74 protein-coding genes are annotated in these 47,142 nt (G+C 70.7%); 67 read left to right on the forward strand and 7 right to left on the reverse strand.

The window, feature by feature from the left end; all coding sequences use genetic code 11:
* Positions 1–36: 36 nt before the first annotated feature.
* The 24 genes from ACH41F_RS22530 to ACH41F_RS22645 all read left to right on the forward strand — a co-directional run bounded on the left by ACH41F_RS22530 (position 37) and on the right by ACH41F_RS22645 (position 13,345).
* Positions 37–336, forward strand: coding sequence for a helix-turn-helix domain-containing protein (locus ACH41F_RS22530; RefSeq protein WP_398837115.1), 300 nt, complete (start codon positions 37–39; stop codon positions 334–336).
* A complete protein-coding gene (locus tag ACH41F_RS22535) occupies positions 333–623 on the forward strand; it encodes a DNA-binding protein (RefSeq protein ID WP_398837117.1) in 291 nt (96 codons plus the stop codon). Before ACH41F_RS22530 ends, ACH41F_RS22535 begins: the two co-directional genes overlap by 4 nt.
* A gap of 89 nt (positions 624–712) precedes the next feature.
* Positions 713–1,219, forward strand: a complete 507-nt coding sequence (locus ACH41F_RS22540) for a hypothetical protein (protein ID WP_398837118.1) — start codon at positions 713–715, stop codon at positions 1,217–1,219.
* Entirely contained in the window at positions 1,216–1,797 is a 582-nt protein-coding gene (locus ACH41F_RS22545) for a hypothetical protein (protein ID WP_398837119.1), read from the forward strand. The genes ACH41F_RS22540 and ACH41F_RS22545 overlap by 4 nt, the downstream gene beginning before the upstream one ends.
* Entirely contained in the window at positions 1,794–2,084 is a 291-nt protein-coding gene (locus ACH41F_RS22550) for a hypothetical protein (protein WP_398837121.1), read from the forward strand. The genes ACH41F_RS22545 and ACH41F_RS22550 overlap by 4 nt, the downstream gene beginning before the upstream one ends.
* A gap of 2 nt (positions 2,085–2,086) precedes the next feature.
* Positions 2,087–2,695, forward strand: a complete 609-nt coding sequence (locus tag ACH41F_RS22555) for a hypothetical protein (RefSeq protein ID WP_398837122.1) — start codon at positions 2,087–2,089, stop codon at positions 2,693–2,695.
* Positions 2,696–2,789: 94 nt separating this feature from the next.
* Entirely contained in the window at positions 2,790–3,104 is a 315-nt protein-coding gene (locus ACH41F_RS22560) for a hypothetical protein (RefSeq protein ID WP_398837124.1), read from the forward strand.
* Positions 3,101–3,532: a hypothetical protein gene (locus ACH41F_RS22565; RefSeq protein ID WP_398837126.1), complete on the forward strand. Its 432-nt coding sequence runs from the start codon at positions 3,101–3,103 to the stop codon at positions 3,530–3,532. The genes ACH41F_RS22560 and ACH41F_RS22565 overlap by 4 nt, the downstream gene beginning before the upstream one ends.
* A complete protein-coding gene (locus tag ACH41F_RS22570; RefSeq protein WP_398837127.1) occupies positions 3,529–4,038 on the forward strand; it encodes a hypothetical protein in 510 nt (169 codons plus the stop codon). Before ACH41F_RS22565 ends, ACH41F_RS22570 begins: the two co-directional genes overlap by 4 nt.
* A gap of 232 nt (positions 4,039–4,270) precedes the next feature.
* Positions 4,271–4,744: a hypothetical protein gene (locus ACH41F_RS22575; RefSeq protein ID WP_398837129.1), complete on the forward strand. Its 474-nt coding sequence runs from the start codon at positions 4,271–4,273 to the stop codon at positions 4,742–4,744.
* A gap of 145 nt (positions 4,745–4,889) precedes the next feature.
* Positions 4,890–6,698 carry a hypothetical protein gene (locus ACH41F_RS22580; RefSeq protein ID WP_398837130.1) on the forward strand — a complete coding sequence of 603 codons (1,809 nt, stop codon included), beginning with the start codon at positions 4,890–4,892 and terminating at the stop codon, positions 6,696–6,698.
* A gap of 2 nt (positions 6,699–6,700) precedes the next feature.
* Positions 6,701–7,048 carry a hypothetical protein gene (locus ACH41F_RS22585; RefSeq protein ID WP_398837132.1) on the forward strand — a complete coding sequence of 116 codons (348 nt, stop codon included), beginning with the start codon at positions 6,701–6,703 and terminating at the stop codon, positions 7,046–7,048.
* A complete protein-coding gene (locus tag ACH41F_RS22590; protein ID WP_398837134.1) occupies positions 7,045–8,520 on the forward strand; it encodes a histone-like nucleoid-structuring protein Lsr2 in 1,476 nt (491 codons plus the stop codon). Before ACH41F_RS22585 ends, ACH41F_RS22590 begins: the two co-directional genes overlap by 4 nt.
* Positions 8,517–8,738 (forward strand): hypothetical protein, encoded by a 222-nt coding sequence (locus ACH41F_RS22595; protein ID WP_398837135.1) that lies wholly within the window; start codon positions 8,517–8,519, stop codon positions 8,736–8,738. Before ACH41F_RS22590 ends, ACH41F_RS22595 begins: the two co-directional genes overlap by 4 nt.
* Positions 8,735–8,953: a hypothetical protein gene (locus ACH41F_RS22600; protein ID WP_398837137.1), complete on the forward strand. Its 219-nt coding sequence runs from the start codon at positions 8,735–8,737 to the stop codon at positions 8,951–8,953. The genes ACH41F_RS22595 and ACH41F_RS22600 overlap by 4 nt, the downstream gene beginning before the upstream one ends.
* Positions 8,950–9,372, forward strand: coding sequence for a hypothetical protein (locus tag ACH41F_RS22605; protein ID WP_398837139.1), 423 nt, complete (start codon positions 8,950–8,952; stop codon positions 9,370–9,372). The genes ACH41F_RS22600 and ACH41F_RS22605 overlap by 4 nt, the downstream gene beginning before the upstream one ends.
* Positions 9,369–9,932 carry a hypothetical protein gene (locus tag ACH41F_RS22610; RefSeq protein ID WP_398837141.1) on the forward strand — a complete coding sequence of 188 codons (564 nt, stop codon included), beginning with the start codon at positions 9,369–9,371 and terminating at the stop codon, positions 9,930–9,932. Before ACH41F_RS22605 ends, ACH41F_RS22610 begins: the two co-directional genes overlap by 4 nt.
* Positions 9,929–10,141 carry a hypothetical protein gene (locus ACH41F_RS22615; RefSeq protein ID WP_398837142.1) on the forward strand — a complete coding sequence of 71 codons (213 nt, stop codon included), beginning with the start codon at positions 9,929–9,931 and terminating at the stop codon, positions 10,139–10,141. The genes ACH41F_RS22610 and ACH41F_RS22615 overlap by 4 nt, the downstream gene beginning before the upstream one ends.
* The gene (locus ACH41F_RS22620) at positions 10,138–10,377 is read left to right on the forward strand and encodes a LuxR C-terminal-related transcriptional regulator (RefSeq protein ID WP_398837144.1); all 240 of its coding nucleotides are present in this window, start codon (positions 10,138–10,140) and stop codon (positions 10,375–10,377) included. The genes ACH41F_RS22615 and ACH41F_RS22620 overlap by 4 nt, the downstream gene beginning before the upstream one ends.
* On the forward strand, positions 10,374–11,210 hold the full coding sequence (locus ACH41F_RS22625; protein WP_398837146.1) for a DUF3310 domain-containing protein: 837 nt from the start codon (positions 10,374–10,376) through the stop codon (positions 11,208–11,210). The genes ACH41F_RS22620 and ACH41F_RS22625 overlap by 4 nt, the downstream gene beginning before the upstream one ends.
* Before the next feature lie 197 nt (positions 11,211–11,407).
* On the forward strand, positions 11,408–11,866 hold the full coding sequence (locus ACH41F_RS22630) for a hypothetical protein (protein WP_398837147.1): 459 nt from the start codon (positions 11,408–11,410) through the stop codon (positions 11,864–11,866).
* Positions 11,867–11,880: 14 nt separating this feature from the next.
* Positions 11,881–12,117: a hypothetical protein gene (locus ACH41F_RS22635; protein WP_398837149.1), complete on the forward strand. Its 237-nt coding sequence runs from the start codon at positions 11,881–11,883 to the stop codon at positions 12,115–12,117.
* Between the two features lie 185 nt (positions 12,118–12,302).
* Positions 12,303–12,992, forward strand: coding sequence for a hypothetical protein (locus tag ACH41F_RS22640; RefSeq protein ID WP_398837150.1), 690 nt, complete (start codon positions 12,303–12,305; stop codon positions 12,990–12,992).
* On the forward strand, positions 12,992–13,345 hold the full coding sequence (locus ACH41F_RS22645; protein WP_398837152.1) for a hypothetical protein: 354 nt from the start codon (positions 12,992–12,994) through the stop codon (positions 13,343–13,345). Before ACH41F_RS22640 ends, ACH41F_RS22645 begins: the two co-directional genes overlap by 1 nt.
* A gap of 61 nt (positions 13,346–13,406) precedes the next feature.
* Here the strand turns inward: ACH41F_RS22645 and ACH41F_RS22650 are convergent, their stop codons facing one another.
* Entirely contained in the window at positions 13,407–13,619 is a 213-nt protein-coding gene (locus tag ACH41F_RS22650; protein ID WP_398837153.1) for a hypothetical protein, read from the reverse strand.
* Positions 13,620–13,772: 153 nt separating this feature from the next.
* Here ACH41F_RS22650 and ACH41F_RS22655 point away from each other — a divergent pair, with 153 nt between their 5' ends.
* Entirely contained in the window at positions 13,773–13,994 is a 222-nt protein-coding gene (locus ACH41F_RS22655) for a sigma factor-like helix-turn-helix DNA-binding protein (protein WP_398837155.1), read from the forward strand.
* On the opposite strand, the gene ACH41F_RS22660 is transcribed toward ACH41F_RS22655, so the two are convergent.
* Positions 13,991–14,272, reverse strand: coding sequence for a hypothetical protein (locus tag ACH41F_RS22660; protein ID WP_398837157.1), 282 nt, complete (start codon positions 14,270–14,272; stop codon positions 13,991–13,993). The two genes, ACH41F_RS22655 and ACH41F_RS22660, sit on opposite strands and share 4 nt — an antisense overlap.
* Before the next feature lie 126 nt (positions 14,273–14,398).
* Here ACH41F_RS22660 and ACH41F_RS22665 point away from each other — a divergent pair, with 126 nt between their 5' ends.
* Positions 14,399–14,554: a hypothetical protein gene (locus ACH41F_RS22665; RefSeq protein ID WP_398837158.1), complete on the forward strand. Its 156-nt coding sequence runs from the start codon at positions 14,399–14,401 to the stop codon at positions 14,552–14,554.
* Positions 14,555–14,652: 98 nt separating this feature from the next.
* On the opposite strand, the gene ACH41F_RS22670 is transcribed toward ACH41F_RS22665, so the two are convergent.
* A complete protein-coding gene (locus tag ACH41F_RS22670; protein ID WP_398837159.1) occupies positions 14,653–14,868 on the reverse strand; it encodes a DUF6221 family protein in 216 nt (71 codons plus the stop codon).
* Positions 14,869–15,205: 337 nt separating this feature from the next.
* Between ACH41F_RS22670 and ACH41F_RS22675 the strand changes: the two genes are divergently transcribed.
* A complete protein-coding gene (locus ACH41F_RS22675; protein WP_398837160.1) occupies positions 15,206–15,406 on the forward strand; it encodes a hypothetical protein in 201 nt (66 codons plus the stop codon).
* Between the two features lie 66 nt (positions 15,407–15,472).
* Here ACH41F_RS22675 and ACH41F_RS22680 read toward each other — a convergent pair whose 3' ends face one another.
* Entirely contained in the window at positions 15,473–15,745 is a 273-nt protein-coding gene (locus tag ACH41F_RS22680) for a hypothetical protein (RefSeq protein WP_398837161.1), read from the reverse strand.
* 155 nt (positions 15,746–15,900) lie between these two features.
* Here ACH41F_RS22680 and ACH41F_RS22685 point away from each other — a divergent pair, with 155 nt between their 5' ends.
* From ACH41F_RS22685 to ACH41F_RS22735, 11 genes are all read left to right on the forward strand, one after another.
* Complete coding sequence (locus ACH41F_RS22685) at positions 15,901–16,206, forward strand: hypothetical protein (protein WP_398837163.1); 306 nt, start codon at positions 15,901–15,903, stop codon at positions 16,204–16,206.
* On the forward strand, positions 16,203–16,454 hold the full coding sequence (locus tag ACH41F_RS22690; RefSeq protein ID WP_398837165.1) for a hypothetical protein: 252 nt from the start codon (positions 16,203–16,205) through the stop codon (positions 16,452–16,454). The genes ACH41F_RS22685 and ACH41F_RS22690 overlap by 4 nt, the downstream gene beginning before the upstream one ends.
* Entirely contained in the window at positions 16,451–16,603 is a 153-nt protein-coding gene (locus tag ACH41F_RS22695; RefSeq protein WP_398837166.1) for a hypothetical protein, read from the forward strand. Before ACH41F_RS22690 ends, ACH41F_RS22695 begins: the two co-directional genes overlap by 4 nt.
* A gap of 88 nt (positions 16,604–16,691) precedes the next feature.
* On the forward strand, positions 16,692–18,254 hold the full coding sequence (locus tag ACH41F_RS22700) for a hypothetical protein (RefSeq protein WP_398837168.1): 1,563 nt from the start codon (positions 16,692–16,694) through the stop codon (positions 18,252–18,254).
* Positions 18,254–18,970: a nuclease-related domain-containing protein gene (locus tag ACH41F_RS22705; protein WP_398837170.1), complete on the forward strand. Its 717-nt coding sequence runs from the start codon at positions 18,254–18,256 to the stop codon at positions 18,968–18,970. Before ACH41F_RS22700 ends, ACH41F_RS22705 begins: the two co-directional genes overlap by 1 nt.
* A complete protein-coding gene (locus ACH41F_RS22710; RefSeq protein WP_398837172.1) occupies positions 18,967–19,122 on the forward strand; it encodes a hypothetical protein in 156 nt (51 codons plus the stop codon). Before ACH41F_RS22705 ends, ACH41F_RS22710 begins: the two co-directional genes overlap by 4 nt.
* Positions 19,119–20,018, forward strand: coding sequence for a hypothetical protein (locus ACH41F_RS22715; protein WP_398837173.1), 900 nt, complete (start codon positions 19,119–19,121; stop codon positions 20,016–20,018). Before ACH41F_RS22710 ends, ACH41F_RS22715 begins: the two co-directional genes overlap by 4 nt.
* A 3-nt stretch (positions 20,019–20,021) precedes the next feature.
* Entirely contained in the window at positions 20,022–20,417 is a 396-nt protein-coding gene (locus ACH41F_RS22720) for a hypothetical protein (protein WP_398837174.1), read from the forward strand.
* Positions 20,414–21,097 carry a hypothetical protein gene (locus tag ACH41F_RS22725; RefSeq protein ID WP_398837175.1) on the forward strand — a complete coding sequence of 228 codons (684 nt, stop codon included), beginning with the start codon at positions 20,414–20,416 and terminating at the stop codon, positions 21,095–21,097. The genes ACH41F_RS22720 and ACH41F_RS22725 overlap by 4 nt, the downstream gene beginning before the upstream one ends.
* A gap of 98 nt (positions 21,098–21,195) precedes the next feature.
* Positions 21,196–21,444, forward strand: coding sequence for a hypothetical protein (locus ACH41F_RS22730; protein ID WP_398837177.1), 249 nt, complete (start codon positions 21,196–21,198; stop codon positions 21,442–21,444).
* Between the two features lie 90 nt (positions 21,445–21,534).
* Positions 21,535–21,681 (forward strand): hypothetical protein, encoded by a 147-nt coding sequence (locus ACH41F_RS22735; protein WP_398837179.1) that lies wholly within the window; start codon positions 21,535–21,537, stop codon positions 21,679–21,681.
* Positions 21,682–21,890: 209 nt separating this feature from the next.
* Here the strand turns inward: ACH41F_RS22735 and ACH41F_RS22740 are convergent, their stop codons facing one another.
* Positions 21,891–22,382 carry a hypothetical protein gene (locus ACH41F_RS22740; RefSeq protein ID WP_398837180.1) on the reverse strand — a complete coding sequence of 164 codons (492 nt, stop codon included), beginning with the start codon at positions 22,380–22,382 and terminating at the stop codon, positions 21,891–21,893.
* Between the two features lie 329 nt (positions 22,383–22,711).
* On the reverse strand, positions 22,712–23,287 hold the full coding sequence (locus tag ACH41F_RS22745) for a hypothetical protein (RefSeq protein WP_398837181.1): 576 nt from the start codon (positions 23,285–23,287) through the stop codon (positions 22,712–22,714).
* A 441-nt stretch (positions 23,288–23,728) separates the two neighbouring features.
* On the opposite strand from ACH41F_RS22745, the gene ACH41F_RS22750 reads away from it, so the two are divergent.
* From ACH41F_RS22750 to ACH41F_RS22785, 8 genes are all read left to right on the forward strand, one after another.
* Positions 23,729–24,451 carry a DNA-methyltransferase gene (locus tag ACH41F_RS22750; RefSeq protein WP_398837183.1) on the forward strand — a complete coding sequence of 241 codons (723 nt, stop codon included), beginning with the start codon at positions 23,729–23,731 and terminating at the stop codon, positions 24,449–24,451.
* Positions 24,452–24,540: 89 nt separating this feature from the next.
* The gene (locus ACH41F_RS22755; RefSeq protein WP_398837185.1) at positions 24,541–25,521 is read left to right on the forward strand and encodes a hypothetical protein; all 981 of its coding nucleotides are present in this window, start codon (positions 24,541–24,543) and stop codon (positions 25,519–25,521) included.
* 150 nt (positions 25,522–25,671) lie between these two features.
* Positions 25,672–25,917, forward strand: a complete 246-nt coding sequence (locus ACH41F_RS22760; protein WP_398837186.1) for a MerR family DNA-binding transcriptional regulator — start codon at positions 25,672–25,674, stop codon at positions 25,915–25,917.
* 32 nt (positions 25,918–25,949) lie between these two features.
* A complete protein-coding gene (locus ACH41F_RS22765) occupies positions 25,950–26,279 on the forward strand; it encodes a hypothetical protein (protein ID WP_398837188.1) in 330 nt (109 codons plus the stop codon).
* The gene (locus tag ACH41F_RS22770; protein ID WP_398837189.1) at positions 26,279–26,455 is read left to right on the forward strand and encodes a hypothetical protein; all 177 of its coding nucleotides are present in this window, start codon (positions 26,279–26,281) and stop codon (positions 26,453–26,455) included. The genes ACH41F_RS22765 and ACH41F_RS22770 overlap by 1 nt, the downstream gene beginning before the upstream one ends.
* Positions 26,448–26,690 carry a hypothetical protein gene (locus ACH41F_RS22775; RefSeq protein ID WP_398837191.1) on the forward strand — a complete coding sequence of 81 codons (243 nt, stop codon included), beginning with the start codon at positions 26,448–26,450 and terminating at the stop codon, positions 26,688–26,690. The genes ACH41F_RS22770 and ACH41F_RS22775 overlap by 8 nt, the downstream gene beginning before the upstream one ends.
* A gap of 15 nt (positions 26,691–26,705) precedes the next feature.
* Complete coding sequence (locus ACH41F_RS22780; RefSeq protein WP_398837193.1) at positions 26,706–27,044, forward strand: hypothetical protein; 339 nt, start codon at positions 26,706–26,708, stop codon at positions 27,042–27,044.
* Positions 27,041–27,352 (forward strand): hypothetical protein, encoded by a 312-nt coding sequence (locus ACH41F_RS22785; protein ID WP_398837194.1) that lies wholly within the window; start codon positions 27,041–27,043, stop codon positions 27,350–27,352. Before ACH41F_RS22780 ends, ACH41F_RS22785 begins: the two co-directional genes overlap by 4 nt.
* 5 nt (positions 27,353–27,357) lie before the next feature.
* On the opposite strand, the gene ACH41F_RS22790 is transcribed toward ACH41F_RS22785, so the two are convergent.
* A complete protein-coding gene (locus ACH41F_RS22790; protein ID WP_398837195.1) occupies positions 27,358–27,507 on the reverse strand; it encodes a hypothetical protein in 150 nt (49 codons plus the stop codon).
* A gap of 112 nt (positions 27,508–27,619) precedes the next feature.
* Between ACH41F_RS22790 and ACH41F_RS22795 the strand changes: the two genes are divergently transcribed.
* From ACH41F_RS22795 to ACH41F_RS22895, 21 genes are all read left to right on the forward strand, one after another.
* Positions 27,620–28,009, forward strand: a complete 390-nt coding sequence (locus tag ACH41F_RS22795) for a holin (RefSeq protein ID WP_398837196.1) — start codon at positions 27,620–27,622, stop codon at positions 28,007–28,009.
* 399 nt (positions 28,010–28,408) lie between these two features.
* Positions 28,409–29,014: a hypothetical protein gene (locus tag ACH41F_RS22800; protein ID WP_398837198.1), complete on the forward strand. Its 606-nt coding sequence runs from the start codon at positions 28,409–28,411 to the stop codon at positions 29,012–29,014.
* 3 nt (positions 29,015–29,017) lie between these two features.
* Positions 29,018–30,679, forward strand: a complete 1,662-nt coding sequence (locus ACH41F_RS22805) for a terminase (protein WP_398837200.1) — start codon at positions 29,018–29,020, stop codon at positions 30,677–30,679.
* A gap of 14 nt (positions 30,680–30,693) precedes the next feature.
* Complete coding sequence (locus tag ACH41F_RS22810) at positions 30,694–32,121, forward strand: phage portal protein (protein WP_398837202.1); 1,428 nt, start codon at positions 30,694–30,696, stop codon at positions 32,119–32,121.
* Complete coding sequence (locus ACH41F_RS22815; protein WP_398837204.1) at positions 32,105–33,184, forward strand: hypothetical protein; 1,080 nt, start codon at positions 32,105–32,107, stop codon at positions 33,182–33,184. The genes ACH41F_RS22810 and ACH41F_RS22815 overlap by 17 nt, the downstream gene beginning before the upstream one ends.
* A gap of 65 nt (positions 33,185–33,249) precedes the next feature.
* On the forward strand, positions 33,250–33,963 hold the full coding sequence (locus ACH41F_RS22820; RefSeq protein WP_398837205.1) for a hypothetical protein: 714 nt from the start codon (positions 33,250–33,252) through the stop codon (positions 33,961–33,963).
* Positions 33,960–34,148, forward strand: coding sequence for a ribosomal-processing cysteine protease Prp (locus ACH41F_RS22825; protein WP_398837207.1), 189 nt, complete (start codon positions 33,960–33,962; stop codon positions 34,146–34,148). Before ACH41F_RS22820 ends, ACH41F_RS22825 begins: the two co-directional genes overlap by 4 nt.
* A 3-nt stretch (positions 34,149–34,151) precedes the next feature.
* Positions 34,152–35,462, forward strand: a complete 1,311-nt coding sequence (locus ACH41F_RS22830) for a hypothetical protein (protein ID WP_398837209.1) — start codon at positions 34,152–34,154, stop codon at positions 35,460–35,462.
* Between the two features lie 64 nt (positions 35,463–35,526).
* Positions 35,527–35,895, forward strand: coding sequence for a hypothetical protein (locus tag ACH41F_RS22835; protein WP_398837211.1), 369 nt, complete (start codon positions 35,527–35,529; stop codon positions 35,893–35,895).
* A gap of 15 nt (positions 35,896–35,910) precedes the next feature.
* On the forward strand, positions 35,911–36,540 hold the full coding sequence (locus ACH41F_RS22840) for a hypothetical protein (RefSeq protein WP_398837213.1): 630 nt from the start codon (positions 35,911–35,913) through the stop codon (positions 36,538–36,540).
* Positions 36,537–36,884, forward strand: coding sequence for a hypothetical protein (locus tag ACH41F_RS22845; RefSeq protein ID WP_398837215.1), 348 nt, complete (start codon positions 36,537–36,539; stop codon positions 36,882–36,884). Before ACH41F_RS22840 ends, ACH41F_RS22845 begins: the two co-directional genes overlap by 4 nt.
* A complete protein-coding gene (locus tag ACH41F_RS22850) occupies positions 36,885–37,298 on the forward strand; it encodes a hypothetical protein (protein WP_398837216.1) in 414 nt (137 codons plus the stop codon).
* A complete protein-coding gene (locus ACH41F_RS22855; protein ID WP_398837218.1) occupies positions 37,298–37,537 on the forward strand; it encodes a hypothetical protein in 240 nt (79 codons plus the stop codon). Before ACH41F_RS22850 ends, ACH41F_RS22855 begins: the two co-directional genes overlap by 1 nt.
* On the forward strand, positions 37,534–37,959 hold the full coding sequence (locus ACH41F_RS22860) for a hypothetical protein (RefSeq protein ID WP_398837220.1): 426 nt from the start codon (positions 37,534–37,536) through the stop codon (positions 37,957–37,959). Before ACH41F_RS22855 ends, ACH41F_RS22860 begins: the two co-directional genes overlap by 4 nt.
* Before the next feature lie 76 nt (positions 37,960–38,035).
* Positions 38,036–38,602 carry a phage tail protein gene (locus ACH41F_RS22865; protein WP_398837222.1) on the forward strand — a complete coding sequence of 189 codons (567 nt, stop codon included), beginning with the start codon at positions 38,036–38,038 and terminating at the stop codon, positions 38,600–38,602.
* A gap of 95 nt (positions 38,603–38,697) precedes the next feature.
* The gene (locus ACH41F_RS22870; protein ID WP_398837223.1) at positions 38,698–39,039 is read left to right on the forward strand and encodes a hypothetical protein; all 342 of its coding nucleotides are present in this window, start codon (positions 38,698–38,700) and stop codon (positions 39,037–39,039) included.
* 80 nt (positions 39,040–39,119) lie between these two features.
* Positions 39,120–39,455 (forward strand): hypothetical protein, encoded by a 336-nt coding sequence (locus ACH41F_RS22875; RefSeq protein ID WP_398837225.1) that lies wholly within the window; start codon positions 39,120–39,122, stop codon positions 39,453–39,455.
* Positions 39,456–39,485: 30 nt separating this feature from the next.
* A complete protein-coding gene (locus ACH41F_RS22880; protein WP_398837227.1) occupies positions 39,486–44,108 on the forward strand; it encodes a hypothetical protein in 4,623 nt (1,540 codons plus the stop codon).
* Positions 44,109–45,098: a phage tail protein gene (locus ACH41F_RS22885; protein ID WP_398837229.1), complete on the forward strand. Its 990-nt coding sequence runs from the start codon at positions 44,109–44,111 to the stop codon at positions 45,096–45,098.
* 3 nt (positions 45,099–45,101) lie between these two features.
* Entirely contained in the window at positions 45,102–46,259 is a 1,158-nt protein-coding gene (locus tag ACH41F_RS22890; protein ID WP_398837231.1) for a siphovirus ReqiPepy6 Gp37-like family protein, read from the forward strand.
* 54 nt (positions 46,260–46,313) lie between these two features.
* Positions 46,314–47,142, forward strand: an 829-nt coding sequence (locus ACH41F_RS22895; RefSeq protein ID WP_398837232.1) for a hypothetical protein, incomplete at its 3' end; no start/stop codon positions are given.

A 47,142-nucleotide genomic window follows, 5' to 3' on the forward strand; every position in this document is an offset into this window, starting at 1 on the left:
CCGGATTTTCGGTCAAGTTGTCCGCGAGGTATGCCCATGATCTCTCCACCCCGATACCGGCTGCTCAGGCCCCATCTGATGCGCGAGCTGATGGAGCGCACCGGCACCGGGGCACCCATCAGCGGTCGCGAACTGGCCGCTGCGGTGGACGTCCCCAGCAGCACCATCGACGCCTTGCTCAACGGCGTAACCAAGACACAACCGGCCGACGTCGCCGAGCGGATTGTCCGCGTCATCGGTGTCGACCTGCTGATCTTGTGGGCGCCGACTGGGCGCGCAGTCCCGGACCCTCCTGAGGACCAGCCCGCCGGCCTCCGGACGGCGGTGCCAGTGTGACCCGCCGGTTCACCTACGCCGAGGCCGCTGAGGAACTGCCCGAGAACGTCACCGAGACCTGGCTCAGGCGGCACATCAAGCGACTGCCGCACACCAAGTTGGGGCGCGCCGTCTACTTCACCGACGACGACCTGAGGCGCATCGACCAGCTCTTTCACCACGAGCCCACCACGGGCCCGCTGGCCGCAGCGCCCACACCCGCGCCCGCCCCGAGCGCCCACACCCCTCACCCGTTGCACCACCTCAAGCCGCTCCCCGGGCGAAGCCCCGCACTTTCCAGGCTCTGACGGCAGCGAAACGGGGCCGCTCCGGACCTGCCCGTCCGTCGCGACCCCGCTGAAGAGCGATCACCTCACCACTCTGAAATGAGGTTCACGTGGACCAGGTTACCCAGGCCACCACGACCACCGCATCCACGGATGCCAGACAACTGGCGGGGCCCCGCGCGGCGTACAAGCGCGCGGAGGCCGTCGCCCAAAGGATTGTCGACCGGCTCACCTCGGTCATGCCGAACGCCGTCGAACTCTGCCGCGACCGCGACACGTACGGAATCCGGGTCCACTTCGGCCTCGGCCTGGCCGCCGGCCGCGGCGTCCTCGAGCTGGCCGCCCTCGCCGGCGCCGAGGTCACCCGCGATGCGATCGTCAGCGAGGCATGGCTTGAGTGCCGCACTCTGGTCGAGGGGGTCCCCCTGGTGGCCAGGGCTCTGCTCAAGGGGGACGAGGCCGACCGGCTGCTGCTGTCGACCGAGCCCGCGCCCCCCGCCCCCGAGCAGGAGGCCGCGGGCCCGGTCGAGACCGCCGTCGTACATCCGGTGCCGCTCGGGGCCAGCGTGATCGCCGTGGCGCCCGTCGTCGCCCCCGCCGCTGGCGGTGAGCAGTGAGCCAGAACCTGCGGCACGTCCCGCGCAAGGTGCACTCCGCCCTCGAGCTGGCCGCCACGATGCTGGACCTCCCGCTGACCGCCCAGCACCTCGAGGCCCTGGCCCTCGAGATGGCCGGACCGGTCCGCGCGCTGATCGCGGAAGCCCTGGCCGACGTCCGCGAGACCACCCCGGTCCGATACGCCGTGACCGCCCTCACGGGCGAGGTCGCCGTGTCGGAGTACGCCGGCTGCACCACGGCGGTCGGCCTGGATGTCGACCTCGACTCCCCGGCCGCCGACCTCGCCGCCCGCTTGCGCGCATCGCAGCACGACGTGACCGCGACCGAGGTACGCGACCGGACCACGCTCGGCCTGACCGTGCGCCCGCAGTCCCTGACCTGCTGGAGCTGGTGGGTCCACCGTCTCAACGTGCGCGTGGACGACATGCGGACCGACGGGGACTCGGTCACCGCCACCGGCTCGTACCGCGGCGTGGCCATCAACCTGCGCGGCGAGGGCGTACCCGACCTGCTCACCGACCGGGCCGCGGCGCGCCTCATGGGTCTGATCGCCGAGCCCGCCCGGTGCAGCGCATGACCGGGGCCGCAAGCGCCGCCGAGTGGGCGGCCTGCGCCGGGATCGGTACGGGGGTTGGAGCCGTCTCGCTCGTCCTGTTGAAGGTCTGGCTCGACGGCTCCGGCCACCGGGCCGCCGCGACCTGCCGCGCCGAGGACCGCTACCTGCCGGTGCCCGCCCCGGCCGCGCTGCCCGCCCGCGCTCCGCAGTTGCGGGCCCGGCACGCCGCGCCGCCCCTCGTCGACGAGACCCAGCCGATCTGCTGCGTGCACCCCCGCCGCGCACGCCACGCCCGAGAGGCCGCCTGACCATGGACCTGATCGAGACCGTCTACTTCGGATGGAACGCCCTCGCGCACGCGCCGGGCTGCCCGACCCCCGTGTGGGACGACGCCGACGTCCTCCACACCGAGGGCCTGCGCCCCGGCGTACGAGGCGACGACCACCACACCTGCGCCCATCCGGACTGCACCCACGCCGACACCTTCCCTCGGGTACAGCTGCGGCTGCTGTGCCGGGACTGCCAGACCGTACACACGATCTCCGGCGACAGCCTCACCCACGTCCTCTCCCACACCTCGGCCACCGGCTGGGGCCAGCCCCCGCGCCAGGTCGGCGAGGTGTGGCTGTGGCCCGGCCGCCCGGTCATCGAGGGCGGAGACCCGACCCAGTACCTCGTCACCCGCCAGCCGCAGACCGTCACCCGGGCGGCGCTGTACGGAATCATCACCCGGTACCGCGACGCCCAGGGGACCCCGCTCTGGATCGCCGGCGCCGTGCCGGACGAGGCCGGCGCTCACCAGGTTCACAGCCTGCGCTGGCGGTACTCCTCCCGCGGCCTGGCCGCGCTCGAGGACGCCGCCGCCTGGATCGCCGACGTGGAGACCGCACCGCAGCGCCCTCTGGTGGTGGCCGTCTGATGACCGCCGAGTACGTGCTGCTGGCTGCCGGTTTCACCATGGCGGTCGTCATGGTGGTCTGGGCCGCGCTCATCGGTACCGGCGGTGAGCGCTGATGCCTACTCGCGATCAGCGTCCCCGCCTGCCCGAAGTGAGCGAGGGACAGCGCAAGGCCCGACTCGCCTGGAACGGCGGCAAGACCGGCAACAGCCGCGGCGCCGCCGACACCGCCGTCGTCGAGGCCTGCACCGTCCAGGCCTGCGGTACCCCGGTCACCGGACCGCGCCCGCCAGCGGCGGCCATGGTCCAGGTCCGCGGGTCCGCCGACGGGGCGGGCGCGCATTGGTACTGCCCCCTCCGGTGCGCGGCGATCGCCCGAGCCAAGGCCGACCTCCGCGCGATCGGGACCGGTCCGGACGGTGCCCGGTGAAAGAGCCCCGCTTCAACGTGCTCCTGCGCGTACTCCGCTCCCCGCAGCCCGTACGGCCGCTGCTGGCCTACGAGTTGCGCGGCAGCGTGGTGCAGCTGCTCGGGCCCGGCACCACGGACCCCACCTGGACGGCCACCCCCGAGCTGCTCGCCGAGGCGATCGACGGGGAGCTGACCCGGGGCGAGGAGAAGGACACCCCCGCCGACGCGGGGGCGCCGTTCACTCCTCACGCCCTGGTCCTCACCCCGGCCGGCCCGGACTACCGGTGCACCTGCCAGTGCGGCCGCGCGATCGGCCGCGCCCCCAAGGGCCGGTCCATCGACGGCCTGGTCGGCCTCTGGGAGCAACACGCCCTCGAGCCCGACCATGCCGCCGCATGGGCCGACGCCCTCGCCGCACTCCCTCACTCCTCGATCGGAGCGTCATGACCGAGCGCACTCTCCCGCACGACACCTACATCGAGGAGGTCTACACCGCCCTCGACGACGCCGGCCTCGCCGTCGACGACTCGTTCACCGAGGACTCCGACACCCGCGGTCTGTACCGCTACCTCAACGCCGTCATCACCCTCGACCTGGAGCACACCAGCCACGCCGAGGACTGGCCGCACGGTCTGCTGCTGATCTGGGAGTGGCACACCGGCATCGAGGCCGACCAGGGCGAGCCCGACAAGGGTCCGGTCTGGCTGTTCGCCGAGGCCAAAGACGACGGCTCCAACGACTGGCCGACCGTCCTCCCGGTGTACGGCTACGCCTCCCCGGCCGCCGTCGTCGAGGCCACGCGCAAGGTCATCGCGCGGAAGATCCGCCCCGGCTCGGTCAACGGCATCAGCAGCGCCAGGTGGGACGGCGGGATCATCGGCGACTCCTGGGACCAGGCCGACGTCCTCGACGCCGCGTGCGAAGCGTGGAAGGCGCGAGAGACCAGCTCATGACGGCCCGCCGCCGTGTGTGCGAGTCGCTGGCTCCGCCTCACGCACTGCCCGTCGCGCACCCCTACACCCGCCTCTACCCCTGCGGCTGGCGGTGCGCTCGCCACACCCCGAACGCCCTGGCCGGACGGCCCGAGCCTCCACCCGGCCCCGGCTGGCCCATCCATCGTCAGCCCCCACCTGACACCGCCGAGGCGGCCGTCCCCACCGGCGCCGAGCACCACGAGGACACACCATGACCGCACCGGCCACACCGCGCACCCCGACCCCGGCCGACCTCGCCCGCCGTACCGCGCCGGTGGCGGCGCCCGCCGCACCGACTGCACCGCGCGCCGAGGACGCTCTCGCTCCGGGCAAGCTCGCCAAGAAAGAGCACTTCCGCAAGTTCTTCCTGTTCGGTCTGCGCCGCAGCCGTATGCACGCCCACGCCCGCCTGGTGGGCCATGACCTGATGTGGCGCGCCAACCACGCCACCGGCCAGGTCAGCCCCACCATGCACGTCTCCAGTGACGAACTCGCCCTGGCCACCGGACTCACCGCGGGCCAGGTCGACGTCGCCCTCCAGGTCCTGCACACCCGCGGCTGGCTGCACTACCGGCGGATCGCCGAGGGCCCGCGGACCGGGCAGCGCGCCATGGTCCTCACCATCCCGGCCGGGGCCCTCGAGCAGATCCGCAACCGCAAGGGTCCCCGCGAGTACACCCGCTAGGCCCTGCCCTTCGACCACCTGGCCGGCGGCCGCACCTCCCCGGGGCATCCCCCAGCCCCGCGGCCGCCACCCGGGTCCCGCCCGTCTCCCCCAAACGGGCGGGACCCGACCCCCAGCCCGCACCCTGAAAGAGAGATCCGCAGTCGTGTCCGTCGCCGCGCTCGCAGCCCACCCGGCTGCACCGCACGCCCAGCCGCAGCCCGCGGCCGCCGGCGTGCGCTCGCGTGACAGCGGCGGCACGACCATCCGCGTTCCCCTGCGCCTGGTCGTAGGTGCTCAGTACCCCGACGTGGCCCTGAGCACTTACGTCAAGATCGCAGCGCTCGCCCTCCGCCCGGAGGGCTGCACCGCCAAAGTGGCCGTGATCGCCGAGTACCTCGGCATGTCCAAGAGCGGCGTCGAACGCGGCCTCAAGCCGTTGCGCGCGCCCGACCCGGTGGACGGCATCACCGAGATCCCGACCATCCAGCGCACCCTCCCCGGCGGCCGCGGCCAGTCCGCCCACCGCGTCACCCGCCCCCTCGCCGAGGGCGAGTTGTGGGTGCAGATCCCTGTGCGCGCGGCCGAGGCCCTCACGCCCCGTCTGCTGCGCCTGTACGCGCTCCTCACCTACACCACCGCCCGCCGTATCCCCGTCACCATGGCGGAGCTCGGCGAGCAGCTGCGCCACCACACCGGCAAGCACGCCGGCGAGACGCTCGGGGAGCGTCAGGTCCGGCGCCTGGTCGACGAGCTTGAGCTGACTGGCTGGCTGACCGTTCACCGCCGTGAGGGCGAGCAGGGCCGTCACGCCTACGAGACCCACCGCCGCCCCCTGCACACCGTCCCGGCCGCGCCTAAGGCGGCGGCCCTCGAGGACCAGGCGCCCGAGCAACTGCCGCTGTGGGAGCAGGCGTCACCGGTCGTCTATGACGGATCGGGTCCGGGCGATCATGACGGTTCCCTCGCGTCTAAGGAAGACCACCTCACTGACCGACCCGAGAGCACGCCCCTTGTGGGGGTTTCCCGCCGTAGGCGAGGTGACCGTAAGTGGGGCGCGACCCCGGCGGACAACGCGACCGACGGCGCGGTGCCGGACACGTTCCGGCCGGACGTGTCTCGCGCTCCGCGCGGGAACCGCTCCTCCTCCACTGCCCAGCCGTACGCCGGGCCCGAGCTGCGCTGGACCCAGCGCATCCACACCGCGCTTGCCCCGATCCGGCACCTGATCAGCAGCGAGACGAGCCGGTTCATGTTGCGGCGCGTCGCCCGGGAGATCGGCCGCCAGCTCGACGACGCCTCCCGCACCCTGATGACGCCCGAACGGATGGCCGCCCGGATCGCCACCCGCTACCGCGACGCCCTCGAGATCCGCGACCTCGGCGCCTGGCTGCTCGCCGTGGCAATCGTCCCCCGCGGTTGCGGTCAGCCACTGTGCGAGGACGGCCGCACCTGGCCGACCGGCGAGCCCTGCGAGACCTGCGCCCACCACCAGCAGATCACCCGCGAAGAGTGGCGGCGCGCCCGCCTCCTCGAGGAGCAGCTGGCCGAGCTCCGCGCCCGCCGCGCCGCACCGGCCAAGGCCGACTACCGCCACCGGTCGCAGGCCTCCGACGCCGAGGTCCTGGCCGTCGCCGCCGAGCACGGCCCCGCGGCCGCGCTACACCGCTTCGGCCTGCTGCGCGCCGGCGAGCTCCTGCGCACCCACTACCCGCAAGTGCCGGTCGCTTCGGTCGCTGTACCGGCCGCCGCGCCCGCGCCCGTCATCGAGGAGGCGCCGATGGGCGACTACATGCCCGACGGCTTCCGCGCCGCGGTCGGCCGCGCCGAGCCCATCGGCGCGCTGTCGGTCCCGTGCCCGCATCCCGGCTGTCCTGCGGCCAAGGGCCAAGCCTGCACCAGCGAGCGGGGCCGCGCCCGTGCCCCGCACGCTGCCCGCGCGGCGGCCGCCGAGACGCACCCCGAGGAGGACTGACCATGCCGACCACCCCGCACCCCACCCAAGGCGTCACCACCTGCACCCGCTGCGGCGCAGCGATCCGGTGGGCCACCGGCACCTCGGGCACTCTCAAGGGCCGCCGCATCCCGCTGAACGCACTGCCGTCCCCGGCGGGCGGCCTCGCCGCGCACACCACCGGCCTCGGCGGCCTGGTCGTGCGCGAGCTCGACGCCGAACGCCCCGACGTAGAGCTCCTCGAGTGGAAGGCCGTCGCCCACTGGAACAGCTGCACCGGCGACAACGGCCAGACGAGCCCGCAGCCGACCCGGTCGCGGCCCGCGCGGCGTCGGCCGACCCGCCAACCCCCGCTGTGGGGTGCGAGGTGAGTGCCGCACGTCCGCCGCGTGAGGATGTCGCCGAACTGCTGCGCGCGGGCCACACGTACGCGTCGATCAAGGCGGAGCTGGGTGTCTCCTCGCACACGATTTCCGCCATCCGCCGCGCCCGCGAAATCCCCACCCCGGACAGCGGTCCTGGCCGCCGGCCGTCCCCGGAGCGGCGGGCAGAGATCGAGCGTCACACGGTTGCGCTGCTCCGGGCCGGCGCCTCGTACAACGAGATCAAGGCACAGGTCGGCATCAGTGCGCCGACGATCGTCCGGATCCGACGCGAGGCCAAGATCCCCGCGCCCAGCCGTACCGGTGCCCGCCCTGCCCGCTCAACCGCCGACGCCCTCACCACGTACATCGAGCCGTACGGCGCCGAGCACAGCCGGTGGACCGGCCCGTGGGCTGGCCGCATGCCTCAGCTCTTCGCCGAGGGCCGCCGCTTCAACGCACGCCACGTCGTGTTCGAGCGGCACCACGGGCGCCCTCCGGTCGGCTATGTCCGCAGCACCTGCGTCGACCTGCCCTGCATGACCGGCGCGCACCTCGCCGACACCCTGCGGGGCCGAGCGATGAAAGACCTCCTTAGCGCGCGGGCCCGGGGCGCCGCGTCGAGGACCTCACGGAAGCCGAGCCACATGTCCCTTCAATGGCAGGACCGGGCAGCATGCGCTGGCGAGGACCTCGAGCTGTTTTTCTCCCGGTCCGCCGCTGACAGGGCCAATGCCGTGGCGATCTGCCACGACTGTCCTGTCCGAGCCGAGTGCCTCTACGAGCAGCTTCAGTACGAGACCGCAGATGGGCGCTACGGCGTATTCGGCGGACTCACCGCTGCTGACCGGCAGCATCTGCCCGCCCTTCCCGCCTCCCCTACGGCCGCGCTCACGGTGCTGCGCCAGCACCTCGCCGAGCAGACGCCGGCCGCCCCGGACCAGAGAGGGAAGCCGGTGACCGTTCAGGCCTTGAAGAACTTGCTCAGTGAGATCGACGAGCAGGGCGGCCCGCAGGCCGCCCGCGACAACCGCCTCCACCTCACCCCGCTCACCGACTCGGAGACCGTCATGCCTACCACCGACCCTGCCCCCGCCCTCGCCGACGTCCTGCCCCTCGAGCAGCTGCTCGCGTGGGGCGACAGTCACCCCGACAGCAGCGCGCAGGACCAGGCCGTCCGCGCCCGCGCCGCCGTCGAAGGCCTGCGCGCCCGGCACTCCGCGGACCAGAAGCTGTCCGCCATCACCGACGAGGCCGCCCAGCTCGAGAAGCGCCTCGCCGAGCTGCGCGCCCGCGAGGCCGAGCTCGCCCCGAAGAAGACGAGGCGGAAGTCCAGTAGCGCCGCTCGGGACTACGACACCCGCACGGTGCGCGCCTGGGCCGCCGAGCACGGCGTCGACTGCCCGCGGGTCGGCCAGATCCCCAAGCGGGTCCTCGACGCCTGGCGCACCGCCAACTCATCGGCGGGCGGTGACGCGTGAGCGAGTCCGTCGAGTGCCCGATGTGCCACCAGCCGACTCGGTCCGCGGCCGCGCGTAGTCGCGGCGGGATCGGCGGCCGCTGCTGGCGCAAGCTCCGCCCCGACCAGCGCGCGTCCCTGCGCCGCAGCCCCGGCCAGGTGCGGCGCATCCTCGCCCAGCCGCCGCCGGCCACCGACAGCCAACTCCCCATCGACCAGGACCAGGAGCGCACAACATGACGACACCCACGAGGCAGGCCACCACACCGTGCCCCTGCTGCCGCCAGCCGAAAGCCCGCAGCCTGTACCTGTGCAGTCTGTGCTGGGGCACTCTGCCCGGCCTCACACGCCGCGCCCTGTCGCGCCGCGACAGCAAGGCCATGGACCGGCTACAGGAACTGCATCGCCAGCTCGCTGCCGGCCGGCCGCTCGCCGAGATCCAGGTGACGCCATGACGGCCTGGCAGCGCGCGGCCCTCAGCTGCCGCCTGACCGCGCTCTCTGCATCCATCGGTGCGGTGTGGCTGTCCACCCACGACAACTGGATCCCCGCGGCCAGCCTCTGCTGGGGCGCGCTCGTCCTGGCCGTCGTCGGCGGCCGCTGCCAGCACGCCCACCTCTTTGACCAGGCCCGGCACGAGCGCGCGCGACGAGCGGCGGCCGCCGACTCCAAGACGCTCAACGTACCGATCCCCTGCTGCTCCTACTGGCGGCACTCCGGCGGCACCGTACACGGGCCGGACTGCGCTCGTCCCCCTGAGGCCCGCTACGTGATGCGCAACGGTCAGCCGCTGGACGAGGTGGAGCGAGCCGCGTTCGACGCGATCACCGCCTCGCTCGATCTGCCCGGCCACGACAAGCGGGGGGCTGCATGAGCAACCAGTCTGACCCTGTACCGGCTGACACCTGCCGTTCCGTCGAGGTCGATGGCGAGACCGTCCGCGTCCGGGCCAGCGGTGAACTCGGCGACCGGGAGCAGGAGTTCCTCGCTGATCTCGTTCGTGCGGCCAAGGAGAGGTTCCTGACCGAGCAGGCCGTCATCGTGCAGCGCGTGATCGGCATGTATCGGGGCTGGCGTGCGGCCGACCCGCCGATCGGCACGTCGTCCCGCTGGTGGAACGACCGGGTCCAGGAGCTCGGCGAGGCGCTCTCGCACCACATCGACGCCGCGTGGCAGCCCTACGACAACCCGCTCATGGCCCGCGAGAAATGGGCTCTGCGTCTCGTCGGCATCCTCGCCGACCTCGATCGCTGCCAGCACGGCCGTCACGAGGGCGACCCGTGCGGATCCTGTGGCGGCCTGTCCACCGGCAACCCCTACCTCGGGCCCGGCCGGGTCATCGGCCACGGCGTCTACGGCAACCCCATCGTCCTGCCCACCCGCGACCGCAAGACCGACCCCGCCGCCTGGCGCACCACGAAGGACACGAAGTGAACGACCACACCCAGCCGCCCACCGCCACCGCCCGCCGCAGCGCCCGCGCCGAACTCGCAGCGCGGCCCGCCATCGGCAACAACGAGACCGCCGAGGCCGTCGTCAACGTCGCGCTGGCCGGCGCCTGCTGCGAGACGTGGTGGACCAGCGCGGGCACCACCCATGACGAGGCGTGCCAGCGCCGCGCCCCGAAGAGCAGCGCGGCATGAGCGGCCTCACCCGCCGCCAGCGCGAAGTGCTCGCCCTCGCAGCGAACGGCCACACCAACATGGGCATCAGCCGCCGCCTCGGCATCGTCCGAGCCACCGTTGACCGCCACCTCGCGGGCGCCTACGACGCGCTCGGCGCACGGGACCGGGCGCAGGTCGTCGCGATCGCCCTCGCGGTCGGGGAGTTGGCCGTGCAAGAGATCCACATCCCCGAGCAAGCCAAGGAACCGAAGTGACCGACCAGCCCACCACCCACGGCCCCGTCGAGTGGACCCCCAACCACTACCGCGGCAACGGCCTCCAGCCCTTCGACGTCATCAACGCCTTCGACCTCGACTTCTACGAGGGCAACGCCCTCAAGTACCTGCTGCGGTGGCGGAAGAAGAACGGCGTCGAGGACCTGTGCAAGGCGCGGACGTACGTACAGATCCTCATCGACCGCGCAGAGCAGGCCGCAGTAGACGGCTCCGAGGCACACTCGGCTGTCGTCGTCCACCACCTGGCCAAGCCGCAGGCCAGCCGACCCGACGGTGTGGACGAAGAAGCACCCGAGCCGACCATCTGTCGTCCAGTCGACGGCGAGGACGCGGACGTCGCTCTCGGCCACCTCCTCAGGGACCTCGCAGCAGCCCTCGCGGACTACCCAGTCGCCGCCTGGACACCGAGCAACCTCGCCGGCCGAGCCCTGCGGGTCATGCGGCCCGAGCTGGAGCGGCTGCGTGCCACCGAGGCCGCCATCGAGCGCGTGAGCGCCCTCGCCGACCAGTGGGCCAGCGCCGGGCAGGACCCGAACGCGCGCATCGGCATGGACGCCGCAGCTGAGGCCATCGTCACAGCCCTCAGCGAGCAGCGCGCCCCGGCAGCGATCGAGCCCGACAGGTGCTGCGGCAGGCTCGCTTTCGAAGTCTGCATCCACGACGTCATGCCCACCGGAGCAGCACTCGCTCCTGCAAGAACCGAAGTGCAGCGCGTCACCGACACCCAGCCCCAGGAGCAGCCATGCACTGCCGAGTCCTCGCCGCAGAAGTCGCCCGCACCCTCACCGCCCGAGGCCACACCAACTCCCTGACCGGACCCGCATGGCGCCCCGGACACCGCACCACCCAGGCCAGCCCCCGCACGGTCCGCATCTGGCACGACGGACCCGACCAACCTCGACCAGTACGCCAGCACGCTCCGGACGGCCGGATACACCGTCGCGGTCGAGCGGCGCGAGGGGAAGCGGCCCTCGCTGCGGATCACCCACCAGACCACGGAGAAGTGACTATGCCCCAGCGCCCCAACCGCCGCAGTGTCCAGAGCGCCGTGAACGCGACCGCCGCCCGCATCGGCGAACACCTCACCAAGAAGATCAAGGCCGTGGAGGCCGAGCGCGACGGCGCATACCGCGAGCGCGCCTGCCTCATCGCCCTCCTTGCCGCGCTGACCCCCGGGGCCGTGATCGCCCCGGCCCGCGACGTCGAGGAACCGGGCTGGTGGATCGTGTACCTGAACATCGGTGGGCGGCAAGCCTCTTGGCACATCGCCCCCCGTGACACGGACCTCTTCGCCGGCGTCGAGCAGGCAGGAGTCGACGACCCGCGCGCTCAGTGGGACGGCCACTCGACGGACCAGAAGTACGCGTGGATCGCCGAGTACACCGCAGAGCAGATGCGGCGCTGCGGCCCTGAGTGCACCGAGATGCACACCGGCACGGGCCGGTGCGAGATCGCGGGGGACCGATGACCCTCGCCGTGCACATGACCGACGAAGAGCGCGACCAGATGCTGGAGCGCATCGTCACCGTTGTCGCCGAGATCCGGAAGCTGGCCGAGGCCGTCGCGCCCGCCGTCATCGCGGCCGCCAACCAGCTGCACCAGGCAATGGAAGAACTGCGCGAGGCCGGGTTCTTCGACGACGACTACAAGCCCGTCGGGCCCGCCGACCGGCCGGCGTGGCAGTCCCCGTACGGCCCGCCCCCGAGGAGGAGGCGGTGACCGCGTACGAGGAAGCAGAGCGTGCCGTCGGAGCGTACCGCCGAGCCCTCACGGACCGGTACTACGAGGTGCCCCGGTACCCGCTCGAGCTGCCCGCCGGCGCCAGGTGACTTCCGCCGGGCCGCACCTGTGCGGCCCGGTACCCCTGCCCCACCCCGCACCATCCGCACAGCAAGGAGCACCTGGTGACCACACCGACCCCCTGCGCTGCCGCCACGTGCAGCCGCACCTTGCGCGACACCGAGACCGCCACCGCGCAGGCGGTGTGCACCCCCTGCGTCGACGTCATCGGCGTCTGGCTCCGCGAGCTCCCGCTACAGATCACCGTGCTCGAGGGCTCTCGCCAGCGTGAGACCACCGGCGCGTCCGCCGGCGGCCGCACCGCGCACCGCACCGCACCGTTGCCCGGCCGCGCCGACGTGCTCAACCTCCTCGGCCCAGCCGCCTGGACCGACGTCCAGGACGAGCACGGCGACCAACACGGCCCGCTCCCCATCGCAGGCGTCCTAATCCCCTGGGTCCGTCTCATCACCGAGGAGCGCCGCTGGAACCCACCGCCATCTCTCGCGCCTGAGGACCTGGCACTGTGGCTCGCCCAGCCCCGGCCCCTCACCTGGGCTGCCCGCCGCCCCTGGGCAGGCGACATGCGCGACGAGCTCCACCAGCTGATGCGCACCGTCCGCAGCACGACCAGCCTGCGCCCCCGCCGCCGGGCAGTCCCGCAGCCCTGCCCGCGCTGCGACAGCCTCACCCTCGTCGCCACCGACCACCAGCTCTACACCGAGTGCGGCACGTGCGGGTCCATGTACACCCGCGAGGAGCTGGCCCTGGCCGCACGCATCACCGCCGCCACCCTCGACGCCGGAGCCCTCTGATGACGACTACGCTCTCCCTCACCCTCGGGGCCGCATACCTGCTGTACGCCGCACTCGCCCTCACGGCCGGTCGGCGCCCTGGCGCCCCGGCCGTGCTGCGCCTGCCGTACGACGCGTGGAGCCTGATCGCACACGCCCGGCGCCGCCCAACTAGCCAGCGCCCACGTCCCGACTACGAGCGGATCGCCGCTCTCGAGCGCGAGCTCGGCCTGATCGAAGAGCACCCACTCCGATCTCGCCGAGGCCTGTGCCTGGTGAAGAACTGCACCGGCGACACCGAGGAAGTCCGCACCTGGAACGGCCACCTCGTCATGCGCATCCACCACTGCAACACCCCGCGAGGCCGCCCGTGAACGCCAGCGTCCAACTTGCCGATGGCGAGTTGCACCGGCCTCGGCTGACCTCGCTGGTCCGTCAGTGCGTCCACACCTCTGGGCCGCCCCCGCGCCACTCGATCAGCTCCGACCGGACGACATCCATCTCATCGAAGCTCTGCAGGCCCGCGTCCTGCATGAAGGCGACGATGTCCTGCACCGAGTAGGCCCTGCCTAGGATCGTCCCGTCGACACGCACACGCCGACCGCCCTCTTCGTCGGGTGGGTACACGATCACAGGCGGCATAGGCATGGGACCAGGATCGTCCCGGCCCGGGGCCGGCGCATCCGGGCAGCCCAGCCCAGGACCGATCCACTCGGGGTCCAGTACGTCGCAGAAATGCGGGCCCATTGCGGCACCCGGTCGACGCCCTCCAGCCTTAACTCCCCACCGCAGGAGGTTGCCGTGCCCAAGGACCACTCAGAGGAGAGGCCTCTCAGCACCCGGGAGGAATGGATGCTGGTGCAGCGCGGGGAAGGCTGGACCTACGGACAGATCGGCGCTGACCATGGCGTGAGCGCAGGCCGGGTGGGGCAGATCATGCGCGGAGTGCGCGAGAAGCTCGGTGTCAGCACGGACGAGGAAGCGATCGCGGAAGCACGCCGACGCCTGACCGACGCCGACTAGTGCGCCTCGACCCCTGCATGCCGGACGGCCTTCTTCACGTCCGCCTCGACCTGATAGCGCGCCGTTCCCTGCTCCTTGGCGTGCTCGGTCACCGCGGCCTGCACGGCTGCCGCCTGCTTGCGCCACTCCTTCCAGGCCTGCTCGTACGTCAGGGTCTGCTCGTCGGTCCACTCGGTGGTGGTTGGCCGGCCGTACTGGTCGCGCAACTGGACGACGTGGGCGTGCGCCTTGTCGGCAGTCCGCTGCATGTCCACGAGTTCTTCGAAGGTGTGTGCCACGCGCAGGGATCTTAAGGCGGCCGACACCGGGACCATGCGCCGACCCGCTCCGCCTCGCGACCTGAGGCGTTGTCAGACCCACCTGTCATCCTTCACGCCAAGCACACACGGAAGGAGGTGAATGACATGTCGAAGAACCAGAAGGCGGCCGTCGTGATGGTCGCAGCAGTGGCCGGCCAGGTATGGCTGGGCAAGGTCGCCAAACAGCAGGCCGCGACGTTGGGTCTGCCTGCCTTGGCCCTGAGCCTGGTTGGTCTGGCCGCGGCCTACGTCCTGGCGTAGCGGGACACACCGAGGCCCCGCCCTCCCCGCGCGTATCGGGGAGGCCGGGGCCTTTCGCGCATCACGAGTATGGGCGCCTTCTCTGACAGTCAGGCCGCCTAGGGTCGCCACTCCTCGCGGTAGCCGGGGCGGTCCGCGTACGGCAGGGCGAGCAGCTTTGCGGCCTCGTATGCGGCGCAATCGGGGTGGTGCTCCAGCGGCGTCGTCCAGTTGGTGTCCGGGTTCATGGGCTCGTTGCCTGGGGCGTCGCAGTTGCTGGTGCAGAACGGGCCGCCGCGTGCGACCAGCTGCGGTGTCCGCGAGCCCCTGCTCACTGTCGTCAGTCTCGACCCCGGCGCCCGAACGGCCGAAGGTGACGCTCCAGCCGTAGTCGCCGATACCGCTCTGAACTCAGGGGCCAAGCGACGCAGCCCGCGCGATCCGCTCGTCCTCGTCGAGCTGCTCGGCGAACCACCGCACCAGCTCATCCATCCGAGTCCGTCGTCCCCGAGTAGGCGCGGCCCAGAATGGCACCGTCGATGCGCACACGCCGACCGCCTTCCTCTTCGGGCGGGTACACGATCACGGGCTGGCCGCTCGCCATGAGTACAGCGTGCATCGGGTTGACGCGGAGTTCCCGCCGGGCTGCTCCGTCTGCCACCCTTGCCGGTCATGAGTCTCCGTCCGTACCCCAGCCAGGCCCGCGCACTGCGACAGGTCATGCGCCGCCACCGCAATGACGTCCCCGGCCAACTGCTCCGCGCCGGACAAACCGGTGGGCGGACGGCAGGCGAACGGCTGCGGGCCGGGTTCGCCGCGCTTCCCAGCGCCGGGGACTACGTCATTTCCACCCGCCGCGCGCCCCAGAACTAGCCTTCTGGCGCCGCACAACACGATGCCCCTGCCGACCTCCCGACGGCAGGGGCATCGCGGCGTTTCCTAGCGGTCGTCCGGCTCAGCTTCAGCATGCTGAGCCTCGAGGTCCGTCCGCCGCCCCGGGCGGGTGACCCGCTGCCTGAAGTAGGGGGCAGCCAGCCGGTAGTCCACGGCATTCGAGCTGCCGACCTTCACGACCGGAGGGAACGCCGGGTCCTCGCGCGAGATTCTCGACAGCCGCTGATGAGAGATCGTCTCGACGATCCCGTCAGCCACGAGTCTGCGCGCTAGCTCGCGAAACGACACCATGTCCGGCCCTCCTTCGGCCTCGGCCATGGGCACCATCCTGTCTGACCTTGTTGCCACGTGGCAACAAGGACGCTACTTTGAATCCGGCACAACGGAAAACCCCTCGCCCCATGCGGAGTTGCACCTCCGCAGGTCCGGGGCGAGGGGGGACCCGTCCCAGCGATCAAAGGAGCAGGTCCGCCATGGACCTTACCCAGCACACCCCGACCGACGAAGCCCTACGCCGCCTGATCGAGCAGCCCTCCTACGGCGCGCAGGTCCTGATCGTCACCGCTCGCATGCTCGAGATGGACCCCGCGGAGCCCATGAGCACGCGGGCCGGCGGCATGGCGATGACGATCGCGATCGACACCGTCCTCAAGCCGCTGCCGCAGGTCGTGCGCGACGACAGCATCGCCCGCGCCACCCGCTCCCTGCCGGACCTGACCGGCATCACCCGCGGTGAGGCCGCTCTTCGCCTGCGCAAGGCTGCCGAGGCTCTCGGATGACCGGGCGCGGAGCCGCGCAACGAAACCGGCTGGTGCGGCAGATGCTCAGCGAGATGGCCGACCGCCTTGAGGCCCGGCGCCCCGGCGCGCCTCTCACCAGCGTCGGCCGGCTCGCACTGATCCAGGCCACGACCATGGACCCCGCCCTGTCCTCGGCCCTGCGGGGCCGGTGTCCGGAGGTCGCCACCCCGGTCGTCCGCCGCGCGTACGCCGCCCGTCTCCGCGAGATCGCGGAGGGCACGGCGTGAGCGAGCAGCAGCCTGAGCAGGACCTCACCCCTCAGGCGAACCGCATCCTCGCCGAGCCCGCCACCGTCGGCGCCTGCCGCGCCGACTACGAGGCCGGCGCCGACGTCCGGCAGGCCCTCGCCGCGCAGGAGGCGAGAGGGCGCGCTTGACCTCGGCGCCGCCAGCCCACACGAGACACCCGGCCCCCGCGACTTCCCCCCGGCGGGGGCCGGGCCCCTCCCCCTTATGGAGCCCCACGTGTTCCTGGACCAGCCCTACGCATGGATGGCCAGCCACTGGCCCGCCATCGCGGCCGCGGCCGTCCTCCTCACACTCCTCACCGGCCTCGCCGCCTACATCGGCCACCGCACCAGCAGCACCGTCCTCGCCGCGGGGATCGGCGCCATCGTCTGCACCGGCTTCTCCGCGGACACCAGCTGGCGGTTCGCCGACCACGAACTCCACATGACCACTGGCGAGCGGGCCTGGCTGTTCGCGGCCGGCGAGGTCGTCCTCGTCGTCTGTGCCGTCATGGCCCGCGCCAACAAGCTCGCCACCGCCACCGAGGACCAGGCCGGGACCCCGGGCGTGCCGGGCGTGATGGTCTGGTGCATCGCCGGCGTCCAGGTCATCCCCGCGTTCACCGAGTCCGGTCTCGTCGGCGGTCTGGTCCGCGCGGTCTTCGGACCGGTCATGGCCGCCCTGCTCTGGCACCTCGCCATGGGCCTCGAGATCCGCGTCACCCGACCTGAGGCCCTGTCCACGGGCCTGCCCGCGCAGATCGGCCACGAGCTCCGCGAGCGCCTCCTCTCCCACCTGGGCCTGTCCACCCGCAACCGCACCGCCGAGGAGATCACCCGCGACCGCGCCCACGCCCGCGCCGTACGCCTCGCCGCCCGCCGCTACCTGGGCCCGTGGGGCAAGGCCCGGCTCGCCGCCGCAGTCACCCGCTCCCGCGCCACCGTCGACGGCACCCGCCGCCACGGCCTGCTCCAGGACCTCGCCGGCCGCCGCACCGCCGAGCAGCTGCGCACCATGGACGTCCCCTCCCCGTGGATCATCGCCCCGGCCACCGTGCCGCACCCGGCAACCCCGCTCGGTGTGACCGGCGCCGAGCTGCGCCGGATGCATCCCATGGACGCGATCACCGCCGTGCGGCACGCCCATCCGGATGCGACCGTGCCCGAGCTGGCCGCGCTGTGCACCGAATACGGGGTGCCGGTCACCGAGGGACAGGTGCGCATCGCCCTGCACCCGAAGGCTGCGCAGCCGGATGCGCACCCGCAGCCCCCGGTACTGGCCGTGCAGCCGCACCCGGCGCCCGCACTCACCGCACCCGACCCGGCCCCGCAGCCGGACCCTGACCCGGATGACGGCAGCTTCGATCGCGCAGCCGCATCCGCACTCGCCGTCGCGCAGCCCACCGCAGCCCCCGTGCAGTCGGATGCGTCTGCGCCCGAGGCGCCGGTCGAGGCCCTCGTGCTGGACCTCGCACCGATGCTGCCGCTGCAGCCGGGAGGATGCGTAGCCGACCCGGCTGCAGCCCAGCCCGAGCAGGTCAGACCGGCTGCAGCCCGCCCTCGCCGCAAGCGGGGTGCGCGGCCTGTGCAGGAGCTGCGCACCCCGGACGCGGATGCGCAACTCCTCGAGGAGGCCCGGGCCCTGAACGTCACCTCCCTCAGCGAGACACGGAAGAAGGCCTCGCTGCGGCTGCTGCAGTCGGAGCTGGGCATCGGACAGCGCCGTGCCCAGCGCATCCAAGCGCAACTGCCCGACTCACTCGCGGCTGCGGCTGCGCAGCCCGTGAAGCGGGAGGCGTGATGTCGACGTTGCTCTCGATGCTTGTCACCGCGGCCGCCGTGTGGCTGTTCCTCACCCCGCTCAAGAGGCGCAGCCTCACGGACCTCATCCGCAGCCGCATCCGGCACGGCGGCGCGGGCGCATCCGCAGCCGCCCGCGCCCGCCAGCTGCGCACCCCGGCCGTCCGCATCGCCGAGCTGCTCGGCGTCCGCACAGAGGCCGGCGCACTCGCCGACCGGTCCAAGATCGGAGCCGTAGGGGAGCGGCGCACCGCCAGGCGGCTGTTCTGGCTCCGGTGGCGCGGCTGGACACTCCTCCACGACCGGGCCCTTCCCCGCGGCCGCGCGAACCTCGACCACCTGGCGATCAGCCCACACGGCACCGTCCTGGTCCTGGACACCAAGCGATGGTCGGCCCGCTACCCGATCACCGTCCAGGCCGACCGCCTGTTCCACGGCTCCCGCGACGTCACCAGCCGCCTGGACGGCCTGCGCCATGAGGCCAAGACAGTCGCCGAGGTCCTCGGTGTCCCCGTCGTGCCCGTGGTCCTCATGGACGGGCCCGCCCTGCACGGCCAGGACCTGAGGGTCGACGGCATGCGGATCATCCCGGCCGCCGACGCCGCCCGCCTGCTGCCCGCCATCGCCCGCGCGCACCGCAGTCGCATCCCCCACGCCCGCATCGCAGCCGACGCCGCCCGCCTCTTCCCGCCCTACCTGAACGGACCCGCCCGATGATGCTGTACACCGTCCTGGCCAGCGGCCCTCTTGTGGCCATCGCCGCGTACCGGCTGCACGCCACGACGCCCCCGCACCCCAACCACCCCATCCTCACGGCCTACGCCGCAGCCGTGGCCCTGGCCGCCATCTGCTTCTGGGACCAGTGGTGAACGGGCAGGGCGCAGACGAGCTGCGCATCGCCAGCCTGCTGCGCACCCGCGGTATCGGTCCGGACGCCACACCGCAGCCGCAGCCGGATGCATCCACCGTCGTCAAGGCCGCAGCCGCAGCCGCCACTGCGCACACCGCATCCGCGCAGCCGCAGCCGACCGCAGCCGACGAGGACTGGTGGGATGCGCTCTACCCCGACCAGAGCACACCGGCTGATACGCAGCCGGATACGGATCCGGCCGGGGAAGGCGCTGGTGCCCGTGCCCCGCGGATGCGCATCCCGCCCTGGTGGAGCGGCGACCACATCGACACCAGTCCACCTGCAACCGACGCGGAAGACGAGGACCGGGAGTCGGACGAGGACCAGGACGACGAGCCCGACGACCTGGACGACGGCGAGGACGGCGAGGACCTCGAGGAGGACGCGCAGCCGCGCACTCCGGATGCGGCTGCGCCCAACCGCCCGGCACCCAAGCCCCGCAGCCGCCCCGGAGCCAAGCGCAGCCGCCTTACCCCCGGCAAGCGCAAGCAGCCCGCGCCGCGCGCGCTCGTCGACACCCCGGCTACGCCACGCCTCTCCCTGCTCGACGCAGCCGCAGCCACACCCCCGCGCATCCGCTGGCTGATCCTCCACGCCAGCGCAGCCGCAGCCGGGTACGCGCTCGGCTGGGTCGACTGGTCCACCCGCACCTCGGCCTGGATCGACGAGCACGGCTGGCTCAATCCGTCCGCGATCTTCTGGTGCCTGCTCGCCGTCGGCTGCGAAGCCCTACGGCACCGGGCCCGTCACACCCGGCTGCCCATCCGCTGGGCGGCCGCCGTACCCATCGCATCCATCGTCGCGGGAGCCGCCCTGTACGGCGTCGCCTGGCAGACCCTTGACCTGGGAGTTTGAGTCGTGTTCGGAGACCTCGGCACGGTCGGCGTGGCCGCCGCCCTCACCTGCCTGATGATCTGGGGCATCCCCGGCGAGGGCAAGCTCAAGCCACTCGGCTGGTGGACCACGGTCCTCGTTGCCATGCTCGCCGGCAGCGCCTACAAGGCGGCCGGCGGACCCTTCGCGATCGTCCCGGACATCATCGGCACCGGCATCGCCTTCGTGCAGAGCTTCCTCAAGGGCATCACCATGCCCGCCATCGCCCTGTGCGTCCTGATCTTCATGCTCTTCAAGAAGCTGACCACTCGCCAGGTCGGCTACGTGGCCCTCGTCTTCTTCTACGCCGCCTCAGGCGCCGGCGGTAACTGGTCCTACATCAGCGACGCCATCGAGAACGCCCGGGCAGGCCTCCAGTGACCTTCATCCCCGTACGCAGGAAGCACGCCCCGCAGCCGCAGGACACCGAGGAGGAGCACCTCCTCGAGGACCAGGCCGACGACGAGCGGGACACCTCCGAGGACCAGGACACGCCCGCCGGCTTCCTCGGCGCGCTGGCCGCGGGCGTGCGCGGCTGGCTGGCCTGGTGCAGCAGCCGGATCGGCGTCCGCGGCACCTACGGCCTGCACGTCCTCGCTCTGTGGTCCGCCTGGCACTACAGCGCCTGGGTCACCTGGGCGGTCACACTCACCGGGGCCTGTGCGGTCGTCACGTTCGTCCCGCGCGAGGCCATCGACCGCCTCGTGACACGCATCGAACGGCCCCGCGCCAAGACCACCGTCGACACCCCCGAGCAGGCCACCGCCGGGCAGCCCGCCGACCGGCTGCCGCACCTCGTGTACCGGCTGATCGCAGACGCCCCCGGAGTGCACCGCAAGACCCTCACCGAGGTCCTCGCCCAGGCCGCCCAGAAGGAAGGCATCGAGGCCCCCACCGAGGCGCAAGTCGAGGCGGCCCTCAGCGCCCTCGGTATCCCCCTGCGCCCCTCCGTCCGAGACGCCCGCGGAAAGGTCAACCGGGGAGTGCACCGAGACGACCTCGAGGCCTGGGCCAAGACCTCTTCCCCGTCCCCTTCCCACGCCCCCGCCACCGGCCCGTAGCAACCAGCGTAGGAAGCCCCTGACCAGCTACGTAGCACCCGCTGCTACGGCCGTAGCAACCCGTAGTAGCAGCCCTCCCGCCCCGCTTGGAGCCCCCGATGCCGTACCGCTACCGCTGCCGCCAGTGCCGCGCCGAGTCGCCCGACGAGCACCCGTCCCGCGCCGACGCCGAGGCCGACCAGGAGGCGCACCGCGACGACGAGCACGGGGGCCTCGCCCCCCTCGCCGGGGACAGCGTCGACCGCGTCCATGCCGAGGCCCGCGGCCATCGCCTGCTGCCCCGCCACACCGGGCTCGCGGCGCTCGTGATGCTCGCGCTGGTCCTGGCCAGCTGCTGGGGCCGGTAGCCCACAAACCCCAGGACGGGCCGCTCCATCCGCCAAGAGAGCGCGGCCCGCCCCGGTTCCACCCATCCCGAAGAGACAGGCGACGCCATCATGGCACTCGGATTCCAGCGGCCCATCGAGCCCGACGACGAGCGGCTGCAAGGCCACGAAACCACCTACCAGGCCTCACGCGGCGGGCACTTCCCCGCCGAGGACAAGCCCACCCCGGGCACACCGCAGGACCAGCAGAAGAGCTGAGAGAGGATCCACCGACCGCATCTCCGTCAGCGTCCTGCTCACCGTCGGCGACCAGGCCAAGGTCGTCGCCACCGACGTCCCGCCCGCCGGACGCGCCGAACCCGCGCTACCCGGCGGTCGAGATCACCGAGGCGCTTGGTGTGTCGCTCGTTGATCTGCCGGGGCGCCACCTGACCTGACGCGCGGCCCTCGGTCAATCGACCGAGGGCTTACGCGTCCGTCTGAGGCTGCGTATCAACCTCTCCGTCTCGGCTGCGCTTGAAGCTTGCATAGCTGAGCCTAAGGGAGGCCCACGTAACGTCTAGTAGCAGCCACGTCTGCCTCGTCAGGAACGCATAGACGGCGCCGAAGCCGGGGAGGGTGATCCACGCGAAACTGCCTGCGACGAGGTACAGGCACAGACGTGCATCGTCCTCCTGCGGCCCCGCATCCGGCGTCGCCAGCCAGTCCAATGACACGTACTCCACGGTAGCCAGACCCACCGCCAGGAAGGCGTACGCCAGGACGTAGACATACAGCAGCAGGTTCTTGCCCAACTGCCACGTGACCCTCACGAAGCTGCGCCAAAATGCCGCATGCTCCGCCTCACCGAACGCTCGCCCCTCCTGCGCGACTGCCTTCATGGGAGCGACCTGCTGCTCCAGCCTGTCGTGCGCTTCCCTGAGCCGTGGTCGCGCATTGTTCACCTCCACCACGGCCACCAGAAGGACTACAGGCGCCACGGCTGCCACCGTGGCTGCGAACCCCTCACTCATTCTCATCGTGGCAGTGTGCCGTCCAGGTCCGTGACATGTACCTACTTCTGGCAGGTCGCAGGTCTCACCAGCCGGACCGTCTCCCGAGACTTGAACGCCCTGGAGACCCTCGGCCTGATCACCCGCACTAAGACAGGCGTGCAGCCAGCCATCGAGCAGCTCCGCAGCTTCATCCCGCTGCGCGCCCGCCGCACCGAGCAGCGAGCAGCAAGCAGCCAGGTAAAGACGTCAGCATCCGGGCCCCGCCGCGCAATCCCCCGTCGCGGCCGGGCATCTCACGTTTGCGGATCTTCGGAAGCTTCGGCAAGAGTGCCGTGATGGTCGAGCCCCCAGCGGATCCCGTTGTCGTCCGAGAACTTCAGGGAGGGCCGGCTGTTGTGGGCGACGTGCGGTTGCCACGATTGCGACCTGAAGCGCACGGCCCGTTCGGGCCCCAGTGAGTACAGGGGATGTGTCCAAGTCTCACCGATCCTGGACTGCAGGAAGTCCACGCCGACTTCTCGGACCTCGTGCGTCTCGGTGGGCAAGTACGCATCGCCGAACCGCACATGGAGATCACGGATAGGCGCATCGCTCCCGTTCACCACCAGCACCAACCAGTACGAGCCACCACCACCGTCACTGATCCGACGAGACTGCATCGAGACCTGCCGGGCTTGGTGCCACTTCCTGTCCTCTGCCAGAGCGCGCAACTCGGCACGTTCGAGGGCGAGGGTCGCCGACTGCTCGCCGATGAACGCGCGCTGTTCGTCGATCTGGTCTCGCTGGCTCTTGAGCGTCAACAGCGTCGCCCCGGCCGCCACCGCCGCGAAAGACGATCCGACCCACGTAGCGAGATCTCCTGCGTCCACGTGGCCGCCTCAGCCGTAATACCGGTCGGTGTACTGGGGTCCGCCAGGTTCGTCCTCACAGCCCTGATCCCGATCCGGACTCCCGCCGTGGCTGATGACGAAGCGATACCCCTGCGGCAATGTGCAGCCCTTCTCTGTCCACGTGTTCGCGACGACCGTCCACACGAGCAGGAGCAAGAGGACAGCAACGATCTTCTGAGTGCGGCTGGGACGCCAGCCTGGAGCCGCAGTGGTGTCTGACATGGGCGTGATTGTGAGGGCTGAGCAGTACGTGACGTACACCGAGTGATGATTCCGTGACGAAATTGAGCGTCGACCCTATTCGCTAGAACAAACGATCGAGTGACATTTGATCACCGGTCCAATCCAGGACCGGGAACGCCCGCAGCTCACGACTCGCTCGCCACTCGGCGCACGCAACCCGGCGAAAGGCACCCTCCCATGTCCGAATGGACGCTCCACACCGGTGACGCGCTCACCGTCCTGGGCAACCTCGACACCCCCGTCGACGCCGTCATCTGTGACCCGCCCTACAACAGTGGCGGCCGCACCAACAACGCGCGCCGCTCACAGACTGCACGCGACAAGTACGTCAGCGGCGACGCCCAGCACCAGCTGCCCGACTTCGACGGCGACACCAGAGACCAACGCGGCTACACATACTGGCTCACCCTCGTCCTCGCCGAGACCTACCGCCTCGCCCAACCTGGCGCCTCGAGCCTGGTGTTTACCGACTGGGCCCAACTCCCGGCCACCTCTGACGCCCTGCAGTCGGCCGGCTGGATCTGGCGCGGCATCATCCCCTGGCACAAGCCGATCTCCCGGCCCGTCCGCGACGGCTTCCGCCGCGAATGCGAGTACGTCCTCTGGGGCACCCGCGGCGAGCCCTACCGTCACGCCCCCACCGTCTACTTGCCCGGCTTCATGTCCAGCAGCCAGCCCCGCGGCGCCGCACGGCAGCACATCACCCAGAAGCCCCTCACCGTCATGCGTCAGCTCGTTCAGATCGCCCCGCCCGACGGCCTGGTCCTCGACCCCTTCACCGGCTCCGGCACCACCGGCGAGGCCGCACTCCTCGAGGGCCGCAGCTTCCTGGGCATCGAGCAGTCGCCCAGCTACGCCGACATCGCCCGCGCCCGACTCACCGACACCAACGCAGCCTGAGAACTGGCCCGCGAGAAGACGTCGTATATCGGGTGCAACCGGATCCGGGACCGACCAGACTCTTGGGTACCCGCAGCCCAGGAGTCCCCGTGACCACAGCACTCAAGCCGCTCACCGTGCAGCGCCTCGCGTACGTTCGGTTCCTCTACCAGGAGGGGATCGAGCAGAGTCGCCAGCCAGCACCTCTGAGCGCCCGCTCGATCACCTCGTTCCACGACGCCGTGGAAAACTTCATCGGCCTGACAGCCGAGCAGCTCAGCGTCGAACTGAGGAAGGGCATCGAGTTCCTCGGCTACTGGGAAGCACTCAAGCCGCAGATTGAACTGCCTGGCAAGACGGCGATGAAGCGCCTCAACGACGTGCGCGTCGCACTGAAGCACCACGGGACGTTCCCCTCCGACCACCAGATCGAGCAGGCCCGCGAGGCTCTGGTGGACTTCTTCAGCACCGTCACCCCGAAGGTGTTCGGTGTCGACTTCGACTCCGTTGACATGATCGACCTGGTGGCACAGCCAAAGGTCGCTCAGCTTCTCCGAGACGCGCAGACCCATGCCGACGTCGGCGACTACTCCATGGCGTGCGCAGGTCTCTCGCTCGCCTTCGAAGCGCTGCTCGCCCACTACGTCGGAGACACATACCGGGGTCACGGACCCTTCTCGTTCGGGCCCAACCTGTACTGGTCCGACAAGCCCACGATCGGACACGGCCAAGAGCCCCGAAACGGACGACTCGACAAACTGAGCCAGATCACAGATGCCGTACAGAAGGCACTTCGCGCCCTCAGCCTCGGTATCGACTACCAGGCGATGTCGAGGTTCGAGCTCACTGTCCCGCGCGTCAATGGGTACCTGAACGGCAGCCACCGCTACACCGAGACCGAGTCAGCGAGCGCGCTGACCACTGAGGACTACGCCTGGGCAAGGCACTTCGTCATTGAATCCGCGCTGCGCGCAGCCGGCGCTGACGAGGCCGCGCACCGTGGGCACCTCCGTGACGAAGCACGTTGGCAAGACGGTGCCCCGCTCCCGGAGCGGACCTGGACCGGTCCGGTAGAGGCATCCGGCGAGTAGCCGCTGATCTCCGTGACGCCACAAAGATCGAACCGCTGGACACGCTGACGATCAGCACTGCATAATCCGATGCCATCAGCACACCTGTGCCCACACGCCACACAGACCCCCGCCGAGCGCGGGGGTTTTTGCATGTCAGGGGGTGATCACATGCCCCTCCCCGCCGCCCAGCACGGCCGTGAGGACGCCGACGGCAACCTCTGGTTCACCGTCAAGGAAGCCGCCGCCTTCACCGGCCGCGCCGTCCAGACCATCTACAGCTGGGAAAACCGCGGCCACCTCACCCACCCCCGCCACGACGAGCAAGGCCGCCGCATCTACAGCCAGCAGCAGATCGCCATCGCTGAACGACGCGCCCGCCGCAACGCCGCTACCGTCCGACGCCTCGCAAGCTGACGCCCTGACCCACCACCGCCGAGGAGGCCGCGATGCCACGTGTCGCCGTACCCGTCACCCAAATCACCCGCGCCGGCGTCGCCCCCGGCACCGAAACCAACGGCGACGCCACGAACCACCACGTAATCCCGAACAACGGGCGCATGTTCCTCGAGGTCCGCAACAGCGGCTCTACCGTGGCCCGCACGATCACCTTCCGCTTCCCCGGCGTCGTCGACGGCCAGTCCGTCACCCCCCGCGCCGTCAGCATTCCCACCTCCAGCACCCGCCGCTTCGGCCCGTTCCCCACCGGCGACTACGGCAACCAGCTCCAGGTCGACGTCGACAACGCCGAGCTCAAGCTCACCGCATACGGCCTCTGATGGCCGCACTCGCCAAGACCACCGTCGAGTGCCCCGCCTGCCACGAACCCGTCGAGCTGTCCCTGCGCCTCGACAAAGACGCGAACGCAGGCCCCGGCGAGCTGGTCCTGGCTGTCGACCGCAGCGTCGTGGACAACCACCTCACCCGCGCTCACCCACAGGACACCGATGGCTGAGCAGAAGATCGGCCAGCTGATCGACAGTCTCGGCGTCGAGGCCGACCTCGAGGAAGGCGATCTCGTAGCCGACGCCTTCGTGATTCTGAAGGTCGTCAAGGCAGACGGCACCGTCAGTCTCGCCAACGCCCGTTCCAAGGGCCTCGACTGGATCACCCGTCTCGGCATGGTCACCGCCGCACAGTCCATCGAGAACAGCGGCTTCACCGATACCCCATCCACCGACGACGACTGAGAGCAGGCAACCCGCATGCCCCGCATCCAGATCCTCCAACTCCCCGAAGGCACCAAAGACGAACGCGCTCCGTTCATCCTCGTCATCGACCAGGCCCCGCGCGACGAACCGCTCTTCACCTCGTTCTGCGAGAACCTCGAGCTGAGCGGCAGCCTCGCTGAACGCACCGGCGCCCGAGCTGTCCTCTGCTTCGAGGACACGATCGAGATCCCCGCCAACGACACCTCCGCCTACGCCGCCCCCACCATGGTCATCCGTGTCGAGGGCGACGCCGACTCCAGCAGCGCAGACCTCGCAGACCAAATCCGCCGCGGCATCGAGGACGCCCGCGCCCAGTACGGACGGACCGCGTGAGCGGCGGCAGCTTCGACTGGCTCTACGAGGTCCAGGACCTCGAGGACGTTCAGTCGAAACAGTTCCAGCTGGAGGCCATGGCCGAACGCCTCGCTGGCCTCGGCTACGCCCAGGACGCCGCACGCGAGACCGAGGAACTCCTCGTCCTCTTCCGCCAGTGGCAGACCCGAGTAGCCGTCCGCGTGTCTCGCCTCGCCGACCTGTGGCAGGCCGTCGAGTACTGGGACTCAGCCGACCGCACCGAGGAGGCCGTCCACGCTGCCCTCGCCAAGTACCGCGCCGACACCGACGCCATCCCACCGCCGTAAGCCGCTCAGTCCTGGAACGATCCATCCCGCCGTCGCTGGTGCCGGCCCATCATGTGCTTGCACTGCGGACAGTTCTTAAGGAACACCGGCTTGATCAGCCAGGCCAGCGAGATCAGGTACAGCGTGTGACGGCCCTGTCGTGCGATCCAACTCATCGTGCACGTACGGCAGTCACGGCACCCGCTACCCATGAGAAACACCCCCCTGTCACTGCTGGCACCCCCCGGCCCCAGACCGGGGCACCGTAACCCAGGGCAGGTGATCACCATGGGCAGACGAGCAATGTCCATCTGCTCCACGCCAGGCTGCCCCGAGTACACCCACGGCGGACGCTGCGCAGGCTGCCAGTCCGAGGCCGAGCGCCGACGCGGCACCAGCACCCAACGCGGCTACGGCGCACGCCACCGCACCACCTTCCGCGCCGCCGTCCTCGCCCGCGACCCCGAGTGCGTGTGCACCGAGCAGCAGCACGGACACGGCCAGCCCTGCGGCGCACCCAGCAAGCACGCCGACCACCACCCGCTCAGCCGACGCGAGCTGGCCGCCGCCGGCCAGGACCCCGACGACCCACGCCACGGCCGCGGCCTGTGCGGTCCATGCCACTCAGCCGAGACCGCACGGCACCAGCCCGGAGGCTGGGCAGCCGAGCAGGTCTGACGCCGAGGACGGCGACGCGCACAGTGCGCCGAGCCCGCAGACCACGCAGGACGATCACGTCGGCACGAGCCCACAGCAACCGCGCAACGCGGATCGCTGCAGCTCGCTCGACGTCAACTGCGTTCGCTTGGCGCGCACTTCGCGGCGATCTTCAGCACGATGATCACGACGCAAATTCGAGATCATTTCGGCTGCTCGCGCGCGCCCGGGTGGGGGCGCGCCCGCGCGGGCGCGCGCACAGGAGACCGCGGGGGAGGGCGATTCCAACCTGTACGGGTCTGGGAACCCCCGCCCGATACGTCAACCGCCGGCACCACCCGCACCCACCCGCCCTGCCGCAACGGCCGGGCACCGACGCGCCGCAACGGCGCTCACCAGGAGAGATGCCCAATGGGAGGGATGGGACCAGCCCCCAAGCCAGAAGGAGCACGGCGCCGGCGCAACGCCACCGTCGCGATGACTCCGCTGCCCTCAACCGGGCGGAAGGGCCGCCCGCCGAAGTGGCCGCTGCTCGACGACGTCGTACTGACCGCGCGCCGTGACCTCGCACTGCGTAAGGCGGACGAGCTCGAGCTCGCACTCCTCGAACCGAACCTCAAGGGCCGCGCGAAGGTCGCGGCCGAGAAGAAGGCCGACACCGCGCGTGAGGCCGCGCTCATCCTGACCAAGCAGCTCGAGGCGCAGCAGCAGATCGAGGGTGAGCTGTGGAAGCAACTGTGGGCTACGCCGCAGGCCGTGATGTGGCAGCAGCTGTCGTGGACACGCGAGGTCGCGCAGTACGTGCGGTGGAAGAGCCGCGCGGAGGCCGGCGACCTGGACGCGGCCAAAGAGGCGCGGCAGCTGGCCGACCGCCTGGGGCTAACACCGCTGGCGATGCTGCGGCTGCGGTGGAAGATCGCTGACCCGGAGGAGGCTCCGTCGTCGCCGCAGGCTCGGAAGCGGGCGGCTGCTCGGCGGCGGCCGAGGCCGGACGATCCGCGGGCTGCTCTGCACGTGGTGGAGTAGGCCATGGGTGTCCTGATGGTCCCGCGGCCGGATGACGAGCCGTGGCCGACGCTGGGCCCTCAGGTGTGCGACCTGCTCGAGGAGCGGGCGATCCATGGTCCGGGCGCGCTGCGCGGCCGACCGTACGTTCTGGATCCGGAGAAGCGGGCACTGATCTACCGCTGGTACGAGGTGTACCCGCAGGGACATCCGCGTGCCGGGAAGCGCCGCTTCAAGCGGGTCGGGCTGTCGGTGCGCAAGGGCACGGCCAAGACCGAGCTCGCCGCGGCGGTGGCGTTCGCCGAGCTGCACCCCGAGGGGCCGGTCCGGTGCGATGGGTTCGACGCGGACGGTGAGCCGGTCGGTGTGCCGGTGTCGGACCCGTACATCCCGATGGTCGCGTACACCGAGGAGCAGACGGAGGAGCTGGCCTACGCCGCGTTGTACGTGATGGTGACGGAGGGGCCGGACGGCGACCTGTTCGACCCGGGCCTTGACCGCATCATGCGGTGGGACGGGCTGGGGCGGGCAGTTCCGCTCGCGTCGTCGCCGGACGCTCGTGACGGTGCCCGTACGACGTTCCAGCACTTCGATGAGACGCACCGGTTCACGCTGCCCCGCCACCGTGAGGCTCACCAGACGATGCTGGCGAACATCCCGAAGATCATGCTGTTCGATCCGTGGTCGCTGGAGACGACCACGACGTACACGCCCGGCGAGGGCAGCGTGGCGCAAGGCACGCACGAGTTCGCCGAGCTGGTCGACTCGGGCAAGAGCCGGGACCGGACGCTGTTCTTCTTCCACCGGCAGGCGGACCCCCGGCCGGACGAGGATCTGTCCGACGAGGACACGATCCGAGCCGCCGTCCGTGAGGCGTCAGGGCCGTCGATCGCGGCGTGGCCGGACTTCGAGGGCCAGGTCGACGCGATCGTCGCGCTGTACAACGCGCCGGACACCGACCGCGCCTACTGGGAGCGGGTCTGGCTCAACCGCCGGGTACAGGCAGGACGGCAGGCTTTCTCGGTCACTCGGTGGGCGGACCTCGCCCGGCCCGACCAGCCGCTGCCAGAGACGGGCGAGCGGATCACGATCGGTTTCGACGGCGCCCAGTTCCGCGACGCCACGGCGCTGATCGCGACTCACCTGGCGACCGGCTTCCAGTGGCCGCTGGGGATCTGGGAGGCGCCCCCCGGAGCCAACGAGGGCGACGACCCGGACCAGCAGTGGGAGTGCCCGGCCGACGAGGTCGACGCCGCGATGGTGGAGGCCTTCGACACCTGGGACGTGGTCCGCGCCTATGCGGACCCCCCGTACTGGGAGGGCCTGATCACCACATGGCAGGGCCGGTGGGGCGAGAAGCGCATCACGAAGTGGTGGACCAACCGGCTCAAGGCCATGGCCTACTCGCTGCGCGCCTATGAGGGGGCGATGAAGACCGGGGCGCTGACGCACTCCGGTCACGAGGTGTACGCCCGGCACGTTGCCAACGCCCGTAAGAAGCAGCTGAAGATGCTCGACGAGCAGGGCAAGCCGCTGTGGGTGATCGAGAAAGAGCGGCACCAGTCACCGCTGTCGATGGACGGCGCGATGGCGGGCTGCCTGTCGTGGGAGGCGCACCGCGACGCGATCGCCGCCGGCATGAACAAGCCGAAGAACAGTTCCCGAATGATCGTCATGCGACGGTGAGAGCGAGGTGAGCCGTGGAGCGCACCGAGCTGCAGTGGCTGGAGCACCTGATTGCATGCCACGACAAGGAGAAGGCCGAGCTGAAGCGGCTGGACTCCTACTACGAGGGCACGCAGCCGCTGTCGTACATGGCGCCCGAGCTCCAGCGGGAGCTCGAGGAGACGGTGCGCCAGGTCGTCATCAACTGGCCGCGGCTGGTGGTCGATGCCATCGAGGAGCGCCTGGACGTCGAGGGCTTCCGTCTCCCGGGGCACGCGGAGGCCGACGAGGAGCTGTGGCGGATCTGGCAGGCCAACGACCTCGACGAGCAGTCTCAGCAGGGCCACTTGGACGCGCTCACGATGAAGCGGGCCTACGTGGTGGTCGGGTCGAACGAAGCGGACGAGACGACGCCGCTGGTGACGGTGGAGTCGGCCCTCGACATGTACGCCGAGCACGACCCCCGGACCCGGAAAATCGCGGCCGCGGTGAAGCGGTGGTGCGAGGGCCAGGGGAAGGACGAGGTCGAGCACGCCACGCTGTACCTGCCGGACGTGACCATCTGGTGGGTGAAGCGGGACGGTGCCTGGGTGGAGGACTCGGACTTTCCGCGCGACGACCACGGCATGGGCGAGGTGCCGGTGGAGGTCCTCGCGAACCGGCCGCGGTTGAAGTACCGCAACGGCGTGAGCGAGCTGGCCGATGTCATCCCGCTGTCCGACGCCGCGTGCAAGATCGCCACCGACATGATGGTGTCCGCGGAGTACCACGCCACCCCGCGCCGGGTGGCGTTCGGCTTCGGTGAGGAGGACTTCGTCGACGAGCAGGGCAACAAGCTCAGCGCCTTCTCCCGGATCATCGGCCGGATGTGGGCGACGTCGAGGACGACGCAAGAGGGCGCGGACGTCAAGCAGTTCCCCGAGGCGGATCTGAAGAACTTCCACTCCACGATCTCCCAGCTTGCGCAGTTGGTCGCGAGCCTGACCGGTATGCCGCCGCACTTCCTCGGGCAAAGCACCGCCAACCCCGCCTCGGCGGACGCCATCCGCAGCTCGGAGGCGCGGCTCATCAAGCGAGCCGAGCGCAAGCAGCGGGCGTGGGGCGGAACATGGGAGCGCGTCATGCGGCTGGTCCTCCGGGTGCGGGACGGCGAATGGTCCGACGACGCCCGGGCGCTGGAGACGATCTGGCGGGACGCATCGACGCCGACGGTGGCGCAGGCCGCCGACGCCGCGGTGAAGAAGTTCCAGGCAAAGATCGTGCCGCTGAGGCAGACCCGCGAGGACCTCGGCTACAGCCAGGCGCAGATCACACGTATGGAGGAGGAGGACGAGCGGGCCGCACAGCAGATGGTGCAGCGCCTGGCCGCCGGGGACGTGACCCCGCTGTTCGGAACGAAACCGGGCTCGGAGCAGCCGGAGGACCAGGAGCCGCCGGAGGCGGGCAGTGGCAACGCCGCCTGAGCCAGCACCGGATCGCCGAGGACGACGGGCCGGGCAGCCGCCAACTCCCCCAGAACTGGCGGCCGCTCACTACGACCACGTCGCGGCCACCATCCGGGCGATCGTCCAGCAGATCCAGGCAGTGTGGGCCCAGCTCACGGCGCAGTCGGTGGAGGCCGCACTGCTCGGCGAGGTCGGGGCGCAGATCGCCGCCGCGGCGGTGGCCGGGCAGCTCAGCGTCGCCCAGGCCGCACAGGCGTACATCGCCGCGCAGATGGCCGCGCAGGGCGGGCTGTCGCTGGCCCGGGCCGCACTGCTGCCGCAGCTGATCCCGTCGGCCTTCACGGGGCTCGCGCCCGGCGGCGGCCCGCTGGAGTCGCTCTTGTACGTGCCGGCCATCGGCGTACGTCGCCGCCTGGCCGCCGGGTACTCGCCGGAGGAGGCGATGATCGGCGGACTGGTGGACATGACGATGTACACCTCCACCGCCATCGCGGACGCCGCCCGCACCGCCGACCAGGCAGCCATGGCCGTGCACCCCCAGTGCGTGGCATACGTCCGCGTCGTACGGCTCCCGGCCTGCGCCCGCTGCATCATCCTCTCCGGTCAGATGTACACCCGCAGCGAGGGCTTCCTGCGGCACCCGAACTGCGACTGCCAGACCCTGCCGCTGCGCGAGCACGAGTGGCCCGGCGTCTTCACCCCGGAGCAGTTGTTCGCCCAGCTCGACAAGGAGCAGCAGCAGCGCGCGTTCGGTGTCGACGGCGCCCGCGCCATCCGTGCCGGCGCCGACCTCGGCCAGGTCGTCAACGCCCGCCGGGGCATGGACACCGTCCACCTGTACGGCCGCACCCTTCAAGTCACCCACGAAGGCGCCACCCGGCGCAGCGCGTACGGCCGCAGCAGAGCCCAGGCCGGCGACCGCACAGCCCGCTTCGCCGGGCAGCGCTACGGCCAGGCCACGTCGATGCGGTACTACCGCTCGACCCAGACTCCCCGGCTCATGCCCGAGGAGATCTTCCGCATCGCGGATGACCGCGACGAAGAGCTGCGGCTACTACGCCGCTACGGCTACATCACGTAGCCGCCCAACCCGCTGGCCCGGCGCAACGCCGGAGCCTCGATCCCCGCAATGGGAGACACCCCACCATGCAGAACACCCGTAGGAGCTGGCTGCCCGCTGCGCACAGCGCAGGCAACTGGTTTCAGCTGACTCGTCACGACGACCCCGACCCGGCTCCGCCGGCAGACCCGCCTGCGGACCCACCGGCCGATCCGGCGGACCCACCCGCCGACCCGCCGACGGACCCTGACCCTGCCGACCCGGAGGGCGCCGGCCAGCTCGGCGATGCCGGGAAGAAGGCTCTGGACGCCATGAAGGCGGAACGGGCCGCGGCGAAGAAGGAGGCAGCGGCCGCCAGGAAGCGCGCCGAGGACCTCGAGCGGCAGGTGCAGGACTACCAGGACCGCGACAAGTCCGAACTGGAGAAGGCGCAGGACGCCGCGCAGCGCGCAACGGCTCGCGCGGAGGCTGCCACGAAGCGGGCGGTCACGGCGGAAGTACGTGCGGCCGCAGCCGACTTCGCCGACGCGGACGATGCGATCGCGTTCCTGGACGTGGCGTCGTACGCCAGCGACACCGGCGAGATCGACACGGAACAGATCCGCACGGACCTCGCCTCGCTGCTCGAGCGCAAGCCGCACCTGCGCCGCCAGGTGGCGGCGCCGCCCCCGCCGAAGGGACCGCGCCCGGACCCCGGCCAAGGCCCCCGCCCGGACGGTCCGCCGGCGGACTATCGCAAGGCGTCCAGGGGCGACTTCGAGTCGGCACTCGCCCAGTACGGCGTGACCCCACGCCGGTGATCCGTATCACTGCACGGCTCTCGGACGGGTCCACGCGCCTGGAGGTCGAGGGTCACGAGGGCCACCTCGAGGGCGGGCGGGTCTGCGCGGCGGTCAGTGCCATCACCCAAACCGCGCTGCTCGGCCTCGAGCAGGTCGCGCGTAAGCACCCGGACCTCGTGTCCATCGACATCCAAGAGGAGTAGCTCATGTCGCTCGCGACGCTCCCCACGCGCGGGGCCTGGTTCAACCTGGCCCGGCACGACATCCGTTCCCAGCTCCCGGCCTCGGTCCGGGAGATCATGCAGAACGGCCTGCTCTACCGGGCCTTCGAAGAGGCACTCATGCCCGAGTTCCTCTTCCCCTCGATCGCCAGCCCGCGGCCCTGGTCCGCCGGGATTGGCGACACCGGGACGTTCACTCGGACCGGGCTGCTCACCCCGACCACGACGCCGCTGGCCGGGACCGACCCGTCCCCGCAGACGTACAGCGTCGAGCAGTACTCGGTGACCATGGACCAGTACGGCATCACCCTGGACACCAACATGTTGCAGTCCCGCATGACGCTGGCGAGCAAGTTCCTGGAGGACGCGCAGAAGCTCGCGATCTCCGCGGGGCAGTCCCTGAACCGGATCGCCCGCGACAAGCTCTATAACGCCTACGCCGGCGGCCGGACCTGGGTGACGACGGCGGGCAGCTCCGACACCTCCGTGATCGTCAAGAGCGTGAAGGGCTTCGAGACCGTCCTCGTCAACGGCAAGCCCACCCCGGTCTCCGGCGCGAACCCGCTGAGCGTGACGATCGACGGAACCCCCAACACCGTCACCGGCGTCAACACCGGCACCAGCACCCTGACCCTGGGCACCGCTCGGGCCGACGTCATCGGCGAGGCCGTCGTCGCCACGAACGCCCCGGTGTCCATCCGCCCGTCCAACACCCTGGACACCGCCTACGACCTCGGCACCTCGAACGTCGCGACCTTCAAGATGTTCCGAGCGGCCGTCGCCCGACTGCGCCGGCAGAACGTGCCGACGACCAACGGGTTCTACACCGCCCACATCGACCCGGACACCGAGACCCAGCTGTTCGACGACGCCGACTTCAAGCAGGCCCTCACCGGCCGCGTCGACAGCCCCGTCTACCAGGACCTGTCCATCGGCCGGTTCGGCGGCATCGACTGGGTCCGCAACAACGAGCTGCCCACCATCGACGCCGGCTCCACCGGCGCTGTTCCCGTGCACCGCCCGATCGTCTTCGGGGCCGAGGCCCTCGTCTCTGCACCCTTCGAAGGCATGGGTGACCTGCTGCGCGAGTCCGACGTCTCCGACGTCCCCTCGATCCAGATGATCGGCCCCGCCAACGGCGTCCAGGTCGCCTACATCACGCGACCGCCGCAGGACCGCCTCCAGCAGATCCTTTCGCAGACCTGGAGCTGGGTCGGTGACTTCGGTGTCCCCACCGACGCCACCTCCGGCGACGCCGCCCTGTACAAGCGGGCCGTCGTCCTCGAGCACGCCTGATCACGCGCACGGCCCGCCCCCAGCCCGGGGCGGGCCGGCGGCCGAGCAGAAAGGAACACCGGCGATGCGCGTGGTCGTACGGGAGGCCTTCAAGGCCTACATCAACAGCCAGCCCGAGGACTTCACCGTCGGACAGACGATCAAGGGCGACACTGCCGCACACATGCTGCGCACCGGCGCTGCCGTCGACCCCGATGACGACGACGCCCGCACCCTTGCCCAGCAGGTGCGCGGCGACGACACGGAGGAGCAGAAGCAGCCGGAGGTACCACCTGGGGCCACCGAGCTGGACGTCGACGGGTCCGTGGCCGATGTCCTCGACTGGGTCGACGGCGACGCCGATCGGGCTGCCGAGGCCTTGGCTCTGGAGCAGGCGAAGGACAAGCCGCGGTCGACGCTCGTCACTCAGCTCGCGAAGATCACGGACGCGTAGCGGAGGGAGCGCACCATGCCCCCTCCCCTGCTCGCCAGCGAGGAAGAGCTGAAGGATTACCTGCAACTGTCCGATCCGCTGACGCCCGGGCCCGCGCGGCTCGCCCTCAGGCTGGCGTCGGCTGCGGTTCGCCGGCACACCAGGCAGATGATCAGCTTCGTCGCCGGGGAGACCATCACGATCATGGGCGGTGAGCGGGTGCTGCGGTTGCCGCAACGGCCGGTCGTGGTCGACGCGGACAACCCGCTGACGGTTGTGGAGCTCGTCGACGCCAGCGGGCTGGAGATTTCGGCCGTGGTGGATCAGGACTTCCTGCGGTACGGGTCCGAACTGCACCGCGGTGCAGCGTGGCCGACGTCCCGGCTACAGGGCTGGCCTCGCCGGCACCCGATCGGGATCTGGGCGGACCGGGTCCGCGTCACCTACTCCCACGGATATGCGGAGATCCCAGACGAGATCGTCGGCATCGTCCTGGACCTGGCGGCCGCGTCCATGTCCAACCCCCGCCGGATCAGGTCGGAGGCCTCCGGAGCGGTGAGCGTGACGTACACCGTGGAGACCTTCGGCACCGGATCACTCACCGCGGATCACCGGTCGATCCTGCGGGACTTCAAGCGCAGCACTCTGTCGGTGAGGCTGTCGTGAGTGTGCTGTACGGGCAGTCCGGCGTCATCATCCGGCCGGCTGGTTCCGGGGACCGATACGGCAATAAGAAGAGGGACTACGGCCCGGAGGCCGAGCGGATCCCGCTCACACAGATCAACGTGCAGCCGAGTGGCGGCAGCAGCGAGGACACCGACGACAAGCAGGTCACGGTCACCGGCTGGCTGCTCATCTCGGCGCCAGGCACCATGCCCGACCTGCGCGAGACCGACCGACTCGAAGTCGACGGCATCGAGGGCGTGCTGGAAGTCACGGGCAAGGTCGGCCGCTGGCCGGTCCCCGCCGACATCCGGCACATCGAGGCACAGCTCAAAGAGGTGACCTGAATGGCCCGCACCTCCTTCCGCTACGTCCCCAACCGCCGCTTCTTCGACGAGATCGCCAGCAGCGCGGAGATGCACACCATGCTGCTGGCCAAGGCACAACAAGGCGCCGCCCTCACTCGCGGGTTCGCCCCTTCGTACTCGGGGCCGACGTACAAGCCCGGTGTTACCCGGCACGGGGAGTACAAGGACCAGATCTACTCTGCCGCGCACCTCAACTCCAACGGCTGGCGGGCCGAGTTCGGGGCCGCGGCGCCCTGGTCGTTGCAGGTCGAGTTCGGCACCGGCCGCCATGACGACCGGGCCCGTGACAGCCGGGGCCGCTACCGGTCCGCCCGCGCCCGCCCCCAGGGCGGCTACAGCCCCAAGTACCGGCCGCTCGGGCGCGGCCTCGACGCCTTGAGGAGTACCAGCTGATGCCACGCGTCACCCTTGCCCACTGGCACGATGGCCGCCCGCCCGGCACCGAGCTCGACGTCACCGATGACGAGCTGCGGGCGCTGAAGCGTGACGGCCGCATCGCCCCCGCCGGCGACACCCCCGACCCCGAGCCTGAGCCGGAGGCCGCGCTGGAGGAGGCGGAGCCGCCGGCACAGGACCTCCCGGCCGAGGAACCGGCGACGGAGGAGACCCCGAAACGCCGCCGACAGCGATGAGTACGCCGTCCTTCGTCTTCCCGGATGCCGAGCTCGTCGGGGTCACCGTCCTACGGACGGCCCTCGAAGCGGGCGTCACCGTCGGTACCGAGTGGCCGCCCGGCCTCGAGGACGCGGTGAAGGCCGGCGTCGTGTCCGTCACCCGGGGCGGCGGCGGCACCGTGCAGCGCGGCGTCATCGAGGACGTCACCCTTGACATCGACGTCCTGGCCGCGGATAAGGGCCAGGCTCACGACCTGGTCCAGCTCGTCCGCGCGCACCTGACCGCGGCGCGAGGCACCACCGTCGACGGCACGCAGATCTATTCCGCTGAGGACGTCTCCCTGATCTGGCTGCCCTTCCAGCCCGACGCGGAGACCGACCCGATCCCCCGGTACGTGCTGGTGATGCAGCTGCGTCTGCGCGCACGGCCCGCTTCGTAACCCGCCCCCACCCCGCCCCGTACCTGCACCCGTCGGTCGTCGGCCGTGCGGGTCCTTCGCATGCCTGGAGGCATCCGTGTCGAACGACGCAGACAACGTGCGCGTAGCGCTCAACGGCTCCATTTTCCTTGCCCCTGTGGGCACGACCGGCCCGGCCGACCTCACCGCCGCGTGGGGCGCGGCGTGGGTCGACCTCGGCTACCTGTCCGACGACGGCGTGAGCATGGAGTACTCGACGGACGTCGAGGACATCAACGCCTGGCAGTCTCTCTCCCCGGTGCGACGTGTCCTGACCAGCGTCGACATGACGCTGGGCTTCACCGCCCTCGAGCTGAAGTCGGCCACGATCACCAGCTATTTCCCCAGCTCGACGATCACCGAGGTCACCCCCGGCACCGTCTTCCGGCTCGACATCCCGGCCGCGCCCAGCCCCGACGAGCGGGCCATCGGCCTGGAGTGGTTCGACGGCGACATCGTCAACCGCCTCGTCATCCCCCGCGGCGAGATCACCGACCGCGGCGCGATCAGCCTCGGCCGCTCCAACCCCGTCGGCCTCGAGATGACCGTCTCCGCCTACGCCTCCTCGGCGCCGGAGCTGGCCACGTGGCTGTCCAACGACCCGGCCTGGGCGCTCGCCGCCTGACCGGACCGACTCCCCCGGCAGACGTGCGATGCGGGTCGCGCCTGCCGGGGGGCTTCAACCCGCTGACACCCGCACCCTGTTGAGGAGAACCCCAGGTGAGCACAACCAGCGCAAAGAAGAACGTCGGCACGGAAGTAGTCGAGCTCGACCTGATCGCCCAGCAGCGCCGTGACGCGCTGCCCAAGCCCACCAACTACCTGCTGTTCGGCGTGGCGTTCACGATGCCGCCGATCAAGTCCCTGCCCATGGACCTCCAAGAACGCATCGGGTCGCTGGAGAACGGCTACGGCGTCATGGTCGAGTGCCTCGGCGACGACAAGGTCCGGGAGATGGTAGACGCCGGCTACACGCTCGGAGACCTCGAGGTCATCGCCGAGGACTGGCAGAAGCGCAACGGCCTGGCGCCGGGGGAATCCAAGGCCTCGCGCGCTTCCTGAGAGAGCACGGCGAGGCCGTCGAGTGGGACATCCCCCGGTACTGGCCCGGCCGGTCGCTGGCTGAGCTGTACCGGGGCGAGATGTCCTGGCGCGAGTTGAAGATCTTCATCAAGCACGTGCCGTGGGAATCGGCCACGGCACGGTCCGTGCGCGGCTCCACCCCTGAAGAGGACTACTGGACGCCGGACCGGCAGCTGTCCGCGTCGATCGTGGACGCCCTCCGGGAGAACACCTACGTGCAGATCAAGCTGCACGGCGACCCGAAGAAGACCCGGCGCATGAAGCCGCCCGAGCCGATCAAGCGGCCCGGTGTCGAGCAGCGCCGCAGCTCCAAGGTGATCCGTTTCGGCGGGCGTCACGGCAGTGGCGCAGCCGAGCTGGCGAAGGTCTTCGGAGGCCGCGCCGCCAACCACTGACCAGGGGGGTGGGCGGTGGCTGCCGGAGGTGTGCTCGTTGGGCGTGGATACGTCAGCATCAGGCCCGAGTTCGAGGGCGACTGGTCCAGGTCGGTCAACTCCCGCGCCTCCAACGCGGGACGCTCAGGGGCCAGCGCCTTCGGCCGGGCCTTCAGCGCCGGCCTCAAGGGCGTCGGTGTCCTGGCCGGTGTCGCCGTCAGCGCGAACCTGTCGGGCGTCGCGGCGAGCGCAGCCGTACTCGCCCCGGCGCTGACCACCGCCGGGGCTGCGGCTGGCGCGCTCAAGCTCGGCCTGTCCGGTGTGGGCGAGGCCTTCAAGGCTGCGTTCGCCGACAGCTCCACGCAGGCCTCGGCCGCGGCCTCCGCGACCAAGGCAGCCGAGGCCGCACAGCGCGGACTGGCCAATGCCCAGCGGGCCCTGGCCGACGCCCGGGTCCAGGCCGCGCAACGGGTGAAGGACGCCCAGGAGCAAGTCGCCGACGCCGAGCGCGACCTGGCCGACGCGCAGCGCGAAGCACACCAGATCCAGGGCGAGCTGAACGACGCCCGCCGCGAGGCGGCGCGCGCCCTCGAGGACATGAACACCCAGCTCGCCGAGTCCCGGCTCGACGAGCGCGAGGCCGTCCGACAGCTCGAGGACGCCGAGCTGAAGCTCAAGGAGGCGCAGGCCAAGCCCGGCACGAACCCCAAGGATCTGGAAGACCTCGAGATCCGCTACGAGCGGGCCAAGCTCAACCTCCAGGAGCAGCGCCGCGAGACCCAGCGCCTCGAGGTCGACACCGCCAAGGCGAACAAGGCGGGCGTCGAGGGCTCGGATCAGGTCGTCGCGGCCAAGGAACGGATCGCCAGCGCGAGCCGCAGCGTCGCCGACAAGGAGCGCTCGCTGGCCGAGGCGCAGGCCGGTGTCGACCAGGCGCGTGCCGAGGGGCAGCGGCAGATCGAGGACGCGCAGCGTGCCGTCGCGGACGCCGCGGCGGCGGTGGCCGATGCGCAAGCCGCGGCTGCCGGGCAGGCCTCGGCCTTCGACAAGGCCATGGCCAAGCTCGCCCCCAACGCGAGGTCGTTCGTGGGTGCGGTGCAAGGGCTGGCCCCTGCCTGGCGGCAGATGAAACTCGGCGTCCAGCAGCGGCTGTTCGAGGGCCTGGACGCGACCGTCACCGAGCTGGGCCGGGCCACGATCCCGGTCCTGCAGCGGCAGCTCACCGCGACCGCCGGCGTCTGGAACGAGATCGCCAAGAGTTCGGCCGGCGCGATCACCGAGATGGCGAAGTCCGGGCTGCTGGACAAGGTCCTCTCCGGGGCGACCGCCAACCTGTCCGCGATCAAGGAAGTGCCCGGTCAGTTCCTGACCATGCTCGGCCAGCTGTCCGTGGCCGCGCAGCCCGCCTTCAACGGGCTGCTCCAGCAGTTCGCCGGCGCCGTCACCCACTTCACCGACGGCATCGCCAAGGGCCTGTCCTCCGGGACGCTCGAGCAGTCCATCAACTCCGCCTTCAGCATCCTTAGTTCCTTCGGAACGCTGCTGGCCAACGTCCTCGGCACCGTCAACCAGATCTTCAAAGCGGCTGCCGACTCCGGTGGCGAGATCCTCGGCGTGCTCGGCACCGTCTTCGGAGAGCTGCGCACCGTCCTCGGCGGCGACGAGATGCAGGCGCAGATGCGCGCCCTGTTCTCCTCGATCGCGCAGATCGTCACAGCGATCGTCCCGGTCATCGGGTCGGTCGTGCAGACCGTCGTGCCGCTGCTCGCCGCAATCGCCCAGCCGATCGCGCAGATCGCCACTGTGCTCGGCCCGGTATTGCAGCAGCTGGCCTCCGTGCTCGGGGCGGCGCTGCTACCGATCGTGCAGGCACTTGGCCCGGTCCTCGTCACGGTGGGCACGGCGATCGTGCAGCTGGTCCAGGCCGTGATGCCGCTCCTCCAGCCCATCGCGTCGCTGATCTCCACCGTCATCACGGCCCTGGCCCCGGCGTTGACGCCGATCGTCGCCGTCGTCCGCAGCTTGGTCGACGTGCTGGTCGGGCCGCTGACCCTCGTGGTCCAGGTCCTCACCCCTGTTCTGCAGGTCCTGGCCGGCGTGGTGACCCAGGTCTTCCAGGCCCTGGAGCCGATGCTCGCCCCGCTGGTGACGCTGCTCGGCGAGGTCGCCGGGCTCGTCGCGAACGTCCTCGCCGTGGCCCTCGGCCAGCTCATGGCCATCGTGATGCCGCTGCTCGAGGTCGGCATGCAACTGGTCCAGACGGTGTTCGCCGCGCTGGAGCCGCTGCTGCCGGTCATCGGCGAGGCGCTCGAGGCGGTGGGCGGAGCGCTGCTCACCATGCTGCCGGCGTTCACCGGTGTCGCCGACGCGGCGGTCACCCTCGTCGAGGGCCTGGCGCCGCTCATCCCCGTCGGCGTGCAGCTGGTCACCACCGTTCTCGACGCCCTGGTCCCGGCCCTGCCGACAGTGGCCGATGCGTTCGTGGCGATCTCGAGCGCGCTGCTGGCGATCGTGCAGCCGCTCGCCGAGGTCGCGGCCTCCCTCGCTCAGCAACTCGCGCCGATCATCGCTGACATCGCTCCGATCCTGGGGGACTTCGTCGGCCTGCTGGCGGGAACACTCGCACAGGTCCTGCCGCCGCTGACCACGGCGTTCCTCACGCTGGCCACCGCGTTCGGGCCGCTGCTGCCGGTGGTCGGCGAGCTGCTCGGCATGGTCCTGCAAATGGCGGGCGGCATCCTGGTCCAGCTGCTGCCGTCGATCCTGCAACTGGTGCAGGCCGGGGTCACCCTGGCCCTCGCACTGCTACCGATCATCCCACCGCTGGCCGAGCTCGTGGGCCTGGTCGTGACCCTCGCGGTCAACGTCCTGTCCTGGCTGCTGCCGCCGCTGCTACAGCTCGCCACCTTCCTGATCGGCGGGTTCGCGACCGCCATCTCCACGGCGGTCGGCTGGGTGGCCGCGATCGCCACCGCCATCGCAGGCCTGGTCACCTGGGTCACAGTCCACCTCGGGCCAGCCTTCCGGTGGCTCAACGACAAGGTGATCCAGCCCGTCTGGCGGGCGATCCAAGAGGCGATCCGGGTCGCGTGGGAGCAGGGCATCCGGCCCATCTTCCGGTTCATCCGGGACGGGGTCGCCGGTATCGGCACGGCGATGCGCAACGCCCGAGACAAGGTGATCAAGCCGGTCTGGGACGCGATCGTCGGGATCGTGGCAGGCGCCTACGACAAGGGCATCCGGCCCGTCTTCGAGACCCTGAAGACGGCAGTCGGCAGGGTGTCCGGCGCGTTCGACGCCGCCCGCAAGGCGATCAAGATCGCGTGGGACAAGCTCGAGGGCATCGCGAAGAAGCCCGTCTCCTTCGTGATCAACACGGTGTACAACCACGGCATCGTCGCGGTCTGGAACAAGATCGCCTCGGCGTTCGGTGCGCCGGAGCTGAAGGAGTTCCACCCCAAGGGATTCGCGCGCGGTGGTGTATGGAACAACGTTCTGCCCGGCTACACCCCGGGGCGGGACGTCCACCGTTTCGTCAGCCCGACGGGCGGCGCCCTCGACCTGTCCGGCGGTGAGTCGATCTTCCGTCCCGAGTTCACGAGGGCGGTCGGCAGCAAGTTCGTCAACGGCATGAACTACCTGGCCCGCTCCGGTGGCGCGGCGCGGGTGCGCGAGGCCCTCGCCCCTGTCCTCGGTGGGAACCCTCGCACCGGCGTGGACCGCTCGCTGCGCTACGCCAGCGGCGGGATCTACCCGCACCAGGCGTTTGCGGACGGCGGGATTTTCGGGTGGATCGGCGATGCCGCTTCCACGGTGGCGGGCGCCGGGTCTGCGGTGTGGAACAAGGTGAAGGAGGGGGCCGCCTGGTTGGGCGACACGCTCGAGGCGTCGGCGCGCGCCGGCGTCAACGCGGTCGTCGACCCGCTGCTGAAGTCCTTCCCCGGGATGGACACGTCGATCGGGAAGATGATCCGCCGCATCCCTGACCGGATTCTCGACGCGCTCTTCGGCTACTCCGAGAAGGCGGACAAGAAGGGTGCGGGCGGCGTCGGCGGGCCGCGGATCCAGGCCGGCTTGAAGTGGGCGCGTACTCAGGACGGGTTGCCGTACCAGTGGGGCGGCAACGGAAGCCCGAGCTGGGACTGCTCGGGTCTGGTCAGCGCGATCGAGTCCGTGATCCGAGGTCAGAAGCCTCACCGACGCTGGGCTACCGGATCTTTCCACGGGAAGACGGCGCCGCCTGGCTGGGTCCTTCACGGCGACTCCGCGTACAGGATCGGGATCACCAACTCGGGGGTGGGTCACACCGCTGGGACGATCGGCGGCGTCAATGTTGAGTCGCGCGGCGGCGATGGCGTCGTCATCGGCAAGGGCGCCCGCGGCTACCGCGACAGGCTCTTCACCGACTGGTACGGCTTCCAGCCCGGCAAGTACGACGAGGGCGGCTGGCTGCAACCGGGCTGGAACTTCAACGGCTTCAGCAGCCCCGAGCCGGTGCTGACACCCAACCAGCTGCGGGTCCTCGAGGGCGCCGCCGCTGTCGGTGTCGCGGCTGGCCAGGGCGGCTCGGTGACGTACGAGATCAACGCGCGGACCGCGGACTTCACGGTGGCCGACCTCGAGCGCGTCCAGCGTGTCCAGGAGGCCCGAGCCAGGGTGGGGAGGCCGCGCTAGATGCCGCTGATCACAGCCCCGTATGTCGCACCGCCGAGCACCGGAGAGCCACCCGGCGGTACCCCGATTCCACTGCCGGAGATCGGCTACGCCACCGCTCGCTACACCGACCCCACGGGGACGGTGTGGCCACTCACCGACTGGGACGCCGGATGGTGGACCCTCGCTGAGGGCGTGTCGGGTCTGGGGGCGGTGTCGTACGACCTGACCAGCGATCCGCATCCCCGCGGCGGCGCCCGGCTGCGTCACGCTCAGCCGCAGCCGCGCACCATCGTGTGGCCGCTGTTCGTCCAGGGCGCGACGCACGTCGAGTTCCTCGAGCGGTGGCGGGCGCTGGCCACCGCGTTCACCCGTACCCTGCGGGAGAACCCGGACGGCAGCCGGACGCCGGGCGTGCTGGAGATCGCCCGCCCGGACGGCACCCGCCGGCAGATCGAGGTGTATTACCTCGACGGGTTCGAGGGACAGGCCAAGCAGGGCTACTACCGGGACAGCGACAGCGCCATCATCCAACTGTGGTGCGAGGACCCGTACTGGACGGACCCCACCCCGCAGCAGCTGCACCGCGAGACCGGCGCCCTGTCATCGTTCTTCATCCCCTACCCGTCGGTGTCCTCGAGCCAAGTCCTCGGTGCCACGACCGTGGACATCGGCGGCGACACCACGGTCTGGCCGACCTGGGTCATCACCGGCCCCGCCTCGTCAATCACGTTCACGCAAACCGACACCGGCGAGGCCTTCACCCTCAACCCATCGGCACCCGCGGTCGGGCACGGCAATCTGCTGGCGGGCGAGCAGGTCATCATCAGCACCGACCCGCCAAGCGTCCGATTCCAGAACGGGGACAACTGGATCGGCGGAATCAACTGGCCGGCCGCCAGCCTGTGGGGGCTGCGGCCAGGACCGAACGACGTCACCTTCGCCTTGTCTGGGTCCGGCCCCGGCTCGGCCGTGGACCTCGTCTACTACCTGCGCCACGAGACGGCGTGAGCCATGACCATCACTCTGCTCGTCACCAACAAGAACCTCGTCATCCAGGGCGACCCGCTCACCGGCTGGACCGACCTCGACGCCACGCTGAATTTCAACGCCCCCGCCGCGGGGACCGTGACCCTGCCCGCCCACCCCTACGTCATGAACCAGCTCGTGCCCGGCAACCGCCTGGTCGTCATCCGCGACGGGGCGATCTGGACAGCCGGGCCGATGGAGGAGCCGACCAACTACCGCTGGTCCCTCGACGAGCCGGGCGTAGGCCTGGTCGACGTCGCCTTCTCCGACGACCTGGCCACCATCGCCGGGCACATCACCTGGCCCGAGCCCGCCCTCACCTGGGCCGGGCAACACGGCAGCACGTGGCGGACCTTCACCGCCACCAACGCGGAGGCGATCATTCGGAGCCTCGTCAACGAGAACGCCGGGCCCGGCGCGATCACCGCCCGCCGCATCCCCAGCCTGGTCCTCGACACCGTGGCCAGTGCGGGGACGAACACCGCGGTGAAGACCAGATTCGAGCCCGTCCTGGACGTGTGCCGCACTGCGGCCGCGACCGGCGGAGGCATCGGCTTCCGCACCCGGCAGGACGGCAATCAGATCAAGTTCGGCTGCTACACCCCCGCCGACAAGTCCGCCACCGCACGGTTCAGCGCCGGTCTCGGCAACCTGCGCTCGGTCTCCTACAAGCAGACGGCACCCACCGTCACGCACTCCCTGGTCGCCGGCACCGAGACCGAAGGCTCGACGGTCCGCGCCTTCCTCGAGGTCGCCGACGCGACAGCCGCCAGCAGCTGGTGGCGGGTGGAGAAGTACATCGACGGCGGAGCCGCCGACAACACCGGCGGTGAACTGACCGCGGCCGGCGCCTCCGAGATCGCCGAGGGCGCAAGCCCCGTGGAGCTGGCGGTCACCACCGTCGACACCGCTGACCTAAAGGCAGGCCGGGACTACGGCCTCGGCGACAAGGTCGCCGTCGCCCTGCCGCACGGACTACAGCTCACCGACATCGTGCGCTCCATCCACCTGGCCGCCTCGCCTGATGAGGGCGAGCAGGTGTCCTCCGTCATCGGCAGCCAGGACGCCACCCGCGACCCCCGCATCGTGCAGCTGGTCCGCACCCTGAACCGTCGGCTCGGCCGGCTCGAGACACGCCGATAGGAGGCAGCCGTGGCCCAGGACTCCTGGCCCTCACCAGCACACAACAGCCGAGCCGTGACAGACGTTGAGTACGAGAAGATCGCCGCGCGGTTCAGTGACGACGGTGTCTACGGGGACCCGTCCGACACGGCGGTCGTGTCCGCCGGAACCGGCCTGACAGTGAATATCAGGCTTGGTGTTGAGGCCTCGGTACGCGGGCATGCCTGGACGTCAGGCACCTCGACCGTCACCCTCCCCGTAGGCGCCAACAGCACCGGCACCACACGCAGGGACCGTGTCGTGTTGCAGCTCGACAGGTCCACATGGAACGTGCGGGCCAAGGTGATCCCCGGCACCGTCCTGCTGCCGTCGCTGACCCAGCAGACCGGAGACACCGGCGTCTACGAGATCCCCCTCGCCAACGTCACGATCCTCAACGGGGCGGCGTCGGTGACGGTGACCCGGGCCGAGCTGTATGCGGGCAGCCGAGTACGGCCCTGCACGTCCACCACCCGCAACCCGCAACCTCGCTTGGGCGAGGTGTGCGTGGAGATGGACACCGGGACCGTGCGCACCTGGAACGGGACGAGCTGGGCGGTGCTGTACTCGGCGAGCGGCGACATCATCGTCGACCAGCCGCTGGGCTCCTGGACATGGACCACGTCGTCGGTGCTGGAGGTGCGGTCCGGTGTCGCCTCCCTGCGCCTCGGCTCGTTCCAGCGGTCGGGCGGAACGCTCGCGGCGGACACCCAGAGCAGACTGCCCGTGCAGATCCCGGGCGCCTACCAGCACCGCAACCGCGACCAATTCGTACTGGCCTACGTCACGGGCGTGGAGATCGGCCGACTGGTCGTGTGCTCGGCAGCCTCGGACACACCGGGGCAGGTAATTCTGACGAACAAGC

Source organism: Streptomyces sp. NPDC020489 (assembly GCF_044386545.1).
Lineage (GTDB): Bacteria > Actinomycetota > Actinomycetes > Streptomycetales > Streptomycetaceae > Streptomyces.

Coding starts and splice junctions, on each gene's coding strand:
- ACH41F_RS22665 (WP_398837158.1), top strand. CDS start 14,399: ATGTCGAAGAACCAGAAGGCGGCCGTCGTGATGGTCGCAGCAGTGGCC.
- ACH41F_RS22645 (WP_398837152.1), top strand. CDS start 12,992: ATGACGACTACGCTCTCCCTCACCCTCGGGGCCGCATACCTGCTGTAC.
- ACH41F_RS22710 (WP_398837172.1), top strand. CDS start 18,967: ATGATGCTGTACACCGTCCTGGCCAGCGGCCCTCTTGTGGCCATCGCC.
- ACH41F_RS22795 (WP_398837196.1), top strand. CDS start 27,620: ATGGGCAGACGAGCAATGTCCATCTGCTCCACGCCAGGCTGCCCCGAG.
- ACH41F_RS22560 (WP_398837124.1), top strand. CDS start 2,790: ATGCCTACTCGCGATCAGCGTCCCCGCCTGCCCGAAGTGAGCGAGGGA.
- ACH41F_RS22835 (WP_398837211.1), top strand. CDS start 35,527: ATGCGCGTGGTCGTACGGGAGGCCTTCAAGGCCTACATCAACAGCCAG.
- ACH41F_RS22765 (WP_398837188.1), top strand. CDS start 25,950: ATGCCACGTGTCGCCGTACCCGTCACCCAAATCACCCGCGCCGGCGTC.
- ACH41F_RS22680 (WP_398837161.1), bottom strand. CDS start 15,745: ATGGCCGAGGCCGAAGGAGGGCCGGACATGGTGTCGTTTCGCGAGCTA.
- ACH41F_RS22585 (WP_398837132.1), top strand. CDS start 6,701: ATGCCGACCACCCCGCACCCCACCCAAGGCGTCACCACCTGCACCCGC.
- ACH41F_RS22830 (WP_398837209.1), top strand. CDS start 34,152: ATGTCGCTCGCGACGCTCCCCACGCGCGGGGCCTGGTTCAACCTGGCC.
- ACH41F_RS22760 (WP_398837186.1), top strand. CDS start 25,672: ATGCCCCTCCCCGCCGCCCAGCACGGCCGTGAGGACGCCGACGGCAAC.
- ACH41F_RS22690 (WP_398837165.1), top strand. CDS start 16,203: ATGACCGGGCGCGGAGCCGCGCAACGAAACCGGCTGGTGCGGCAGATG.
- ACH41F_RS22610 (WP_398837141.1), top strand. CDS start 9,369: ATGAGCAACCAGTCTGACCCTGTACCGGCTGACACCTGCCGTTCCGTC.
- ACH41F_RS22770 (WP_398837189.1), top strand. CDS start 26,279: ATGGCCGCACTCGCCAAGACCACCGTCGAGTGCCCCGCCTGCCACGAA.
- ACH41F_RS22705 (WP_398837170.1), top strand. CDS start 18,254: ATGTCGACGTTGCTCTCGATGCTTGTCACCGCGGCCGCCGTGTGGCTG.
- ACH41F_RS22730 (WP_398837177.1), top strand. CDS start 21,196: ATGCCGTACCGCTACCGCTGCCGCCAGTGCCGCGCCGAGTCGCCCGAC.
- ACH41F_RS22875 (WP_398837225.1), top strand. CDS start 39,120: ATGTCCTGGCGCGAGTTGAAGATCTTCATCAAGCACGTGCCGTGGGAA.
- ACH41F_RS22555 (WP_398837122.1), top strand. CDS start 2,087: ATGGACCTGATCGAGACCGTCTACTTCGGATGGAACGCCCTCGCGCAC.
- ACH41F_RS22855 (WP_398837218.1), top strand. CDS start 37,298: ATGCCACGCGTCACCCTTGCCCACTGGCACGATGGCCGCCCGCCCGGC.
- ACH41F_RS22575 (WP_398837129.1), top strand. CDS start 4,271: ATGACCGCACCGGCCACACCGCGCACCCCGACCCCGGCCGACCTCGCC.
- ACH41F_RS22800 (WP_398837198.1), top strand. CDS start 28,409: ATGGGACCAGCCCCCAAGCCAGAAGGAGCACGGCGCCGGCGCAACGCC.
- ACH41F_RS22530 (WP_398837115.1), top strand. CDS start 37: ATGATCTCTCCACCCCGATACCGGCTGCTCAGGCCCCATCTGATGCGC.
- ACH41F_RS22605 (WP_398837139.1), top strand. CDS start 8,950: ATGACGGCCTGGCAGCGCGCGGCCCTCAGCTGCCGCCTGACCGCGCTC.
- ACH41F_RS22790 (WP_398837195.1), bottom strand. CDS start 27,507: ATGAGTTGGATCGCACGACAGGGCCGTCACACGCTGTACCTGATCTCG.
- ACH41F_RS22735 (WP_398837179.1), top strand. CDS start 21,535: ATGGCACTCGGATTCCAGCGGCCCATCGAGCCCGACGACGAGCGGCTG.
- ACH41F_RS22600 (WP_398837137.1), top strand. CDS start 8,735: ATGACGACACCCACGAGGCAGGCCACCACACCGTGCCCCTGCTGCCGC.
- ACH41F_RS22675 (WP_398837160.1), top strand. CDS start 15,206: ATGAGTCTCCGTCCGTACCCCAGCCAGGCCCGCGCACTGCGACAGGTC.
- ACH41F_RS22630 (WP_398837147.1), top strand. CDS start 11,408: ATGCCCCAGCGCCCCAACCGCCGCAGTGTCCAGAGCGCCGTGAACGCG.
- ACH41F_RS22840 (WP_398837213.1), top strand. CDS start 35,911: ATGCCCCCTCCCCTGCTCGCCAGCGAGGAAGAGCTGAAGGATTACCTG.
- ACH41F_RS22820 (WP_398837205.1), top strand. CDS start 33,250: ATGCAGAACACCCGTAGGAGCTGGCTGCCCGCTGCGCACAGCGCAGGC.
- ACH41F_RS22890 (WP_398837231.1), top strand. CDS start 45,102: ATGACCATCACTCTGCTCGTCACCAACAAGAACCTCGTCATCCAGGGC.
- ACH41F_RS22685 (WP_398837163.1), top strand. CDS start 15,901: ATGGACCTTACCCAGCACACCCCGACCGACGAAGCCCTACGCCGCCTG.
- ACH41F_RS22860 (WP_398837220.1), top strand. CDS start 37,534: ATGAGTACGCCGTCCTTCGTCTTCCCGGATGCCGAGCTCGTCGGGGTC.
- ACH41F_RS22805 (WP_398837200.1), top strand. CDS start 29,018: ATGGGTGTCCTGATGGTCCCGCGGCCGGATGACGAGCCGTGGCCGACG.
- ACH41F_RS22750 (WP_398837183.1), top strand. CDS start 23,729: ATGTCCGAATGGACGCTCCACACCGGTGACGCGCTCACCGTCCTGGGC.
- ACH41F_RS22780 (WP_398837193.1), top strand. CDS start 26,706: ATGCCCCGCATCCAGATCCTCCAACTCCCCGAAGGCACCAAAGACGAA.
- ACH41F_RS22635 (WP_398837149.1), top strand. CDS start 11,881: ATGACCGACGAAGAGCGCGACCAGATGCTGGAGCGCATCGTCACCGTT.
- ACH41F_RS22620 (WP_398837144.1), top strand. CDS start 10,138: ATGAGCGGCCTCACCCGCCGCCAGCGCGAAGTGCTCGCCCTCGCAGCG.
- ACH41F_RS22650 (WP_398837153.1), bottom strand. CDS start 13,619: ATGCCTATGCCGCCTGTGATCGTGTACCCACCCGACGAAGAGGGCGGT.
- ACH41F_RS22885 (WP_398837229.1), top strand. CDS start 44,109: ATGCCGCTGATCACAGCCCCGTATGTCGCACCGCCGAGCACCGGAGAG.
- ACH41F_RS22775 (WP_398837191.1), top strand. CDS start 26,448: ATGGCTGAGCAGAAGATCGGCCAGCTGATCGACAGTCTCGGCGTCGAG.
- ACH41F_RS22550 (WP_398837121.1), top strand. CDS start 1,794: ATGACCGGGGCCGCAAGCGCCGCCGAGTGGGCGGCCTGCGCCGGGATC.
- ACH41F_RS22570 (WP_398837127.1), top strand. CDS start 3,529: ATGACCGAGCGCACTCTCCCGCACGACACCTACATCGAGGAGGTCTAC.
- ACH41F_RS22850 (WP_398837216.1), top strand. CDS start 36,885: ATGGCCCGCACCTCCTTCCGCTACGTCCCCAACCGCCGCTTCTTCGAC.